This window comes from Candidatus Omnitrophota bacterium (assembly GCA_040755155.1).
Taxonomy (GTDB): Bacteria; Hinthialibacterota; Hinthialibacteria; order Hinthialibacterales; family Hinthialibacteraceae; genus JBFMBP01.
Window position 1 is genome coordinate 1 of sequence record JBFMBP010000108.1, and the last position, 46,436, is coordinate 46,436.

Sequence of the window (46,436 nt, forward strand, 5' to 3'; positions counted from 1 at the left end):
GTACATCCCTATCCGTCGGAGCGCTTGGGCGTCATGACCTGAGGCAGGAGCCCAGTGCGGTAGTTCCGCACGCTGGGATCTGTGCGGGGGGTGCCGGGTAACCGGCATCCCTACCGCGACCAAGGTTGTTTTTGCCCTTGAGTAATCCTCTCGAATTGTGGGTAAAGATCAGGCCCTTTGGGAGAGGGGCAGAGTGTGGGGTGGATGGTTCTCAAGCGCAATTTGAATAAGTAATTGAATTCTAAGAAATTGAAGGAGTCGCAACGATGCCGGTTACCGATCCCATCGCGGATCTTCTGACGCGCATTCGCAACGCTAACCTAGCCAAAAAGGAAAAAGTCGAAATTCCCGCCTCCAAGATGAAATTGGGAATCGTCGATATCCTTAAAAAAGAAGGCTTTATCCGCAGCTATCGCGTCGTGGAAGAAGCCGGACATAAAATGATCCGGGTTTATTTGAAATACGGCCCCAAACAAGAGCGCGTGATTACCTCGTTGGAACGGATAAGCAAACCCAGCGTTCACGTCTATTCGGGAAAAGATTCCATCCCTCGCGTGCTGGGCGGTTTGGGCATCAGCATCGTCTCCACCTCGCGGGGTTTGATGACGGATAAAGAAGCCCGTCAACAAGGCGTCGGCGGCGAGATTATTTGCGAAGTGTATTGAACAAGAATCCATCAACCGAGAGACTGTTATCATGTCACGAGTAGGAAGACTACCCATACCGTTGCCTTCGGGCGTTCAAGTTGCGATCGATGGCCAGAACATCGCCATAAAAGGGCCGAAAGGGCAGCTCGATTTTGAAATTCCTCGGCCCATTACCGTCACCCAAAGCGACGACCATCTCCTTGTGGAAAGGCCGAACAACGAACGGCAAACTCGCGCTCTGCACGGCACTTCCCGCGCTTTGATCGCCAATATGGTGAATGGCGTTTCGCAAGGCTTTCAACGGAAATTGCAGATTAACGGCGTCGGCTACCGCGCCTCAGTCCAAGGAAGCATGTTGACGTTGGAATTGGGCTATTCCCATCCCATCAAATACGAACTGCCGCCGGGTATTGCCGCGGAAGTGGAAAAGAACGTCGAAATCACCGTCAAGGGCATCGACAAACACCTTCTCGGAGAAGTCGCTGCGAAAATCCGTTCCTTCCGTCCGCCCGAACCGTATAAAGGGAAAGGCGTTAAATACGCCGAAGAACATATCCGGCGCAAAGTGGGCAAGAAAAACGTATAATTTTCCGCTTCGGAAAATGAGAGTTATTTATAACCTTGCGGCCTAAGAGATAAATTTTGAACGTCTATTGAGAGATGCATTGAGCGAGAGCGAACCATGAAGAACAAACATGCAGCTAGGATCAAACGGCATCGCCGGGTGCGGAAGAAAATCTTCGGTACGTCCGATCGTCCCCGAATTTGCATATTCCGAAGCGTGAAGCATATTTACGCCCAAGCCGTGAGCGATTTGGACGGAACCACGTTGGCCGCCGCCAGCAGCCTCGTCTCCGAACTCCCCCCCGTGGAAGGGGAAATCGCCGGCAAGAAGAAGATCGCGAAAGCAGTGGGCAAATTGATCGCCCAACGCTTGATGGATAAAGGAGTAACGAAAGTAATCTTCGATCGCGGCGGATATTTGTATCATGGCCGGGTCGCCGCATTAGCCGAAGGAGCCAGAGAGGGCGGACTCGAATTCTGAACTCGCCGGAATTGAGGAATAGATATTATGGTTGAAGTATACAATGCAGGCAGGCAAAAAGAATCCGAGTTGAAGGAACGCGTCATTCACGTCAACCGGGTAGCCAAAGTCGTTAAAGGCGGACGCCGCTTCAGCTTCAGCGCCCTCGTCGTCGTCGGCGACGGCAACGGTTCCGTCGGCATCGGCTTCGGCAAAGCGGGCGAAGTATCCGACGCGATCCGCAAGGCGATCGAGCGAGCCAAAAAAGAGCTGTTTTCCGTCCCTATGGTGGGGACGACGATTCCTCACCAAATCTTCGCCCATTTCGGCGCGGGCAAGGTGCTGTTGAAACCCGCTGCGCGCGGTACGGGCGTCATTGCCGGCGGCCCGGTTCGCGCGATTTTGGAAGTGGCTGGCATCAAGGATATCCTGACCAAATCTTTGGGAACCAGCAACGCCTTGAATATCGTCAAAGCTACGGTCAGGGGATTGAAAGATCTGAAAGATGTTGCGACGGTCGCGAAACTCCGAGGCAAAGATCCCAAGGAGATTATGGCATAATGGCGAAACAACTGGAAATTACGTTGGTAAAAAGCTTGATCGGAAAAGTCCCCAAGCACCGCCGGACGGCGAAAGCCTTGGGATTGCGGCGTCCGAACAAATCCGTCGTGGCCGCCGATAATCCCCAGATTCGCGGAATGGTGAAATCGATCGAATATATGGTGCGCGTTCGGGAAATCAACGACTAACATTGGAATAAAGAGTGATTAATCATGCATATTGGCGAACTCCAGGCTCCACCAAGGAAAAAAAAGAAGCGCGTAGGACGCGGTCCGGGATCGGGAAACGGCAAAACCTCCGGCCGCGGCATGAATGGACAAAAATCGCGCTCGGGAAATAAGTATCGTCCCTGGTTCGAAGGCGGTCAAATGCCGTTGCAGCGCCGGATTCCCAAACGGGGATTCAAGTCCTTGAACAAAAAGGTCTTTCAGCTGGTGAACGTCTCTTCTCTCGATGCCTTCGAAGACGGCCAGACCGTCGATCCCGCCGCCTTGGCGCAAAAGGGATTGATTAAAAAATCCGACCGTCCCGTGAAAATCTTGGGATTCGGCGAATTGTCGAAACGGCTCGTCGTCCAAGCTGATGCCTTCAGCGGTTCGGCGAAAGAAAAAATCGCCCAAGCGGGCGGCGAAGCGAACCGCCGCGTTCCGCAAATTCCATCGGCGGCTGCGGACGCCGCGAACTCATAAACGGGGAATACCGATAACATGATCGACGCGATTGCCAATATCTTCCGCATTCCCGATCTTAAAAAGCGCGTTCTTTTCACGCTGGCCATCATCGCCTTATTGCAGATCGGCCATTCCGTTCCCATTCCCGGAATCAATCCCTTGGAATTGGCGAAAACAACGAAGACGGGCAGCGATCTCTTCAATTTAATCGACATCTTCGCAGGAGGCGCCTTTCTTCATTGCTCCGTCTTCGCTTTAGGCATCATGCCTTATATTAGCGCATCGATTATTCTGCAATTGCTCACTGTCACTTCCCCCTACCTGGAAGAACTATCCAAAAAGGGCGAGGAAGGCCGCAAAAAGATCACCCAATATACGCGATACGGCACGGTGTTCATCACGGCCTTTCAATCGTTCCTGCTTTCCTTCTCGCTGGAAAATTCCCAATATTGGGGCAATATCGTCTACCATCCCGGCTGGGGTTTTCGATTCATGTGCATGCTGTCGATGACGGCGGGTACCATGATTATCATGTGGATGGGCGAGCTGATTACGGAACGCGGCATCGGCAACGGCATTTCTCTCATCATCTTCGCCAATATCGTAGCAAGAATACCCCAGGCAGTCAGCCAGGCTTTCGTGTTGCTCGCCATGGAAGAACCGACATTCACGCCCTTGGATGCTCTGGTTACTTTTGCGGTTCTCATCGTAGTTATCGCGGGCGTCGTTATCATCCAATACGGCCAGAGAAGGGTTCCCATCAAGCGGGGCCGCATGGTGCGCGGTGGACGCATGTACGGCGCGCAAAGCAACGCCTACCTTCCCTTGCGCATCAATACGGCGGGCGTAATCCCCGTCATCTTCGCGGCGGCGATATTGACCTTGCCCTCCTTCTTCCTGAATTTCGCTACGCCTTTAGCGAACAGCGAAACCTTTCAATGGGTATACAATTTTTTCCAATGGCTCTCCGATAATCTTCAACAAGGCATGGTAGTATATTCCTTGATTTACGTTGGACTGATTATCTTTTTCTGTTATTTTTACACCGCCATCACCTTCAATCCCAAAGATGTGGCGGAAAACCTGCAAAAATACGGTTCGACGATTCCCGGATACAGCCACGGAAAACGGACGGAAGAATATTTAACCAGAATCTTGAATCGAATTACCCTGGCGGGCGCTATCTTTCTGGCCGCTATCGCCGTGTTGCCCGATATCATGCAGCGATATATGCAGATTCCGTCGACCATCGCCAATCTCTTGGGCGGAACCTCGATCATCATTGTCGTTGGCGTGGCGTTGGATACGGTCAACCAGATCGAAAATCACTTGCGCGTCAGAAATTACGACGGCTTTCGCGCCCGCGGGAAAATTCGCGGCCGCTCGGGAATGTAACGCTTAACCTTGGTAAATATAGGGAGAGAAGTTATACTATTCTTTTTTGGCTTTTATCGATTGAGGGAACGGAACGTAAAGCCATAGGAAGGTAAAACGTTTGCTAGCAGCGATTCGACGCCGATCAGCATGATAATACTAAAATCCTCTCAGGAAATCCAGCGTCTTCAAGAAAGCGCTGACTTAGTATCCGAAGTGCTGAATCGGATGATCGATCTCTCCGAACCGGGTCTTCCGACGATCGAGTTGGATTGTCTGGCGGAAAAGACGATCCGGGAATACGGAGCCGAACCGGCTTTCAAAGGCTACCGCGGCTTTCCGTATTCGGTTTGCGTGTCGATCAACGAACAAGTCGTCCACGGTTTCCCCTCCAAGAGAACGTTGAAAGCGGGGGATATCGTCAGCCTGGATGTCGGCGTGAAATATCGCGGCTATATCGGTGATTGCGCCCGCACCTTTAGTATAGGTCCTATCGCCGAAGCGGAGGAATTGCTCGTACGCCGGGCGTATTACGCGTTGCGCATGTCCTGCAACCTCGCTAAAAGCGGAAAGCGAGTCGGCGATATTTCTCACGCCGTGGAAAGTTATGCCCGCCGTTACCGGTACGGCGTTGTTAGAGATTTTGTCGGACACGGCGTAGGTCAACAATTGCACGAGGATCCGCAAATCCCCAATTTCGGACCTCCAGGAACGGGACAACGCCTAAAACCTGGTTTGGTGATTTGCATCGAGCCGATGTTCAACCTGGGAACCTACGAAGTGGAAGTCCTGGAGGATGGTTGGACGGTTGTTACCAAGGATCGCCGCCTTTCCGTTCATGTGGAGGATATGGTGGCTATCTTGCCGGAAGGACCTAAAATCATGACCTCCGCCAAAGGGGTCGTCTTTCCCGAAGAGGAAAAGCCGACGATGGCGATGTCCTCTTGAAATGTTGGCTAAAGCGTTCTTGTAGAACGCGGCGTTACCGGAAAACGGCATGGCAAAAAAAAATGTCATCGAAGTGAGAGGAAAAATCGTCGAAACATTGCCTAACGCGATGTTTCGCGTTGAACTGGAAAATGGGCACAAAGTGCTGGCTCATATCTCTGGGAAAATGCGCATGCACTATATCCGCATTCTTCCCGGCGACGAGGTAACGGTGGAACTTTCCCCATACGATTTGACCCGGGGACGCATCACCTATCGCCAGGCCTAATGTGAAGAACCACCAAAGCGCGGCCGATTTTGCCCGCCGTTTGGTTGAAAAGAGGAGCAGCGGAATGAAAGTCAAGGCATCCGTCAAACCCATTTGCGAAAAATGTAAAGTGATTCGGCGAAAAGGCCTCGTGCGGGTAATCTGCAAAAACCCCCGCCATAAACAACGGCAAGGATAATGTTGAATTTCAGGAGGAACGAACGTGGCACGTATTTCCGGCGTCGATTTACCCAGGGATAAACGCGTACTCATAGGATTAACCTATATTTACGGCATCGGAAGAACCCTTTCCGGCCGCATCTTGAAACTGGCCAATGTGAATGAAAGCACGCGAGTACGCGACCTGACAGAAGAAGAGGTAGGCCGGATTACCTCCATTATTCAACGAGAGTGCATCGTCGAGGGCGACCTCCGGCGCGAAGTCAACATGAATATCAAGCGGTTGATGGATATCGGCTGTTACCGCGGTCTTCGCCACCGGCGCGGTTTGCCCTGCCGCGGACAAAGAACGAGAACCAATTCTCGCACCCGCAAGGGACCGCGCCGTACCATCGGCGTTAAGGCGAAAAAATAATTTTTTGGGATGATAACCTATCACGATAGAATCGATTAGGAGCGAGAGGACATGGCAAAAGGCGGTCGAAGCGCCGGTCGCGGCAAAAAAAAGGTAAAGAAGAACGTCCCTCGAGGAGTCGTTCACATTCAGGCTACCTTCAACAATACGATCGTAACCATCACGGATATGGAAGGCAAAGCCATTTCCTGGGCCAGCGCCGGCAACACCGGCTTTAAAGGCTCCCGGAAAAGCACTCCCTACGCTGCTCAGATTACGGCCCAGGAAGCGGCGGAACGGGCCAAAGAACATGGCTTGCAGCAAGTGGAAGTGCTGGTGAAAGGGCCTGGCTCTGGACGCGAAGCGGCCATTCGAGCGCTGCAGATCGCCGGCCTTCAAATTAAGGTTATCAAGGATGTAACGCCGATTCCTCATAACGGCTGCCGTCCTCCGCAACGCCGCCGCGTATAACGATTCGTCAAAACGAACGCAAAAGCAATATTGAAGCAATAAGTAAGGAGAAATGTCGTGGCTCGATACCGTGGACCTGCCTGCAAGCTCTGCCGGGCCGATGGAATCAAATTAATGCTGAAAGGGAAAAAATGCCTCTCGGCCAAATGCCCTATCAATAAACGCAACTATCCCCCTGGGCAGCATGGACAACGCCGAGGCGCCAAGCAATCCGATTACGGCCTCCAGCTGCGAGAAAAGCAAAAAGCCAAACGCACTTACGGCGTTTTGGAACGCCAATTCCGCCGCTATTACGCTGAAGCGGAAAAGATGCGGGGCATCTCGGGCGAGAACCTGCTTCATTTGTTGGAGCGGCGTCTCGACAACGTCATTTATCGTCTTGGATTCGCCAATTCCCGCGTTCAAGCCCGCCAAATCGTGCGCCATAATCACGTGCTGGTAAACGGAAAAAGAGTGAATATTCCTTCCTTCTTGGTTCGTGTAGGCCAGGAGATTCAAATCAAGGAAAAAAGCCGTGAATTGCCTCTGATTATCGAAGCGATGCAACTGCGCCGTTCCGTTGGCAACTATTCGTGGCTGCAACGAAACGACGAAACCTGCAGCGGGAAAATGATTCGCCTGCCCAATATCGAAGAAATCGCGATTCCGGTGCGCGAACAGATGATCGTCGAATTGTATTCCAAGTAAAAAAGCGTATTCCGCCGGCGATTGATGTTGGCTGGAATGAATTCCGCATAAGCGCTATTAGTTCTTTTAGCAAAAACGAGAAGAGGTTTTGTGCATACAGCGAGATTGGAGCATACGATTTCCTTCCTAAGTGTACCCAAAAATCTGTTCTGTAGCTTTTTGCAGCAAAGGGGGAATAGAATCCCATGAAGTTTAAACCTGTTGTAATGCCCGGTCGAGTGCGAATCGACCAAACCACTGCTACAGACCGGTATGGCAAATTCGTCGTTGAACCGTTGGAGCGGGGTTTTGGAACCACGTTGGGCAATTCGTTGCGCCGGGTTCTCCTCTCCTCCATTCAAGGCGCGGCGATAAAAGCAGTGCGGATCAACGGCGTTTTGCAGGAGGTTTCTTATATTCCGGGCGTTGTGGAAGATGTCACCGACATCATCCTCAACTTGAAAGGTCTTCGCATCAAGAATTACCGCAACGGTCCTGTCACTCTCTACCTCCAAGCGAACGGCGAAGGCGAAGTCAAGGCTTCCCATATCGAACCGAATCCGGATGTGGTGATTATGAATCCCGAACTCCATATCGCCACTCTCGACAAGGACGGCGCTTTGGAGATGGAACTGTACGTCGATGTCGGACGCGGCTATCTTTCCGCCGAGCGTCAAGGCAAAGCGGCCGAATCCTTTCCACTCAATACGATTCTCGTCGATGCGATATTCACCCCCATCGAACGCGTAAAATATATCGTCGAGAATGCGCGCGTCGGCGATATCACCGATTACGACCGTTTGATCATCGAAATTTGGACGGATGGAACCATTCATCCCCAGGAAGCGTTGGCTTATTCGGGAAAAATTCTTAAGGATCACCTCTTTCTCTTCATCCACTTTCCCGATGAAGACGAATCGCCAGAAGAAAAAGAAGAGTCCAAGGAAGAGGCGGAAAATCCGTATCTCTCCAAAGGCGTGGAGGAACTGGAACTCTCCGTTCGCGCCTATAACTGCTTGAAAGCCGCCAATATCAAGACGATCGGCGAGTTGGTCTCGAAAACCGAATCCGAAATGCTGAAATATCGTAATTTCGGCAAGAAATCGCTGAATGAAATCAAGGATGTTCTCACCAAATTTCAACTTCATCTGGGAATGGATCTCGACCAACTGAAAACCGGCGTTATCGACGAAGACGGCGTCGTCCCCGCTTTATTGGAAGAAGACTTGGACGACGATGTCTTGGATTCCACGATGGAAGAAGTCGACGAAGAAAATTAACCGAAGCCGATAAGTCAATTTGGAGACGTTATTATGATGCACCGTAAAAAAGGACGCAAATTGGGCCGGGTTTCCTCGCATCGCGAGGCCATGCTGGCGAATCAAGCGACATCTCTCTTGCGCCACGGGCGGATTAAAACCACCGTCACGAAATGTAAGGAGTTGCGAGGAGTAGTGGAAAAATTGATCACGTCCGCCAAAGACGATTCCGTCCACGCCCGCCGCAAAGTGGGCCGGGTGATCCGGGATAAATCTATCATTAAGAAACTATTCTCGGAAATCGTTCCCGATTTTCAAGAACGTCCAGGCGGTTACACTCAAATTCTCAAAATCGGGCCAAGAATGAACGACGGCGCCGTGATGGCCTATATTCAACTGGTTGGATATCAGCCGCCGGAAGAATAATAAACGGCGATTCAATCCGATAACGCGAAAGGGCGCAGAAATCCTCCGCGCCCTTTCTTATTTTCGTTGATAATACCCTTTACATTTGACTTGAGGTATACCCAACATCCTTGAGGAGAGGGCGAAGCTCCCGAAGGGGACTGTTTTTAGGTTCAAACGTATCCAATGCCATACCATACCAGCGGAACCGGAAACGCTTGATGGAGCAAATGGTAAAGTTCGTTTTTCTGGGGGATGCGTTCGGCGAGGATATCTTTCGTGGGATACCCAAAGAAAAGCAACGCCAGCTCGCCGCCATTCGCGAATTCCACCGCATTTTCGCCCAGTTGAAATCTCGCCCATTGCTCTCCCGCTTCGATGCGGAGACTTTTCATCGCTACTTCGCCGAGACGGACGGTTAAAAAGTCCCGCGCTCTTTCCAGAAAACGTTGCGCGTTTATAACAAGGACAGTACCGTCGAAACAGCGTCTTTCGCGAATGAACGGCCGCCAGGCTAATGGCGCCATAAAAACGGAAGGCGGGATGTAGGTCAACCTTTCCGCCTTGTACTCGTTGAACCAAAGCCAGGCCCCTGCTTGCAGCGCGTCTGGATGTCCCGCCCAGTCCAAAATGGCGAGTTCCGATCCCTTATGGTGAATTGCCCCAAAACCAACCGCTTCGCCGCCGCGCCGGACGATCCACAAATCGCAAGGTTTATCCATAACGAAACGGCTTTTCAATAACGCCTCAAGGTCCTCATAAGGCAGAAGATAGCGAACGCTTGCGCTTTCAAGCAGGGCGATGGCGTCGACTAGATTTCTGCGATTGACGGGTTCCAGCCAGAAATCCGACGTAATCGTCAGATCGTCTCTCTCCAGACGAAAACAGGGAAAAACGCCGCAGTCGACCGCGTTCATGCGCCGGTAGACTCCCAGGTCTCCCGAAATCAGCATGATGTCCGCGCCCTGCTGGACGCTGCGGGCCACGGCGTCGATCATGAGAATGGAAGCGAAACCTTTCCCTCGCGCATCGGGATGAGTGGCTACGGCGCCGATGCCCGCTTCTTTCGTCGCAATGCCTCCTAACGTCACGGCGCGCACCGATGCGGCAACATGGGACATAATGCGCCCGCCGGTCTTGATGACGCGGATATTTTCTAGGTTGTTCGCCCCGACATGACGCGGGTAATTCTCACCCATGTCCCCGCCATGAGGCCGGAAAACCAAGTTTAGCAAGCCGATGAGTTCTTCCAGTTCGTTATCCTGGATCGATACGGGACCTTCGTAATCCGTCATGATCTATGCCATCCTCCCCCCGAATATTTGCGATTTAAAATCACTATGATCTATTATGTGCTAACCTGTCAAGATAAAGGGCTGAATTTCCCTTTTTTCCCAAAAATCATGACGCTTGGCGAAGCGGAAGGCTCGTTGTTGCGTAGTTCGAGGGGGCGATATTGAGCCTTAAGCACGATTGATTGGCGAAATTTTATGAAAAAATGAAACAGGTTGGTTATCTTGTTGATATATAGTAAAGAAGAAAACGTTTTCTGTCGCAAGCGAATGATATCGCCCAATTTTCATCGCTGTTCATGAACGGCGGAATCCACAGAATCATAGAAAAGGAGAAACAAATTATGCAGCGTTTTAGCCGTAAACTCGTTTATTTTGGATTGTTTTCATTTCTTGGATTGATGGTCGACGCCGGGGCGTTTGCCGGTGGAAATCCATCCGAAGATGTCCGCATCAAGTTCAATGTCTTTCCATGGGAACCGGTTGCAGGGCAGACGGTTGAAATTCAAGGGGAGATCGTAATTATCGGCGGCCAGTATATCTTGAAATCGGTCAGTCAATCGTTGCAAGAAGGCGGACTGATCGTCGTCGACGTTGTTGTTGAAGAAAACGCGAATCCAACGCCTAATGTTGTTAGTATGGAGCCTTTCCATTTGTCCCTCGGCGAACTGCCTGCCGGTGGGTATACGGTTCTTGGACAGATTAATGGCGTAGCGCAATATAAGATGGCGTTCGCCGTTTACTCGGAACCGCGGCCAACGCCGACGCCGGGACCGAAACCGTTGCTGTCCGATGCGTCGATTCTGATCTCTCCGGAAATGCCTAGTGCGACGGACGAGATTCGCATAACGGTCAACGGCCAGTTTTCGAGTGCGCGTTATTCCATCGCGGACGCCAAAGCGGAAATTCTGCCGGACGCCGTTCTTTTATGGGTGAATGTTCAAGAAGCGGAAATCGGCGCAGAAGTCATCACTCCCATTTCGCATGAATTCAATATTGGAACGATGCCGCCGGGCGGATACGCCGTCATCCTTTATGTAAACGGCATAGAAGCGGCTTATAACAAATTCATGGTGCTTGGGGAATATTATCCTTACCCCCTTCCCGAACCGCCTACCGGCCCTTATTCCTCGCGTTTGTGGATCGAACCGCCCGATCCGAGGGAAGGCGAAGAATTTACTGTCTATCTTTTCGGCGAATTTCCCTCGACCGGTTATACGTTCGAAGATAAAAATATCGAGTTGACAGACAACAATACGTTTAAAGTATCCGTAAAAATCGCCGAACCGAATGGTCCTGCTCTAACGATTATGACGCCTTTTAGAGAACCTTTAGGAACGTTTGCCTTGAACCAAGGCGTCTATGAAGCGATTGGAGAAGTAAACGGCGTGGCGCTTCCCGAAATGATATTTAAAGTAAGCGGCGACGTACCTGACGACCCTGGCGTAATCGATCCGAATATGAAATCGTTTGTGATTTTCACGCGGGAAGGCGGATTCGCCGGATTGTACGATTCGATCCACATCGATAGTTCCGGATATTTTATGCATATGAACCGAATCGTCGATAGTTATCCCTCCGTTTACGGCAAAATTCCGGAGGAATTATGGAACCAATTGCTAACCGCATTGAACGCCGCCGATTTTTCCGCTTACGAATCCGTTTATAAGCCGGATTCTGAAGTCGCCGATGGCTTCACGTATACGATCGCATATGGCGGAAAGGATGTCGTCATCCTGCAAGAAGCGGCGATTCCCGAAACGCTGCAAACGATTCTAGCGTTGCTGGAAAAAGTCTTGTCTCTTCCCGGCGATATTCCGGATGTCGTTCCAATTCCTGACGACCCTGTCATAATCGATCCGAATCCGGCGTCTTTCTTGATTTTCACGCGCGAAGGAGGTATCGCCGGATTGTACGATTCGATCCAAATCGATAGTTCCGGGTATTTTATGCGCGGAGACAGCTCCATCAGCAGCCGTCCCTCCATTTACGGCAAAATTCCGGAAGATTTATGGAACGAATTGCTAACAGCATTGAACGCCGCCGATTTCTCCGCCTACGAATCCGTGTATAAACCAGATCACGAAGTCGCCGATGGTTTTACTTACAAGATATCTTATGGCGGAAAGGATGTCGTCATCCTGCAAGAAGCGGCGATTCCCGAAACGCTGCAAACGATTCTAGCGTTGCTGGAAAAAGTCTTGTCTCTACCCGGCGATATTCCGGTTATCGATCCCATAATAATGCCTTTCTTGATTTTCACGCGGGAAGGAGGAATCGCCGGATTGTACGATTCGGTCCAAATCGATAGTTCCGGGTATTTTATGCATATGAACCGAATCATAGATAGCTATCCCTCCGTTTTCGGTAAAATTCCGGAAGAGTTATGGAACCAATTGCTGGCCGCATTGAACGCCGCCGATTTTTCCGCTTACGATCCCGTTTACAAACCGGAATTCGATGTCGCCGATGGCTTCACGTATACGATCGCTTATGGCGGAAAAGAAGTCGTTATCCTGCAAGAAGCGGCAATTCCCGAAACGCTGCAAACCATTCAGGCGCTGTTGGAAAAAGTCTTGACGCTGCCGGGCGATCAGGGGCAGGGGGAAAGCGGAATTATCAATTTTAACCGCTGCGGTGGATTCGCGGGCGAGAACAGCGAGTTGGACCTGCATTTGGATGGGAATTTCACGAGCAATAGCAACATCGCTGGAAATATAAGCAACAATTCCGGCGCCGCGCCGGACGATTTAATGGAACAGTTGCGCCAATCGTTAAATGAAACCGATTTCTCGGCGCTGCCCCCAGTTAACAAGCCGGACAACGTCATCGCCGATGGGTATGTTTATACTCTTAATTACAAGGGCAATGAAATCGTCGTCTACCAAGGCGCGGTGGTTTCGGCGCCGTTGCAGGAGACCATCGAACTCTTGGAGCGCATCCTCAACCTGTCCAACCGGGATGGTGAGCTTACGAAGGTCGAGTCTTGGATTTTATATTGATTTTTTTTAGCCGGAGAGTTTTTTTCAGCGATAATACTTATTGGATTCTTTCGGAAAGGGATATGGAAAGAATCGTCAACCAACGAAAATAAGTCTTTTCCTATAACCCAACGACAGAATGTATTTCGGGAGTATAGCCCTCTATACTCCCACTTTTTTTGCTTTGTCCGCCGATTTTTAGTTGGAAAAGAAAAGAGAATTTATGGCGATACGAACAGGCTCGAACGCTTTGCCCTCTTTTATACGGCAGCCATCAGCCTTCCAGCGCCCATTTCATATCCTCCAATACAGCTTGGCTTTGTCGTTCGGCTAATTCGACATAATCAAGCCCCACTTCTTCAATGGCTTCATTTCTGCCGATCTCGTTTCGCAAATATCGTCCTAAAATCCGGTCTCGCCACATTTGGCGTAATCCCGCTTCAACCGCTATCGATAAAATTTCGGCTTCTGATCTTTGTTTTTCGCGCGCTAAAGTTTCGATATAATTGGAAACTGTTTTCATTTTCCTAGCCTCCATGTTTTTTTGTTCCTAGCGTAGATCGAAATCCGATAAATTTATTTTACCTGTGCGAGCATAAAAACTGATTAGTTATATAGGGTGGGCTCAAAGCGAAACATGGCCTGTCATTCTCCTGTTTAGGATAAATGGCTGTTTGAATGTCGATATAGAAAGCCTCCCCAGCGGCGGCGTTTTTCTGCTGGAGAGGCTGTCCATAAATCTACTTCTTCCGCGCCTCGATAATCGGCTCGATCAATTTCTTCTCCTCGTTCGGCGCCGTTTGCATCGCTTCCTGCAACAGCGCATCGACATCCTCCCCTTTAAGGGCGATCAAGGTTTTCTGCGCTAGATCTTTGACGACCGGGGATTCGTTTTTTAACAACGGGCCGATGTCTTTTGCCGCTTCGCCGCCGCCGATTTTCCCAAGGCATATTATCGCGCCGCAGAGATGATGCTCCTCTTGGGTCAATTTTAATACGATGCGGACGATCTTCATGGCTTCCTGGAAATCGCCTTGCTCGATCTGGGCGTCGGCGTAGCGCAGGCCGCTGTCGAGATACGTTGTCTTATCGCGGACCGATAAGGATTCGAATTCCGGCGTCGTAACGTTGCTGAGCGGCTTTTTCCCTATTTGCGCGATGGCTTTCATGGCGGGAATGGCGATGCGGGCTTCCCCGCCGTCCACCGCCGCCGCTAACAATTCTACGGCTTGTTCTTCCTTGCGATGGCCGAGAGCGTTAATCAGGCGCGGCTTAAAGTCGTCCGGCGCGCTTTTCAACGCTTCCATCAACGCTTGCCCCGCTTCCGGGCCGGGAATTCGTTCCAGGCAAAAGACTGCCTCTTCCCGCAGTTCCTTGTCTTTCAGCCATTCCGCCGTTTTGGGAACGGCCTCCGCGTCGCCGATGGTGGAAAGATGGCGCAGCGCCGCTATTCGCGCTTTCATCGGTTGGTCCGCTTCGGTCAACGCCATGAGCGCTTTCATGACGTTTTTCCGCTTGCGTCCGTCCCACTCCTTAGCGGCGTCGTGAACGTGAACGCGCAGCGCTTCCCCCGCCGCTTTGGCGACGCCAGGATTGCCGGAAGCAAGCAACTTGCCCAATTCGGGAACGATGCGCGCTCCGACTGTGTCCGCCTTAATCCATGTTGCATAACGTACGTCCGCATTCTCGCTTTGCAGATCGGCGAGAAATTTTTCCAGTTTTTCGTTCAATGCTTCGCTGGAGGACGCCGCCGCTAGAACCGCCGCCGGCAGCGCCGTTTGCGCCATGCGGCGAGTTGATTTTACATGATTCGTCATGGTTCCATTCTCCTTGTCTTACAGATGCCACTGGCCGCGTCCTGGCCGGTAGAGAAGCCGGTTGGCTTCTTCGTCGTTCTTCACTTTTTCAGCGACCGGATCCCACTCTAATTTTCGTCCCAGAACATAAGAGATATTGCCCAAAATGCACAACGTCGCCACGCGATGGCCCGCTTCGATGTGCATCAGCGGCCGTTCGCGGGTTTTGATGCAGTTCAGCCAGTTCTCGAAATGGCCGGGGCTTTTGAAGACTTTCGCTCCGTCGGCTGGGGTTTCGTATTTCACTGCTTTCTCTTCCGTTCCGCATCCCCCATCCCCGCCGGTAACGATGAGTTCGCCTTTATCACCCCAGTATTTAGCGCCAAATCCCGCATTGAGCAGTTTTTCTCCCGGCTGGCTCCAGGTCATCGTCCAGTCCGGATTCTTGAATTCGTATTTGACTTCCATCGTGCAGGGGCAATCCCATAGGCCGTCGTGAGGCGGTTCGCCCGTCGCCTCGACGCTGGCGGGTCCCGTATCGTCAGCGTTCATGCACCACATGGCCACGCTCATGACGTGTGCGCCCCGGTCGCGGATTTGTCCCCCGCCGAATTCGAGCAGCCAGCGGAAATTGAAATGGACTTTATTCGGGTTATAGGGCATCCAGCGCGCCGGTCCCAGCCACAGTTCCCAATCCAAAGTGGGGGGCGGGTCCGAATCGGGCGTCCAATCGCTTACGGGATTTTCGTAATGCCAGCAAGTTATCTTGCGCACCGTCCCCAATTGGCCATTGCGGATATAGCGGCAGGCGTGATAGGCGGCGTCAGTGGAGCGACCTTGCGAACCTACCTGAATAATGCGCCCATACCGCTTGGCGGCGTTGACCATCGCCCGCCCTTCTTCGATAGTCTTGCTGGCGGGCTTCTCCACGTAAACGTCTTTGCCCGCCTCGCAGGCGTGGACGGTCATCAATCCGTGCCAATGATCCGGCGTTCCGATGGTAACGGCGTCGATGTCTTTGCGGTCGAGCAACTCGCGATAGTCCTTATAGGCGGCGGCGTTGTTTCCCACCCGTTCCATCGCTTGTTTGAGATGCTCCTCATCCGCATCGCAGATAGCCGCCGAAACTCCCGGACGCAAAAACGCCGAGCCTCTTCCGCCCACGCCGATGTTTCCAAGCACGATCGCGTCGCTCGGCGCCGGTTGGCCGTCCATACCGAGGACGCGGCTGGGGACGAATTGAAAGGCGAAAGCGCCCCCTGCGGCGGCTGCGCTGCGAGTAAGAAAAGCGCGCCTTGTCGTTTTCATTTTTTCCGTCATCTACGTTTCTCCCATCTTCTCCCGCTATTCGAGGGAGGCGATATGATTCTTTTTCAACATAACACGGAACCGAAACGTTGGGAAAGGGTATGAAATTTGAAATAAAAATTCGATGGGGGCGAAAAAAAGATTGAATCCTTGGAGATAGAATAGTATATCTCCTTGCGATTTCGCTTGCGGAATATCGAATCGTCCTCGCAATTGTTCCTTTTATGAATGGAACAAATGGCGGATGCGTCTTGTTTTGGATTACGGATGCGGCGTGGCGGCGTCGTGCATGTCTTGCAAATGCCGCCGCAACGATTCGCACATGAATTGGCAGAAGTTTTCCATCCCCGGAGTGCGCAGCGAGTAGAAGGTTTGCGCTCCTTCTCTGCGTTGTTGCAAAAAGCCGTGGCGGTATAGGATTGATAAATGTTTGGAGACTGTGGCTTGGCTTTTTCCCACGATCTCCACCAACTCTTTGACCGATCGTTCTTTGATCATGAGATGATGGATCAGTTGAATCCGCGTCGCCTCTCCCAAGGCTCTAATGCGATCGGCCAGCATTTCCCGGAATTCGGGATTCAACAACTCGGTTAATTCGGAATGCGATCTTGCGTTCATTTTAGCGTCCCCCCTATCGATGTAGATTCGAGATGGATGAGAGGAGAAGCGTTTTCGGGGAAAAACTCCCCCTCTCGCATGAAGTCTATTTTATTCTTATTTCTTCTCCGGATAAATTCTTTCGTACTCCATTGGATGACGATGCTTCAAGGTTTTCTTCGTCATCTTGCCCGTCAGCCACGTAGCGCTCATGGGATATTCCTCCGGATGGAATATCACGAAGAAGAAATGCCAGATGATGATCGCCAACGTAGCCAGCACGGCTTCGTAGTAATGGATCAATTCCGCCATATCGATAGCCCATTTGGGAAGATATTCGAATGATATAATGGGGAACCATAAAATCAGTCCCGTTGCCCCCATGATAATCACGCCCCATACAAGCGCCCAGAACTCCATTTTTTCCGCATAATCGTAACGTTCGAACTGCGGCGGATCCTTTCTCATCCCAAGATGAAAAGCGAGATTTTGCCATACATGCGTTATATCCCTGGGATGGGGCATAAAAGCAATGAGCTCTTCGCGGCCCCGGCGCGCAACGATCATGTAGAAGGCATAGGCGATAGACGTAACGATCATCATGACTCCAGCGATCCGGTGAATCGTTGAGCGCGCCGCTTCCGTGAAATAGAGATAAGAAAGCAGCGTTACCCACCACGATTTGGGACTCAGCAGCGCGAATCCGGTAATGCAAAGAACGATGAAAGTTATGGTAAGCAGGATATGGCAGACGATTTCGAATTTCGTGAAGCGCGCATAACCCGGTTCGTTGCTTTCCCGTTTGAATTTCTCCCGCAACAACGCCCAGAGGATGATGCCGTTATGGATAATCATGCCGCCGATGACAATGACGATGAGAGGAATGTAGATGCGCGGCACCCAGGCGATGATCGTTTTCGACCGGATCGTTACTTCCTTGTGAATCGGAGCGGCGAGCACGTTGGCCGTAATGCCGGGATGGCACGCGCCGCAGGTCTCCACCAGCCGCTGCGGGCTGACCGTAGAGCGCTCGTCCGACGATGGCAGGATAAGGTGGTTGCCGTGGCAACTGCCGCAGTTGGCGACGATCTTCGATCCCCGCTGCAAAGCCAGGCCGTGATAACTTTCGAAGAAGTTGCTCACTTGCCCCGTTTGAATATTGTATTTTTCGTTGATGACGATGGAACTATGGCAACGGGCGCAAGTGTTGGCCGACAGGTTGAGGAAAGAAACCGGCGAACGTTCGTCCTTTACCCGGAAAATAGCGTGTTCGCCGTGGCAATCCGTACACACCGGCGCGTCTTTATGCCCGCTCGCCGCCGAGGTTCCATGAATGCTCTGCGAATATTGATCCATTTCCGTTTTATGGCATTGCCCGCACGTGTTGGCGACGTGCATAAAATTAGTGGGAGATTTGGGATCGCGCAGCGGCAGCACTTCGTGATATCCATGACAATTGATGCAGGTGGGCGCCTTCTTGTTCCCCGCCCGGACTTCCGAAGCGTGAACGCCTTCCCGGTACAAATCCTCCTTCAAGGAGGGAGACATGTTATATTCTTTCATGATCGACGGATCGGAATGGCACTCGCCGCACAATTGGGCGATGCGGAATTGATGCACGGGCGAATCCGGATCCGAGGAAGGCAGTAAATTTTGCGAACCATGGCAGCGCTGGCAAGTCGGCGCGTCTTCGATCCCTTGCTTGACGGCCTGGCCGTGAATGCTTTTGTCGAATACTTCCGCTGCGTCTTCATGGCAGCGGACGCAATCCACGGGAGCCAATTTCGGTTTGTGGGGTAGTTCTTCGATATCCGAATGGCAATCGATGCAATCGAATTCCAATTTAATATGTATGCTTCTTCCGCATTGCCCCATATCGATGAGAGGCGTTTTCATATCCTTCGTCGCCCCATGAACGAGGGAATGGCAAGCCAGGCATTCTTCACTCTTTTGCGCCTGCGCGGAAAGCGTATCGAGAAAGAAGGGCGCCAGCCATAATGAAAGTAGTAAGATTCGGTAGACGGATGTTTTGGATTTGAGCAAGATGTTGAGCATGAAACTCTCCTGATGCAATAAATCGATTGGATTTAACTGATGCTTCATCGCTCAGCCTTCTTCTGGAGGGTGATTCTTAATCTCTAAGCCAAATAATTCATTCATGTTACGCTGTTCTTTTCCCTCGCCCTCTGGGAGAGGGTTAGGGTGAGGGGGGCTAAGTTTAATCTTATCAGCCCTCACCTAACCTCTCCCAATCTTGGGAGAGGAATTAAAAAAAAGCCGCAATAGCAATGCAAATAGATATACGATAACGTCTTTAATCGTAGGATGGGTCGCGTCGTTTGACCCATCAATTCCTTCCTTCCTTTATTATCGATGGATCAAAAAAACGCGACCCATCCTACTTATCTTTATCTTTTCATTCAAAATTCAAAATTCATCATTCATCATTTCCCTACATCATCCCCGGTCCGTGGCATTCATGGCAGTTTTGTCCCATCCATCCGTCTCCGTAGCCGCGCGGATGATTGAACGATTGCTGCTTGTATTCCAGGTTTTGTATAGCGTCCCATCCTTCGCCTTGGCGGATGATGGTATGGCACAGATTGCAATCGTTACTGATCTTCTTTCCGGTTTTCACTTCTTGATGCCGGTCGTTGTGGCAGCGATAGCATCCCGGAAATTCGAAATGGCCGATGTTCGAGGGATATTTCGTCCAATCCACTTTGTATTCGGGAAAGACGTTCTGGCTATATAGGCGTTGCGCTTCCTGAATGGCCTGGTCGACATCCCCCTGCCGGGAGGCGTCCTTGGCGATAATGTCCGCATATCTCTCCCGCAGCGTCTTTTCTATGCCCAACAAAGCTTCGGAGGTGGTTTTGAAATCCTTTTGCAGCAATTCGGCCAGATTGGCTTTGATCTCCGGCAGCTGGGGATTGATCGCCCCTTGCGCCAGCGCCGCATTGACGATTGAAAAGGGCGATTGATAGCGGTGGGAGGGACGATTATGGCAATCGATGCAATCCATCGTTCGTATGCTTTCCGGCGGAATGGACCCGGGATCGAAATCCTGGGCATCGGAATCGACGTATTCCTCGACGCTCCCGTCGTTATGCGTTACCCGCACCCACGGGACGATCTGCCGGTCGTCGTCGGAAGCGTAATATTCCAGTTTATGATCCAGGCCGATATGCCAATGAATCCCCTTCGCCTTCCGCCCTTCACCCTGGCTGCCGCCCACGCGCAGCAGAATGTCCACCTGGTAGGGAGTGTTCTCTTCGTCGGTTCCATAATAAACCAGCGATTTTTCCAAGGCGGGCGAGAATTTTTCCGGCCAATGGCACTGTTCGCACGTATCCCGCGCCGGACGCAGGTTTACGATAGGCGTATCGAGGGGAAGCTTATAGGATTGCCTCAACACGGCGATGACCTGATGAGCGCCGGAAAGCTTGCTCTTGACGAACCAACTGGCGCCGGGACCGATATGGCATTTGACGCACGCTACCCGCGCATGGGGCGAATGCTGATAGGCTTCGTATTCCGGCTTCATCACCTGATGGCAGGTCAATCCGCAAAAACCCACGGATTCCGTTACGTGATAAGCCTTATAAGAACCGATCATGGTAAAGGCGAGAAAGATCGTCGTAACAATGGTGAAGATCGTTAGATAAAGGCGATGCCGAGGATGATTAAGGTCGAAGGTGGGCAGTTTTTGAGAAGGAATTCCTTTCTTCCGCCTTCGATACTCCAATCCTATTCCCAAAGGAACCAGCAATAATGAGGCCGTTAATATGGCGGGGCCGACGAGATAAATCAATATTCCGGTATATGGATTCTCGCCTCCATACATAATGTCGGCGGTAACGATAATAACTTCTCCCGTAAGAAAGACGATGCCCAGAATAAATCCAAATATAGTCAACCAATTCAGGGCGAGTGGTTTTTCTCCTGATTTATTTTCGGCGGATAAATTCATAATGCAAATACTCCATTCTTACAAATAGGCGAACAACATTCCATAAACAATGGCGGAAATCAGCGCCAGGCCGATCGTCAAAAACGTAAATCCCGCAATTACCGCCGTCCAAGCCATGGCTTTGGATGGCGGCCCTACGAGATATTCGTTCAATTTTCCTTCTTGAACCAACATGGCGTATTCTCTAGGCCGTTCTTCTTTGAATTCTTCCAAAGGTATCCGTCCCGTAAAAATCACCGGATCCATCGGGAATATCCCTGGCCGGAAATGCGTATTGAAAAAGTGGATCGTGAAGATGAACGCCGCCGCCAAGAGCGCTTCGTCGCTATGGATTACCGTGGCGACGTTGATGACCCACCCCGGCAGAATCAGCGTCGCTTTTTCCGGGAACCAAAGAATCAAGCCGGTGGCGCCAATGATGGCCACGCCCCAAAAGACGGCGAAATAGTCGAACTTCTCCCAATACGTCCAACGGCCGATGGCGGGCCTTTCCCCCTTGCCGAAGAACCAGAGAAAATTCTGCTTCAGTTCCACCCAATCCCGCCAGCGGGGCAGCATGGTGTATTCTTGGGAAAGCAGTCCTTTCAATGTGATCTGCCGTTTCTTCAACATTCTAAACACAAAGAAGAGATGCGTTCCGAAATAGCCGAAAGTAATGATGGCTCCTAAGCGGTGGATGTTGCCTAAAACCTCTGGTCCTCCAAGCCACTGCGATAGAAAGCCGAAGAATTCCACGTCGGGGAATTTCAGCGTCATTCCCGTCAGCGCCAGGCTGAGAAAACTGACAATCACGAAGAAATGCGTGATTCGATGGCGCAGTTTGAAGCGTCGGTAATACTGTACTTCCTGCGTTTGCAAGATCGTCCGTTTATGTTCTTTATCCCTTTCCCGAAAATGGAAGATAAGGGAGCGGATGAACCATAGGAAGGTATGGATTCCGAAGAAGGTCAACGTCCCCGCCAGCAAAGCGGTCATGAACCAGAAGGAATAAAACAGCGCCGGGTATCGGTCTTTGTCGTGGTGCGTCGCATGAGTCAGATAACCGGTAAACTTCCGATGGGAACTGGGATGGCACGTCTTGCACGTATCGACGATATGGCTGCGGTTCAGCGTCGAACGGCTGTCGGCCACGGGGTAAATGTTATGCGATCCGTGGCAATCGTAGCATCGGGCCGCCGTCATGTTGCCCAGTTTGGAAACCTTGCCGTGGTAAGTGTCGAAATAGGTTTTCGTCAAATCCATGTGGCAGCGGCCGCACTGGTCGATAATCATGGAGCGGAAATCGCTCGTATCCACACGCTTCACGGAATGAGCCTGGTGGCAATCGCTGCACCCCGGCAGTTCCTTGTCCGTGGGATTGGCTTCGAAACTATGGATGCTGGTGCGGAATTGTTCGTAGATGCCCAAATGGCAGACGCCGCAGGTCTCGCCGATTTTTTGGGGATTCACCGACGATTGCGGATCGGAGGCGGGTAATTCGCGATGGCTCGTATGGCAATTGGTGCATACGGCGGTAACCATCAGCCCCCCTTCCAACAACCCCTTGCCGTGAATGCTCATGGTGTAATTTTGAATGATGTGTTCGTCTTTATCGCTGACCAGCAGCGCCGCCGGCTTCCCGTCGGCATGGCAACGGCTGCAAAGGGCGGGGATGTTTCGCGGGAAAGAAGGCGATTTTTGATCTTTCTTCGGAAGGACTTCATGCGTCCCATGACAAAACTGGCAGGTCGGCGCGTTAGGATTGCCCTGCGCCGCCATCATGCCATGCGAGCTCTTCCTGTAATCGTTCACCATTTCCGCGTGGCATACCGAACAGTCCACCGGCTTCATTTCCTTGCAAACGGGAGTGCGGTCGGGATGAACGTCGTAATGGCATTTGACGCAATTGATATCGGCGTGAGCGGAGTGGTCCAGCCCTTCTTTATTCGTATAGAGGGAGATCGTTTTTCCCTCTTTCTCCATTTTTAAATTTTGATCCTGATGACAGGTAAGACAAACCTGATCCGATATCTGCAAATCCTCATAAAACACTCGCCGCACTTTATGCGGTTGGTGGCATTCCACGCAGACGGGAACCTTGTTCGGCTCCTGCTGCCATAGGCGGCCTTCCACGATCTTTTCGTGCACTTGTTCGATCTGCGCATGGCATGTTTCGCAGGTCTTGGCCACATTGTTGCGGTTGATCTTCGATTCGGGATTTTGATGCGGCAGGATATTGTGCGCCCCATGGCAACTGGTGCATACCGCCGTCACTTTCAACCCCCGTTTGAACAAGCCTTCCCCGTGGATCGACATCGAATAATTGGCGATGACGTTTTTTTGTTCGATCTCGTGCGTCGCCGTCATCTCCGTGCCTTCTTTATGGCACTGGCCGCACGTGGCGGGGATATTCATGATATAAATCGTGGAAGTTGCGTTCGACGGCGGCAGGACGTTATGCGAGCCGTGGCAAGAGGCGCATGTCGGCGCGTATTGATCCTTGCGGTTGAAGGCGGCGTCCCCGTGAACGCTCTTGGCGAAGATTTCCTGAATGTCGTCGTGGCAGCGGGCGCAATCGACGGCCTTCAACTCGTCCTCGTGCGGCAATTCCTTGATATCTTCGTGGCAATCGACGCAAGCCAATTCCTTATGCGAGGAACTCCCGAAGATTTTGGAATCGATATAGACGGAAACCTCTTTGCCCCGCACTTCGCCGGTTAAATCCTTCTCCCCATGACACTCCAGGCAATTTGCGTTTTCGGAAATATCCTGCGCCATCGCTGGCGCCGTTATCCCAGCGAGAAGCAGCATCCCCAATAAACAAACGAACTTTTTCTCTCTCCAAAAAAAACAGAGAGTAGGCTGGCTCATCAGGAGATTCGCCCTCCCCAAAATCGCATTCAAATAAGGTGGGAGGGCAAGGCTCCCGCCGAGCCAAGGTTCATCGGTCCTTTTTTTTTCTGCCATCGCCGAATTCCTCTGTAATTGGCTCATCAGCGTCCCATCGCCAAAAAATTTTATTTTAATCCCACTAACGGCCCTTTATTTTCCAAGTATATAGCTATATAGCTAAGACAGGAAAAGAGGAAGGCTTATGAAACGCCTTTTTTCATTTTCTTATATTATTGATAATGTTTATATAAGTTATAGACATTAATGAAGATAGAGATATTCTATTTACATCTTGCTCATTCTCATGTATGTTAGTTCATCATAGACAAATCACTATTTGCAAATAATATAAATAATAATATTTATAAAGTAATATAATTCCTTCATTCGGTGTGAAATAGAATGATAGAAAAAAGCGGGAAAATTCTATTCGTAATGATTGCCGTTTCTTTATTGGCGGCGCCGGTCGCCGCACGGGCCGCCGAAATCGAAGTCCTCGTCGTTTCGCCCCGTATCATTTCCCAAGATGCGACGGGATTGTTCGACCAGACGGCTACGGGCCATGCTAATATTGGCATGGGCGAGAAAGCTTATCTGCGCGTTACGCCCCAGGCTGATGAGAATTGGAGCGGAATCGAATGGTCCATCACCCAGCGCCCGGCGGCGTCCCAAGCGGCCATTCCAGCGGCGACGGCTTGGACGATCGCCATCCAGCCCGATGCGGAAGGCGTTTATGAAGTAACGTTTTCCGGAGTGCGGAATGAAGAGAAGGTAATATTATCCAAAAATATCGTCGCCGCTTCTTTTGTCGGCGCAGGCGTTTTGTTGAATGGCGTTCTCACGGGGCCGCAATGCGTCATTTGCCATAGAGAAAACGCCAATGGCTGGAAAGAGACGGTTCACGCTAAACTTTTCGCTAAATACTTGAACGGCGAAAAAACGGGTCGTTATCAAGCCTCCTTTCTTCAATGGCATACGCTGGGTTACAATCCCGATCCCCTCGCCCGCAATTCCGGCTTCGACGACAAAATGGATGCCCTCGGCATCGGCGCCGATGACTTTGTCAACCAAATCAATCAAGCCTACCGCTTGCGCCATGACCGCAATCCCAAGAATGATCCCGATAATTACGCCGCCCTGCAAGATTCCTTGAAAGATCGCTCCAACGTCCAATGCGAAAGCTGCCACGGCGCCGGTTCGCTGCATAATGGCAATACCGCCAGAATCGGCTTCACCTGGTCGGTGCGCTTCTGCGCCCGCTGCCACGACGATTTCGACGAGAGCGCCAAGCCTTACGCGAAGGATGTTTCTGGACACTCCGCCCTAGTCCCTCTCTTCCGCGATTATCCAGTATTGCTAAAGACGGATTGCGCCAAATGCCATTCCGCCAAAGGCTTCGTCAATATCGCCGTGCAGAATACGCCCGGCGCGGTTTATTACGAAGACCCTGATGCCAACGCCGTCTCCTGCGCCGCCTGCCACGATCCCCACAACGGGCAGTACGATAAACTCTTGCGTTTTCAAGGGAATGTCAAATTGGACAGCGGGGAATTGTTTGAAAACGGCGGCATGGGTTCGGTCTGCGTGATCTGCCATCAATCCCGCATCCAGACGCCGCTCGAAACCTTCATCGCTACGAACAGCGCCGGACCTCATTACGGTCCCCAGGCCGATATGCTTTTAGGCGTCAATGCCTGGGATTTCGGCGTTCCCTTTGATTCGGCGGATCCAACGAAATATAAGATCCATAAGGACTTAGTGCAGGATACCTGCGCCGCCTGCCACATGGCGAAAACTCCCGCCAACGGCTTCAACGCCGAGGGTGCCCTGGTCGGCGGCCATAGTTTCAAAATCGTCAATCGCATGGGAACAGCATCGCAGGACGATGACGTCTCCAATGTCCTCAACGCCTGCCGTCCCTGCCATCTCACGATAAAAACCATCGATCGCCCCGTCGCGGATTACGACGGCAATGGAAAAGCGGAAGGCATTCAAACCGAAGTAATAGGCTTATTGAAGAAAATCGGACTTGCCTTGCAAGCAAATCACCCCAGCATTGTTATTGCTGACGACGGCTATCTGGAAGTTCCCGCCAGCGTCTTCAACCAAATGAGCTTCAACGAAAAAGCCGCGCTGCATAATAGCCGCATGGTCTATCGCGACGGCAGCTTCGGCATTCACAATCCACGCTACGCCGTTGAGGCGTTGCAGCGCGCCTTGCGCGCTTTATAAAATGAATGGTATACCAATCTGCTTTATGATTGTTGCTTTTCAAATTCCTCTCCCAAGATTGGGAGAGGTTAGGTGAGGGTTGATATTATTAGACTTATAATTCCCTCACCCTAACCCTCTCCCATAGGGCGAGAGAATTATTAGTTAAAATCCCAATAGAAATTGGTATTATTGGGGGATACTATTTTTGGATAATCATATCGCCGTAGGAAATCGCCAATGAACAGAACTCTATTTTCCGTTTTTCTAGCGGCCGCCGCCGCTTGGGGAGCCTTGACTCCGGCTGGGGGTTGGGGAGAAGACGCCATCGCCGCCAAGGTGAAGAATGCTACGAAATCGATGGCCTTCGAATCTACGAAGATTTCGGGAAGCCTTAACTCCACCTATCAATTCCGCAGTTACGACGGACGCGAAGACAACGACCTCTACGAATTTCTCTCGCTGCGCGTCAAGGACATTTACAAAGATTACATCGACGGCGCATTCTCCATGTCCTGGCATGAAGATTTGGACGGCGTAAGCCGCTTGAACGCCGGAGAAAAATACGATCCCTACCAGGAATTGGATCTCTCCGCCGGCGCGCGTTTCCGTTATTACGCGGGATATATCGATTTCAAAAAGGTCATATTCGACGACAGCGTTCTTCGCGTGGGACGGCAATATCTCGAAGAGATCGACAACGTCCATTTCGACGGCGCATCCTACCGCTTTTCGCCTTCGGAGCCGGTGGATATCTCACTCTTCGGCGGCCAGCCGATCACTTATTATTCCTCCCTCGACGGCGAAGCCGTCTACGGAACCAACCTGCAATTTCAACTCGCCCGCGCCACTCGCGCCGCCGTGCGCTATTACCGATACGACGCGGATTCCTATCGGGACGATTTGAGCGCCGTGGAAGTATGGCACGCTTTCCAGCCCAATCTCCAATCCCACGCCAAATTCACCCTGCTGGACGCCGAGCCGTATATGTTCAGCGGCGATCTTTTTGCCCGCGTGGAAACGATGGATTTGGACGCCATCGTCCATATTACCCGATTGATGAATCCCGTCTCCGATCACACCATCAATTTCGATCCCTATTTTCCCTTGCTGAACGGCTACGAACCATTCACCTACGGCTCGTTGAATCTAACCAAAGGCCTTGGCCAATACGTTAGCCTGGTCGGCGGCTTCGATCTCCGCGAAGCCGACAGCGCTTACGATCCCGTTTCGGATTACCTCAATAAGGATTACTGGCGCGTTACGGGAGGCGTGGAATTTTATCCTACGGAACAATTGACGCTCAGCGTCAACGGCGAATACTGGGACGTCGATTCCAAAGACCGCTTTACCGGCATTACTGGCGAAGTGGAGTATCGTCCCTGCAAAAAGTGGACGTTGTCGGCGGGAGTGGATTACGGCGAATACGTCCAAGTTTACCGCGATGAATTTCTCTATCTCTTCGGCCAGGACGAAACTTTCCGCATCACGCCGGACGCCGTCACGTATTACGCGCGGGTGCGCTGGAAGCCCGCCGCGAAAATTTACGCGGGGGCGAGCTTCGAAGTGGAAGATAACGATTGGGATAACGATAATTGGTATTCATTCCGTCTCGAATTGGGGAGTCGCTTCTAACATGAAACGTTCATTTTCTCTTCTCTATCTCATAGCAACCGCCGCGGCGAGCCTGCTTCTTGCCTCTTGCGATCCAGATCAAGTCAAAAACAATTTTCCCCACAAGCCCCATATCGAGGAAGAAATCGCTTGCGACGCGTGTCATGCTTTTGGCGAAGAAACCGTAGGAATGCCCGCCTTCGAGACTTGTACGACCTGCCATGACGCCCAAGATAAAGAAGTATTGGGCCGTTGCTTCGAATGCCATGAAAAACAAAATATCGTCATGAAAGATTCTTCGATCGTCTCCCATAAAAAGATATTCCAGCCGCAATTGCCCGAAAATTGGCGCGATGTCCAATACAAGCATGCCAAATTCCTCAAGGAAGGCGCCGATTGCAACGCTTGCCATACGCAAATCGCCAAGTCGGAACGCTCCAGCCTGGATAATCTTCCTTCGATGAAACTGGCAATGTCAGTGCAAGAGCAAATGAATCAATCCAACGATTGCCAATCGTGCCATCTCGAAATTAGTCCTCTCTCCGCGCCTCTCAGCCACGATTCCCGTTGGGAGAACAATCACGGGCGCATGGCGAAATTTTTCGATAAAGGCCGCTGCCTGATGTGCCACGAGGAAGCCGTTTGCCAGACGTGCCACGAAACGAAGAAGCCCAAAGATCACACTAACCTCTTCCGCCGCGCCGCCCACGGCGTCCAAGCCGTCTTCGATCGCGGACGCTGTCTCGTTTGCCATCGGGAAGATCAATGCGAGTCATGCCACCGCTCCGCCGCTGGAATCGTTCCGCCGCAGCCGTTCCACGTCGAGGGCGCCTCGTGCCTTTCCTGTCACAGCCGTCTGGCTGCGCAAGGTCCCAGCCCGCGTCCGCCGCAGCAATTCATGAAGCCCATGCCCCACCGCATGATGATGGGCGCCACCTCGCAGAAATGTCTGGAATGCCATTCGTTGTAAGATGAATGCAAGAGTGAGATCAACCGGAGGTGTGGAACTTTCCACGCCTCTTTTCTTAAATGCTTTTAGAGTGCAGGATGTAGTACAGGATGTAGGGCGGGCTCAAAGCGAAGCGTAGCCCGCTATTTACGCTATTTTGTACGAAAGGAATTCGCCATGAATATTTCAAGAAGAACCTTCGCCGCCGCCTCATTAATCGGAAGCGCCGCTCTGCTCGGCGGCTCGTCTGCTCAAGCGAAAATCCCCCTGAAGAAAAGAGTCAAACTGGGCATCGCCTCTTACTCCTATTGGCATTTCAAGACGGAAAAATATCCCATCGAAAAAGTGATCGACAAAGCCTGCGAATTGGGCGTTGAAGGCGTCGATATTCTTCATCGCCAAATGGAAAGCGAAGAACCCGCCTACCTGCAAAAAATCAAGCGCCATGCTTTCGTCAACGGCGTCGATTTGATCTGCCTCTCCATCCATCAAAACTTCGTCTCTCCCGATCCCGAATTCCTGAAAAAGCAAATCGAGCATACCAAGCATTGCATCGAACTAGCGTACGCGATGGGCATTCCCGCCATCCGCCTCAATTCCGGCCGCTGGAACACCGTCGATTTCGACCGGCTTATGGAACTGCGCGGCGAAGAGCCGCCCCTTGAAGGCTACAAGGAAGACGACGCCTTCAAATGGTGCATCGATTCCATCCAACAATGCCTGCCCAAGGCGCAGGAGTGCGGCGTCATCCTCGCTCTGGAAAACCACTGGGGGCTAAGCCGCACGCCCGAAGGCCTCTTGCGCATCGCCAACGCCATCGAATCCCCCTGGCTGGGCGTCCTCGCCGATACCGGCAACTTTATGGAAGATCCCTACGATAAGCTGAAGCAAATCGCTCCGAAAACCGTCATGATCCAGGCCAAAACCTACTACGGCGGCGGAGAATGGTACACGCTGGATTTGGATTACAAGCGCATCGCCAATATCTTCGAAGAAGCAGGCTTTCGCGGCTACGTCTCCCTGGAATATGAAGGCAAAGAAGACGCCGAAACCGCCGTTCCCAAAAGCCTTGAAGTCCTGCGCGAAGCGTTTGAGTAAAATTTAACAAATTTTGGAGTACATTTGAAAAGGTAGTTGTTTATATGGATGCTCATTAGAAATAAAACAAATCTTACTAATAGGAGAATCCAATGGCTACTGTCGTCAGCTTCATTAATTACAAAGGCGGTGTAGGGAAAACAACTTTGGCGGTTGAAATATCGGCTAGTTTGGCATATCACTATAAGAAACGTGTTCTTTTAGCTGATCTTGATCCTCAAACTAATGCCACATTTTATCTAATGACGGGAGAAGAGTGGGATGAGTGGGCAAAAAAGCATGGTACTTTGAAAAATGTTTTTACCTCTGCTATCGCTGAACCACCGCAAGAATTCGATGTACGTAAAGCGATTCGAAAAGAATTTTTACACCCTCCAAGACATAAGGATGTAATTGTTCCACTGGACTTATTGCCCTCACACTTAGAACTGATGACGGCAGATATGGAGATGGCGGCGCATTTTGGAGTAAAAGGATTAGAAGGCCGTAAAATTCTGCGTTCTGCTTTTGAAAATATTAAAAATGATTATGATTATATTATTTGCGATTGTCCGCCTAATCTGAATCTAATTACACAAAATGCGATTCTAGTAAGCAATTATCTTATGATTGTCGCCATGCCGGAGTATTTATCTACTCTGGGGATTAGCGAAATAGAAAAAGCCGTAAAGAGGATTGTAGTGGAAGTAAATCAATATTTAAAAGGTTTTGGTGAAATATCGGGTCCTGAAATTAAGGGAATCATATTTAATCGCGTTCAATTTCAAAAAGGGGGTAATCAATATCAAGAATCAATAATGAATAGAGTACGAGAGAAATGGCCCAATCTTGTGTTTCATAATTTTATTTCTCAAAGCGTGAAAGTAGTTCAAAGTTCCGATCCGACTCGGTCCCCGATTGCTATTTCGGGATATAAGGCAGATGAAGCATACGAAGAACAATTAAAGAAATGCGCCGATGAATTTATTAAACGCATAGAAGGATAATTAAATCATGACATTGAAACGTACTACGCATGAATTGGCTAACATGTTAAGTGAAATTGCCGATGCATTGAAACAAATGCCCGATATGTCACTAATGGATTTAAAGCCACCTCAAAAGAAACAAAAACCTATAATTGATATTAGCGCTTTATTGGATCAATTGCCTAAGATGAATAAAGAGAATGCTGAAGCCCAATTAAAAAAATTAAAGGTTGCAGAATTGTCAGAGTTATGCAAGCAAATGAATGTCAGTATTGGATCAAGACGAACGAAAGAAAATTATGTCAAACAAATTATATGGCAACTCTTCGAATCGAAAAGCGAATTGGAATTCATTCGAACTTATGAAGAGAAGACAGAATCATAAGTTGCATAAGATGGCCTAAAAGCTAATCGAATCTCGTCAATCCAAGAAATAATGCACCTTTCCAATGGAGAAAGGAAGAGTAATTTTGAATGCTATTCGCATGATACTTAAAACGAGGAGTAAAAAAGCCATCGCCCTAATTGACGAATGGTTGAACGATGAGTCGGGTTATGACGAAAAAGTCTGGCCTAAGTTGAGAGAGGATATTGAAATCAACCGACTCTCAGAGAGGAAGCGATTCGATGACGATGCGGATGATATTGAACGAGGAAACTAGAGGCAAATAACTCTTCCACGAAAGCGAATAAAATCATGAATTACGTTAGAACGACTCTTTGTTTAATCCTTGTTCTCTTAGGCTCGAATGATCTCCAAGACGCCGCCGCCGAGCCGCTAAAAGTCTGCATCGTTTCAGGTTCGGCGGAATACCGCTCCGATCTCTCTCTTCCTCCGTTTAAGGAATATTTGGAAAAATGGTACGGCGCCCGATGCGTTCTGCTGCAAGCCGAAGGCTTCGATAAACTGCCCGGCCTGGAGGCTTTGGACGATTGCGACGTCGCGCTTTTCTTCACGCGGCGTTTGACTATCGGCGGTGAGCCGTTAGAGCGGGTGAAGAAATACTGCCTTTCGGGAAAGCCCATCGTCGCCGTGCGCACCGCCAGCCACGGCTTTCAAAATTTTCTGGAATTCGACAAAGAAATCATGGGCGGCAACTACAACAATCACTTCGGCAACGGCCCCACCCAGAATGCCGGCATCGCGCCGGGCGCCGAGGATCACCCCGTCCTTAATGGCGTTCCTGCTCTCAAATCGCGATATAGCCTCTACAAAACCGCGCCCTTGGCGGAGGATTGCACGCTGTTGATGACCTCGCAAATCCCCGGCCAGGAGCCGCAGCCCGCCGCCTGGACCCGCGTCTACAAGGGCGCCCGCGTTTTCTATACTTCCCTGGGCGGCGTGGAAGATTTCGAAAATGCCGCATTCCGCCGCCTCATCGCCAACGCCCTCTTTTGGACTGCCGGACGCGAGGCGGTGAAGCAAGATGCCCCCATTCCCCCGCGCCGCGAAGCGCCTCAAGGCGTATTGAAACTGCATCTGCGCAGCCGCGCGCAACTCTTCAAAGGCGTGGAAGATTGGACCGAAGTCCACGTCGAAGAAGAATTTCCCATCGCCAAGACGGCGATTCTCGTCTGCGACATGTGGGATAAGCACTGGTGCGACGGCGCCACCCAGCGCTGCGAGGTTCTCGCGCCGAAGATGAACGAAGTTTTAAAAGCGGCGCGGGAAAAAGGCATCCAGATCGTCCACGCCCCTTCCGAAACCATGCCCTTTTATGAGGATTATCCCCAGCGCCTGCGCATGAAACTGGCGCCGCCCGTCCCAATGCCGCCGCTGCTGGACCTGCCCAGCTATCCCCTGCCCATCGACGACTCCGATGGCGGTTGCGACACCGGCCAGGAACCTTGGTATTGCGCCTGGACGCGGCAAACCTCCGCCATCGAAATCGGCGAGTTTGACGGCATCTCCGACGACGGCGATGAATTCTACAATTTCATCCAACAGGAAGGCATAGAAACGATTATTTACATGGGCGTCCATACCAACATGTGCGTCTTAGGGCGATCCTTCGCCATACGCCAACTGACTCGCCTGGGCAAGCGCTGCCTCCTCGCCCGCGATTTGACCGACGCCATGTACGATCCCAACGATGCGCCCAACGTCAGCCACGAACAAGGCACGGAATTGGTCGTCCAACACATCGAAAAATACTGGTGCCCTTCGATAACCAGCGATGATTTGTTGGCGGGGGCGCCGAAGTAATTACTTCCCCAGCATCCAATCCGGCAGCCATAGGGAGAGCGAGGGAATGAAAGTTGTGAAGATCAGGGCTACGATTTCCGCCGCTAGAAACGGCAGCACCGCTTTGCTCAACCTCCCCCCATCGATTCTGGAAAACGTAGAAGCCGCGAACTGGTTAACGCCCACTGGCGGCGTAATCTGTCCGATGGCCAGGCTGACGGTCAGGACGATGCCGAAATGCACAGGATCGCCCAAGCCGAAGGCGAAAATGGCCGCTATCGCCGGCAATCCTAAAGCGAAGGCCGTGGGAACTTCTAAAAGCAGTAAACAATAAAAAGACCGAATAGCAGCTGAGCCGCCGCCGTTACGCTCATTCCTCATTCGTCCATCCCGTGCGAGAGGGGGATTTGATGTTCCTTCATTTTGCGGTAGAGAGTACGGGGGCTGAAGCCGAGAATTTTAGCCGCCGCTTCCTTGTCTCCCTGCGTCATTTCCAGCGTCCGCATCAGGATGACGCCTTCTGATTGGCTGGCGGAAAAACCGAGCGGAATCACGATCTTGTCGGGAGTATGCCGATGGCTCTCCTGCAGCAGTTCGGGAAGATCGGTTAATAAAACGCGGTCTCCATGCGCCATGATAACCCCGTGCTCGATGGCGTTTTCCAATTCGCGCACGTTTCCCGGCCAGTAATACCGTTCGAGCGCTTCCAGTGCGTTTTGACCCAAGCCGCGTACGTTTTTGGCGTTTTTCTTGGCGTATTTTTCGATGAAGTGCTGCGCCAGCAGCGGGATGTCGCCCGAGCGTTCCCGCAACGGCGGCAGCCGCAGATGAAAAACGTTGATGCGGTAGAGAAGATCGTCGCGGAATTTCCGCTCTTTCACCAATTCCTGCAAATCCCGGTTGGTGGCGGCGATGACGCGAACGTTGACGCGAATCGGCTTGCTGTCGCCGACGCGGTTGAATTCCCCCTCCTGCAAAACCCGCAGCAGCCGCACCTGCGCCGAGAGGCTCATCTCTCCGATTTCGTCAAGAAAAATCGTTCCCCCGTCGGCGGCTTCAAACCGTCCTTCGTGATCTCGGTAAGCGTTGGTGAAAGCGCCCTTCACGTGGCCGAACAACTCCGACTCCAACAGCGTTTCCGGCAAGGCGCCGCAATTGACCCGGATCATCTCCTTGTCCGCCCGCGCGCTCAACGCGTGGATCACCTCGGCGATCATCTCTTTGCCCGTCCCCGTCTCCCCCGTAATCAGCGCCGTGGCGCTGCTGGGAGCGATATGCTCCACCTGGGCGATGATGCTTCGCATAGCCGCGCTTTTGCCGATGATGACGTTCTTGGTTTGATAATCCTTCAGCCGATGCTTTAACTCTTGCACTTCCACCAGCATTTCATGCGAAGCCAGCGCTTTTTCCACGTAAACCTGCAATTCGGCCAGCCGGACGGGCTTGGTTAGATAATGAAATACCCCCGCCTTCATCGCCTCCACCGCGTTGTCGATCGATCCGTAGCCGGTGATCATAATGACGGGAATGTTGGGATCGATCGACTTGACGCTGCGCACGAAGGTTACGCCGTCGAAGCCCGGCATAACCATGTCGGTCAGTATCAAATCGAACCGCTGCTCGTGGATGCGGTTAAGCGCCTGATCGCCGCTGAGAGCGATGCGGCATTGATACCCTTGACTGGCCAATACGCGGGCCAGCGTGCTCGCCATCGGCTCGTCGTCATCGACGATCAGAATCAGCGCTCCTTTGTGCTGGGAAACGGAATCCGTTTCGTTCATATCTCCTCATCCCCCTGGGGTAAATGGATTATCACCGTCGCGCCTTTTCCCTCCACGCTTTCGATCGCTACCGAGCCGCCGTGCGCTTCCACGATTTCCCGCACCAGGTAGAGTCCCAATCCCGTGCCGCCTGGTTTATTGGTGTAAAAGGCGGAAAACAGGCGGTTGATTTGATGGGCGGGTATTCCGATACCCGTATCGTGGAAAGCGATTTCCATCTGCTCCTTTTTCTTCTTGGCGACGATGGTGATGATTCCCTTTTTCTTCATCGAGTATTGCGAGTTCTCGAACAAGTTGAGAAAAACCCGCTGAAATTGCTCGGCGTCGATAAGAACGTAGGCGTCCTCGTCATGGACGTTGAGATAGAAAAGAATGTCTTTCTCCGGACGCCGCGAAGAGAGCTCGCTTAGTATTTTTTCCAAATACGATTTCAGATGGACGCGCGACTTGTTCGGCTGCTTGATCCGCGACAACACCAGATAATGATCCACGATCTCGTTCAACCGCACCACTTCCCGCTGCAATCCCGAAATCAATTCGCTGATTTCGCTTTTAATGGCTTCGCGGTTACTTTCGTTTACCGCATCCAGCGTCTTCATGGCCCGGTCGTAGAGCAAATCCCCCGTCAGCGCCAAAACTCCCAGCGGCGTACGGATTTCATGGGCCACGCCGGCGGTGATTTTGGTCATGGCCGATAACTGCTCCATATTCTTTACTTTGTTGGCCAGCCGCCGGATTTCAGTCGTATCGCGCACGATCAGCGTCGAACCCACCTGCACTCCGTTCTTGTCCCGCAATAACGTCAGCGTAGCGTCAGCGAGGATAGTGCGTCCCTTTTTGTTGCGCCATTCCGATTCGTAGATCGTCGCCGATCCTTCTTCCTCCGCGTTTCTCTTCAATTGTTCGAAGATTACCGGCTGATGCAGCAGGTCCGCCAGCGATTTATCCAGAATTTCGGAAATTTTGTAGCCGAAAATCCGCTGCGCTCCCTGGCTCCAGGTGGATATCCGGTCTTGTTCGTCCAGACCGACGATGGCGTCTCCCGCCTCCGTCAAAATAAAGGAAAGCAGCCGGTCCTCCATCCATAATTTTTGCTCCAGCGATTTGCTGGCGTCGACTAGCTCGCTGGAGTAGCGCTTAATATAAGATTCCATAGCGATTTGGATATCCAAGTTGAACGCTTTCAATAACGTAATCTGCATCTTCTCCAATTTTTCGGGATCACCTCCGAACTTTTCCCGCAGCAGGGGAAAAATCAATCGGCAATAAACGCTGTAGGAGCCGATATACCAGCGCGGCTCCAATCCGATGCGTTCATGCGTCATGCCGATCTGCCGCCGTTTGTCGGCGTACGATTCGTCGAAAATGGCGTCGAATAGGTTCTGAAAATAGTCCAATTGCGCTTTCTTCAGTCGCTCGACCAAACCAGGATTCGCAAGATATTGTCGATAGATGTCGAAAGAGAGCAGCGAATCGTAAAACTTGGAAACGACTTCGGGCATCATGGGCGTTAAATAAGCCCCGATTTCGCGTAAAATTTTTTGGTCTTCTTCCGTAACATGAAGAAAAAAAAGGTCTTGCTTGCTTGACGGCAAAAAGGCCATGTCTTCTTGCGGTGCGGCGTTCATGGGTTTCCGCCTCTATTTAGCGATAGATAAATAATAAGACATCCAACAATCGTAGATTGTCAATATTGTCAAAGCAATAATGATAGTTCTTTTCTGTGGAAAGTCCTATAGGTTGATACTAGTGATTGGCAGGATTTGTTTGGATGGTTTGTCCAAAAAAAATGGGTTCTCGTTAGAGAACCCTTTTTTTAACGGGCAGGGTGGAATTAGGATGAATGAACAAAGATGCTGCGCCAACGAAGCAAAGCCGCGAGCGAAAATCAACGATGCTGGTCAATCTCGCGAATTCATCAGAATTGTTGAATGATTACTGTGACGAATATTTCCTTTTTCCGATTCAAGCCAAGGATGAAAACACAATCCACACTGTTGCCGATGAATCTCAATCGGCCCCTCTTTCCAAAACCAAGATGCCGTACATCGAAGATGGAATTGCCAGCGGATTATCGATGTCCATTCGGTTGCGATGCCAGGATGATGTTGCAAGATGCGATGCCTTGATGCCGTAACCTGATGCCGGACAAAGTTGCCAAATCCTGCTGCCGTACTGGATGCCGGAACAAGATGCCGTACTCGATGCTAAGCCATGATGCCATGCAAAATCCGCTTATTGCCGCTGCCGTACGCGATGCCGATTCGAAAAGGGGCCGCCGCAATTGTTTTTTGACTGCGATTTCTACTAACGCATTAATTATGCCAAAGTATGTATGCGAGGGAGAAAATGGGTAGAATAATTTTAAGTTTAATTATATCAAATAATTATAACACGTAATTTAGACCGATGAATTGAAAGGAAAATTTTCAATTATCGGTAAAACGATAAAATCTTGTCAATCTTGTCATTTTGGAGTAAAGGCGATGTCATGAAGGTCAAGATTGGCAAGTTTGCTAAACGCTACTCTCAATCTATCTATTTGTTAGAGACAGTATTTACTAAAATTTGAGGCTCTTGCAAAATTAATAAAATCCGCTTTTAAATTCTCCCCCCAAGCTTGGGGGGAGTTAGAGGGGGGTTGATTATGTTAGACTTAAAGCAACCCCCTCCTAACCTCCCCCAAGCTTGGGGGAGGAATTATGGAGTTTTGCAAGAGGCTCATTTGAGAGAAATCTCCGTTTATCGCATCTCCGAATCATGATATTATTCTTCAACTTTAGAGTCGCCCTTTTAATAACTCATGTTACGCGTGAGAAAAAGTATAGAAATCCATTATGAACGCCGTTTTGAATCACGAAAGCGCGAAATGAAAAAGAAAAACACGAAAAAAAACAGAAAAACAGTTGGCGTTAGGGATCGCGCCGTGAATAGGTTTTTTCCCGTGGAATCCAAAAGAATCCGTGATATCCGTGATTCGAAAATTTCGTGGAATTCGAGCCTTTTCGTGGTTTCGTCATTCAAAAACGCAAAAAAATGAAATCTATCCTGCTCTTATAAACGGTTCTTCTAATTGGTGTTGAAATACCAACGCCGAAAGCGAAAGAACATAGGCTGCGTAACAAGAGTTAAGTAAAAAAGCAATGAGCCGGAGCGCGTCTTTTTCGCTCCGGCTTTTTTATATCAGCGCTTCAGTAATACAGCCACATATCCACAACCGTATCTCCTTGGACCCCGGGAGTCGGCTTCGCCGTCTTCCAATTGGCGGGATTGTTGCCGGATTGGGCGGCGGAAATTCTTTGCAGGGATTCGCCCCCAGCTTCCGGCAGGCTAGGCCAGGGCGATTGCGTGAAATAAACGACTTCGTCCACAATGGCCCAGGAATCGGGTTGCCCTAACGCGTCGACGCTGAGAGGTTTTTCCAGGGATACTCTTTCGCCGATATTGGAAAGTTTTCCAGTATAAGGACCGGCGATGAGGATTCCCACCAAGTTGATATTGTATTTTTGTTTGAAGGCTTTGCGATCCGCTTCGTTTTGCGGATCGAAGTTGACGACCAGCAGGCGGCCTTGAGGCGGAATGGCGAGGTTGGGCGAAAACACAAAGGTTGCGCCGCCATCCAGACGCCAGGCGCCGTTTTTGTTTGCAAGAGAAATTTCCTTGTCCGTTGGATTCCTGATTTCCAAAAACTCGCCGATAGTATCTTCCGACGAAAGGGAGATAGGATGGCAGGCGATTTCGTCGATGACGGCGTGAAGAACGCCGCTCGCGTTGGCCTGGCCCATTGTAGGTTCCATGGCGTAAAGCCACGGCTCGCCATCAGCGAATCGTCCAATGGAGCGATCTTTCTCCTGAGCCTTGAAGCGTACGGCGTCTACGATGCGATCGACGCCCGCTTTGCCAGGAAGGTAGGAGAGGAATAACGTTTCGCCGTCCTTGCTGAGCGCGAAGCCTTGCGTAATAGGATTGTGGAATCCGGAAATTTCATCCGTCGTAAGAAAGCCGCGCGCCGCGATGTCGAGAGCGGAGAAAGCCCACTTTTTTAGATCGGCGCCGTCGTCGCTAAGATACCAGCCGTTCATGTTGACGGGCGCGTTGGAGGCGTTGTAGAGTTCGATCCAGTCGTTGGAATCGTAATCCGGATGGGCGGGATCGCTGTAATCCGTATTCGCCATGATCTCATTCATAACAATATTAGCTATAGGCGCAGCGTCCGCTTGGCCGGGCGAGCCGCCGATATAACTGCTGGCGCGCCAATTGCCGCCGTAATCCAGCGAACCGGCGCTCTCGTTGGCGATGGCCGAGTCCAAGGGAACCAGGGAATGCCCAACGCCGTCGGCCTGCGCAGGCCAGCCGCGTCCATCATTATAATTAAAAGAGGTAAGCGATGTATTCGATGGAAGATGTTCCAAGGCGATGCGCTCGCCCGAGTTGGATAATTTTCCCGTATTAGGACCGAACAGCAGCGTGGAGTCGTCCAAACCGTAATGAGCGCGGAAAGCCGCTGCACTGGTATCGGAACAGAATAATAACAGAAACTGATTCGGCGCCAGCGTCGTCCCCACAGGGAAGGCGTATTCCACGCCATTGGTGAAAGCGGCGCCGGAGAGATTCAACTCGGCGGTGGGATGGGTGTTTTGCAGCTCGATAAATTCGAACGCACCATCGCCGCCAGGATTGTACATCAGTTCCGTTACGCGGAGATTTTGCTGCAACTGGGCGATTTCGGTAGTGGAAAGTTCGGCCATAAAATCGGCTTCGTTCATCGCGCTCCAAACGCCGCCGTCGAGAACGCGCGCTTTGACCTTGACGCTGCCGTTGAGCGTAATAGGACCAGCGTAGTGCAGCGCCTTGGCTTCGTTGACGGCGCCGCCGGGCAGACGGGGATCGGAGCCGTCGAGCGTATAATAAATCGGCCCGCTCGCATCGCTGGAAAACGGCATCGTTGCTTCGAGGGAGAGACCGAAGACGACGTCGCTGCTGGTAGCGTTGACTTGATGCGCTTCCACAGCGATAACGTTATCGCCCGCTTTCAGAAGATTGGCGGGAATGTCGAACGGTCCTTCGATTGCGGCGTCGGACACGGTACTGTTGGCAAAATCCGAATAACTGACATTTCCATCCGCCATGCGCAGCCGCAAAATTTCCGAACCGTTCAAGTAAACTACGGCGCCGTCGTCGAGGATCGTTTGCATTTGCAGGGAAGCGTTCGTCAAATCGGTTCCGGGAGCGATGGTGAAATGTTTGCGGAAATAGAAAGTCGGCGGACCTAATGTCAGCGGCGTATTTTTGGCGGCGGACAATTCCGCCGTTTCCACATACAACAACGCCTTGCCGGATGTCCATCGTTCATCATTAAAGTTCGGCGTTTTCCAGTCGGCGCCGAGGTCCGTTCCCGATTGCTCGTATTTCCAGATATCATCCATAGCGATGAAAGTTTGCGTTTGCGTTCCCATGCTTTTTCCACCCATGATGAGTTGGAAGCCGGGCTGAATTTCGCCGCCTTGTTGGTTGAAGACGGGAGCGTCGATGGCTGGAAAGAGTTTGGCGCTGATCAATTGCTGTAAAACGATTTGCGTACGCACAGGCAAGTAAGTCGTTAAAATCCGGTTGACTTCGGGCAGCCAGGCATTATCGCGGGTGCGGGGAGTGCTGTAGTTTTTGTCTCCCCAGCGGGCGGATTCCCCGACAATGGCGCGGTCGATAGTATCGGCTAATTGCTGGTAGCGGGCGATGGATTTTTCCGGCGTCAAGGCGCCGTCATAGAAGAAATGCTTTTGGACATGATCGGCGAATTTCATCAGGAATTCGGGATTGACGCGCAGTTTTTGCATAACAAAAGCGGGATTGTCTTGGCCGTAATGGAAAGTAACTACGTTGCGGTTGCTCTCTTCCAGCGTCCATTCGGAATCCCAACAGAAGAAGCGAAAACCTTCCGTCAAAGTGCGGCGGAAGTCGGAGTAAAAATTCCACGGCGTGCCGCCGCCGCCGATCACCGTAGGAGCGTCGCGGTTTCCCGTATAATAAATCGTCAGCATATAATCGATGAGGTTGGGGATATTGACGTATTTTTGGATTTCTCGATATCGTTCGAGCGTATGGAGATCGCGGCTGTTCGCCAGCGTCATTAGCGTATTCCAACCGTTCTTGTTTCCCGCTTTCGCTTGCGTGGCGTTGATTCCCCGCGTTCCGCCGGTAACGCAGTCCCATTCATCCTTTGGCCCGCCTAGATGATCGGAGGAGAAGGCGTCGTCGGGGCGTTCGCAGATGTTGTAGAGTCCCCAATAGAGTCCATTCAGATAGAGATGGACAAAGGTTCCATGCGAAGCGGGTTGGCCCAGCGCCAATTGAGTGCGGCGGGAAAATTCGTCGCGCAGGTATTCGGCGCGGCCGATGCTGCTGCCAAAGCCGCCTTCGTGGGAATGCCAGGAATAATTGTAACTCCCGCGCAGAGTCAGAGTGTCGAATTGATCGACGTTCGAATCGCTGAAAAGCGGATAGTTCAGTTTGGGATCGCCGTATTCGTTTTTAAACAATAAACGAAAGGAATATTTCAAATTGGAAGCGGAACGGCTGTAGCCGCCTTGAATGCGGACGCCGTTATTGATGTGAAAGCCCGGAGTTCCATCGGGAAAAATCAATTCCGTGGAGCCGGGGCGTTCCCATTGGGCGCCTTTGATTTCGGGATGGGAATAGATGCCGTTTCTGGTTCCGAACAAATCGTCCATCGTCATGACGAGGGAAAGCGTAGGAATCGATTTAAGATCGTTCTTGATCGTGTTCTTATAGAGCGCGCTATTGACGACGTCGGGATCCATATCGTAATCGCCATTGACGCTGCCCCAGCGCGTGGGGAAATCGCTGGGCCGAGTTTGGCGAATCACGCTATCGAGAAAAATATACGTCTGCGTATCGACGTTAGAAGGTTGATATTCCGGTTTGAAAGCCGCTGCTCTCAGAGGAGTAGTCTTCGAAATCGCGATGGGGCCGTTATAAATTAAGCCGGTTGTCGCCGAAGGAACGTCGCCGTTGGTGGTATAGCGTATCTCGGCGTCTGGAGTATCGGTAGTAATCGTCAATTCGAAGGGAGCGTCGTAGAAGCCGCGATTTTGGCTGAATTTCGTATCGGCGACGAAACCCAATACGCCGTCCTTATTCGCCGTTCCCGGCGTGGATTTGAGAAAGTACCGTTTATCGTCGCCTTGGGGAGAAAGGCCATAGGATGCATCGGTTCGTTGAGCGGGATATGACGGCGCGAAGGCATGATGAACCGTTTGACCGTCCGGTTCGACGAGAGCGAGGTATCCGCTTTCCGGCTTCAACTGGAAATTGGCGTGCAGCGAGATTTCCCGGTTGACGGCGACGGCGCGGTTCTTGCCGGAGGCGAATACGATAAGAAATCGGCTGGGAGACAAAATGGCGCTGGGAAAAGTCCATAACGATAAATTCTGGGGATTGTCGGATAAATGCCAGCCTTTGAGGTCGATCGGCGAATCGCTGGCATTGAAGATTTCGATCCAGTCGGAATACTCGCCGTCTTCATCAGTCAGAGTACTTTGATTATCCGCCATGAATTCCGTGATTTGCAGTATGGGCGCGGAACTGGATTCGTTCGCCAACGCGCCCAACGCAATGGATATAATGAGTAGATTTCCCAAGAATGATGGAAGCAGGCTCAAAAATGATTTTTTCAACGCAAATCCCCTTTTCAATAACATGGGTATGACCATGCAGGGCGTTTCGTTAAGAATAAATGGAAAACAAAATTCCATTTTCTCTCGCGAACGCTGGCAGGACTGTATAGATTATAATATATTGCTCTAGGAGTAAATCGTAACAAAAATCTAACAATTCTCTAAATTTTTCTGGGAGAAAAACAATGTCCGCCTCGGATTCGATTTCCTTTCGCGTGCGAATAATGAAGCCAGAGGATTTTCCCCGCTGCCATTGGCTGCGCCAGCAAGTGGGTTGGAATCAGACGCTGGCGGATTGGCGCCGTTTTTTGGGATACGATCCGGAAGGGTGTTTCGTCGCCGAGAAGGAAGGCCTTGTCGTTGGAACGGTTTGCACGATTCCCTACGAACGGAAATTCGGTTGGGTGGCGATGGTGATCGTCGATCCCGCCCAGCAGCGGCAAGGGATCGGGACGTTTCTTTTAAACGCGGGCATCGAACATCTGGAAGCCCAAGGATTAACGGTCAAACTGGACGCGACGCCGCAAGGAAAACTGCTCTACGACACCCTCGGCTTCACGGACGAATACGGCGCAGCGCGCTACGAAGCGGGGCGGATCGATGCGCCTGTTGAAGATCAGGGTTGCGAGGAACTGACGCTGGACGATTTGGAAGAGTTGGAAGCGTTCGACAAGCCAATCTTCGGCGCCTCGCGCCTGCCGGTGCTGCGCTCGTATCTGGAAATCGATCCGAAACTAGGTTTTTGCCGCCGAGAGAATGGGCGTCTGACAGGCTATATCCTGGCGCGGGAAGGCAGCAACGCCTTTCATATTGGTCCCTGGACGGCAACGAATGCGGACTGCGCCAAGCGTCTGCTGTTCGCCATGCTCCAACGCCGCCAGCCGGAACGGACGTTCATCGATATCGTAGAGCCGAACCTCCATGTCATCCCCATGCTGGAATCGCTGGGCTTCGTCTTCCAACGCCCCTTCATCCGCATGTTCAAAGGCCTCAACCACCACCCCGGCCAGCCGGAATTCGTCTACGGCATGAGCGGCCCGGAATTGGGGTGAGAGGGAGAATGATAAATGATGAATGATGAATGATGAATGATGAACTCGCGTTGCGCGTCTGGCAGGACGACAGGCGGCAAGGGCAAAGTTGTTTTTGCTCTTGAATAAAGAAGTAAGTAATCAAGGAGAGACAAGATTTACCCTCGTATCGTCAAGGGCAGATAAAACAGCATCTCTTGATAACTTACATAAAACCTTGCCCTTGCCACCCCGCCAGTTGCTCATACCGTTTCTTTTGCCGGAAGAAAAAAGACTATGGCCTATTCTTCAAAGACAAATCCTTTTTAATGCCCATAAAAGCGGCTTCTTCCAAATCGATTCGCTCTTGGATGACGCGAGTTAGCCATTCTTCTACGTTTTTAGCTCGGTGCAATTGGGATAGAAAGGCGGCGCGAGCGGCTAGACGGGCAGGCAGCGGCAAAGAGATGGGCTTCGAACGACGAACGCGAACGGGCTTTTCCCAAGCGTCATCGTTATCCGCCTGTTCCGTTACGATCCGGTCGATTTCTTGTTCGGAAAGATTCTTCTTGGATTTGTCTATTTTATTCATAGTTCCCATCCGGTAATGATGCGGACGATGTCTCCCGGCTTGAGTTGGAAGATGATTTTAAGCCTCCGGCCGCCAATGGTAACGCCAATCAACTGATAACGATCGCGATAGGATTTATTACGCCGTATTTCAAAATCGGAAAAAAAACATTCAACCGCTTCGATAAAAGCTATGCGATGAGCGGCGAGTTTATCGCTTTCAAAATCATATTCAAAATCAACAGGAGTAAATCGATGCCAGTCGGTCAAATTCTATTGTACTCCTAAATCGAGGTTTTGAGTCGATTAATACCTAAACTTCGGCGATGACAGATATTTGAATGGCAGCTGGTTTCTATTTCTAAATAGATAGCCCATTTTTAACAAATAATAAAGGTTTTTTTGATGTCAACAAAGAAGAATAACCGCCGCGTCTATATAATTCATTCAGAAGCGTAGGGCAGGCTTAAAGCGAAGCGCAGCTCGCTATTCCCCTTCATCAATCATCGCTCGTCATTCATCATTCATCATTCATCATTCATCATTCAATTAGGAGACGACATGAATCCATCCAATACCCTTCTCAAGACGCTTTCGACGATCAGCGATTACGTGTGGGGAACGCCGATGATTGTTCTGCTATTGGGAACCGGCGTTTTTCTTACGCTTCGTCTGGGTTTCTTGCAAATCACCCATCTGCCAAGGGCGCTTAAACTGGCGTTCAGCCGGTCGGACGAGGATGCGCAAGGGGATATTTCCCATTTCAAGGCGCTGATGACGGCCTTGGCGGCCACGATCGGCATCGGCAACATCGTAGGCGTCGCCTCCGCCATCGCCGCCGGCGGGCCGGGAGCGCTGTTTTGGATGTGGGTTACGGCGTTGTTCGGCATGGCCACGAAATACAGCGAAGCCATCTTGGCGGTGAAATACCGCATAGTAGACGAAAAGGGGGAAATGGTTGGAGGCCCCATGTTCGCTCTGGAACGGGGATTGGGAATGAAATGGCTGGGCGTTCTTTTCGCCATTTTTGGAAGCATCGCCGCATTCGGCATCGGCAACATGGCGCAGGCCAACGCCGTCGCCGCCGCCATCCATGACTCTTTTAACGTCTCTCATTGGTTCACGGGGATCGTCATGGTGATTCTTACCGCCGCCGTCATCCTCGGCGGCATCAAGCGCATTGGCGAGACCTCCGCCATTATCGTTCCCTTCATGGCGGTTTTTTATATTATTACGGCGGCGGTTATTCTTATTATTAACGCGAAAGACGTCCCTCACGCTTTGGCATTAGTTTTTACACATGCGTTCACGCCCACGGCGGCCGTTGGCGGCTTCATGGGCGCCTTAGTGAAAAATACCATTCAGTCCGGCGTCAGCCGTGGACTATTTTCCAACGAGTCGGGCTTGGGCAGCGCCCCCATCGCCGCCGCCGCCGCCAAGACGAAATCGCCCAAGCGACAGGCTCTGGTTTCCATGACGGGTACTTTTCTGGATACTATCGTCGTTTGCACTATGACAGGACTGGTCATCATCGCCACCGGCGTCTGGACGAGCGGCGAAAATCCCGCCCTGCTGACGGCGATGGCCTTCGAGCATGGTTTTCCGGGAACGTCAGGCGATATCGTCGTTACCATCGGTTTGATCTTCTTCGCCTATTCCACCATTTTGGGTTGGAGTTATTACGGCGAGAAATGCGTAGAGTATCTCTTTGGCGTGAAAGCGGTTTTTCCCTATCGTTTGGTTTGGGTCGTCTTCGTCATGATTGGATCGTTGACGAAGATCGATATCGTCTGGGTATTTTCCGATATCATGAACGCTCTGATGGCGATTCCCAACTTGATCGCCCTCATCTTCCTCTCCGGCGTCATCGTCGAGGAAACGCGGCGGATGGAGTAGGCGAAAACCTCATAAGAAAAAATTTACAATCGTAGGATGGGTCACATCGTTTGACCCATCAATTACTCTGTCTCATAATTATCGATGGGTCAAAAATCGCGACCCATCCTACTTTTCTTCGTGCGATTTTTTCCGCTTCGTGACGCTCCCTCTATCAGTAAATTCATATTTTAAAAATATTTCAAAATGAATTTCGTAAATTCTTCTTTCAGATAATTTTTAAAATTCCCTGGAGGTGTAGAATCTATAACCGTGATGAATTGTTGAGCGATTTGCTTCTGATTCACACCCTTTTTCTCCCAGATTTCTTTCAAAACAAGAAATGTCCCCGTTATAGCTTCAGGATATGTGGATTCATTCAATATCCTCAAAAGAATTGATTCGGCTTCATCTGTTTTCCCTTCAAATCGAAATATCAGAGATGCATAGGAACGAGCGGATTGTACGGAAGCCAGATTTTTTGGAAAATATTCATCGTATAAACGTTTGTATATCTTCTTGGCTTCGTTCGTTTTTCCATCACTAAAAAGACTATGGGCATGCATTTCATAAACACTGGATATTTTATCTTGATCCATTTCCTTTCGAATCGAATCGTTCTTTATAATTTCACTGTTCATAATTCCATTTGTTATATATTGTACTTTAACTAATGAATCATAATCTTTCTCCATTTCATAAATGAATTCGAGAATTTTGTTCAATGGATGTTGGTATCCATAGAGATTCTTTTTCCCAAAGAATCTATTGTAATTTTTAATATATTCGATGAGAAAGGATTCAATTTTTTCCAGG

The 46,436-nt window shown here is 50.9% G+C and carries 42 protein-coding genes; 27 read left to right on the top strand and 15 right to left on the bottom strand.

The annotated features are described in order from the left end of the window. The first annotated feature begins 266 nt into the window (after positions 1-266). The 15 genes from rpsH (at position 267) to rplQ (ending at position 8,868) form a co-directional block, all read left to right on the top strand. Positions 267-665: a 30S ribosomal protein S8 gene (rpsH, locus tag AB1656_16280; GenBank protein ID MEW6236942.1), complete on the top strand. Its 399-nt coding sequence runs from the start codon at positions 267-269 to the stop codon at positions 663-665. A gap of 31 nt (positions 666-696) precedes the next feature. Beyond that, a complete protein-coding gene (gene rplF / locus AB1656_16285) occupies positions 697-1,233 on the top strand; it encodes a 50S ribosomal protein L6 (protein MEW6236943.1) in 537 nt (178 codons plus the stop codon). 96 nt (positions 1,234-1,329) lie between these two features. After that, complete coding sequence (gene rplR, locus AB1656_16290) at positions 1,330-1,692, top strand: 50S ribosomal protein L18 (GenBank protein ID MEW6236944.1); 363 nt, start codon at positions 1,330-1,332, stop codon at positions 1,690-1,692. A 27-nt stretch (positions 1,693-1,719) separates the two neighbouring features. After that, positions 1,720-2,232 carry a 30S ribosomal protein S5 gene (rpsE, locus tag AB1656_16295; protein MEW6236945.1) on the top strand — a complete coding sequence of 171 codons (513 nt, stop codon included), beginning with the start codon at positions 1,720-1,722 and terminating at the stop codon, positions 2,230-2,232. Next, complete coding sequence (rpmD, locus tag AB1656_16300; protein ID MEW6236946.1) at positions 2,232-2,420, top strand: 50S ribosomal protein L30; 189 nt, start codon at positions 2,232-2,234, stop codon at positions 2,418-2,420. Before rpsE ends, rpmD begins: the two co-directional genes overlap by 1 nt. Before the next feature lie 24 nt (positions 2,421-2,444). Next, a complete protein-coding gene (gene rplO / locus AB1656_16305) occupies positions 2,445-2,921 on the top strand; it encodes a 50S ribosomal protein L15 (GenBank protein ID MEW6236947.1) in 477 nt (158 codons plus the stop codon). Positions 2,922-2,939: 18 nt separating this feature from the next. Beyond that, entirely contained in the window at positions 2,940-4,298 is a 1,359-nt protein-coding gene (gene secY / locus AB1656_16310; GenBank protein MEW6236948.1) for a preprotein translocase subunit SecY, read from the top strand. Positions 4,299-4,427: 129 nt separating this feature from the next. Then, positions 4,428-5,225, top strand: coding sequence for a type I methionyl aminopeptidase (map, locus tag AB1656_16315; GenBank protein MEW6236949.1), 798 nt, complete (start codon positions 4,428-4,430; stop codon positions 5,223-5,225). A 49-nt stretch (positions 5,226-5,274) separates the two neighbouring features. After that, positions 5,275-5,493 carry a translation initiation factor IF-1 gene (gene infA, locus AB1656_16320; GenBank protein ID MEW6236950.1) on the top strand — a complete coding sequence of 73 codons (219 nt, stop codon included), beginning with the start codon at positions 5,275-5,277 and terminating at the stop codon, positions 5,491-5,493. Positions 5,494-5,557: 64 nt separating this feature from the next. After that, entirely contained in the window at positions 5,558-5,671 is a 114-nt protein-coding gene (gene rpmJ / locus AB1656_16325; protein MEW6236951.1) for a 50S ribosomal protein L36, read from the top strand. Between the two features lie 24 nt (positions 5,672-5,695). Then, positions 5,696-6,067 (top strand): 30S ribosomal protein S13, encoded by a 372-nt coding sequence (gene rpsM / locus AB1656_16330; GenBank protein ID MEW6236952.1) that lies wholly within the window; start codon positions 5,696-5,698, stop codon positions 6,065-6,067. Between the two features lie 51 nt (positions 6,068-6,118). After that, positions 6,119-6,517: a 30S ribosomal protein S11 gene (gene rpsK / locus AB1656_16335; GenBank protein MEW6236953.1), complete on the top strand. Its 399-nt coding sequence runs from the start codon at positions 6,119-6,121 to the stop codon at positions 6,515-6,517. A gap of 57 nt (positions 6,518-6,574) precedes the next feature. Further along, positions 6,575-7,204: a 30S ribosomal protein S4 gene (gene rpsD / locus AB1656_16340; GenBank protein MEW6236954.1), complete on the top strand. Its 630-nt coding sequence runs from the start codon at positions 6,575-6,577 to the stop codon at positions 7,202-7,204. Between the two features lie 185 nt (positions 7,205-7,389). Further along, complete coding sequence (locus AB1656_16345; protein MEW6236955.1) at positions 7,390-8,463, top strand: DNA-directed RNA polymerase subunit alpha; 1,074 nt, start codon at positions 7,390-7,392, stop codon at positions 8,461-8,463. Between the two features lie 33 nt (positions 8,464-8,496). Continuing rightward, positions 8,497-8,868, top strand: coding sequence for a 50S ribosomal protein L17 (gene rplQ / locus AB1656_16350; protein ID MEW6236956.1), 372 nt, complete (start codon positions 8,497-8,499; stop codon positions 8,866-8,868). 152 nt (positions 8,869-9,020) lie between these two features. On the opposite strand, the gene AB1656_16355 is transcribed toward rplQ, so the two are convergent. Next, a complete protein-coding gene (locus AB1656_16355) occupies positions 9,021-10,142 on the bottom strand; it encodes a GNAT family N-acetyltransferase (GenBank protein ID MEW6236957.1) in 1,122 nt (373 codons plus the stop codon). 341 nt (positions 10,143-10,483) lie between these two features. Here AB1656_16355 and AB1656_16360 point away from each other — a divergent pair, with 341 nt between their 5' ends. After that, the gene (locus AB1656_16360) at positions 10,484-13,141 is read left to right on the top strand and encodes a hypothetical protein (GenBank protein MEW6236958.1); all 2,658 of its coding nucleotides are present in this window, start codon (positions 10,484-10,486) and stop codon (positions 13,139-13,141) included. Positions 13,142-13,394: 253 nt separating this feature from the next. Here AB1656_16360 and AB1656_16365 read toward each other — a convergent pair whose 3' ends face one another. The 7 genes from AB1656_16365 to AB1656_16395 all read right to left on the bottom strand — a co-directional run bounded on the left by AB1656_16365 (position 13,395) and on the right by AB1656_16395 (position 23,644). Beyond that, positions 13,395-13,643, bottom strand: a complete 249-nt coding sequence (locus AB1656_16365; GenBank protein ID MEW6236959.1) for a hypothetical protein — start codon at positions 13,641-13,643, stop codon at positions 13,395-13,397. A 217-nt stretch (positions 13,644-13,860) separates the two neighbouring features. Continuing rightward, entirely contained in the window at positions 13,861-14,937 is a 1,077-nt protein-coding gene (locus AB1656_16370) for a HEAT repeat domain-containing protein (protein MEW6236960.1), read from the bottom strand. A gap of 18 nt (positions 14,938-14,955) precedes the next feature. Next, positions 14,956-16,236 carry a Gfo/Idh/MocA family oxidoreductase gene (locus AB1656_16375; protein MEW6236961.1) on the bottom strand — a complete coding sequence of 427 codons (1,281 nt, stop codon included), beginning with the start codon at positions 16,234-16,236 and terminating at the stop codon, positions 14,956-14,958. Positions 16,237-16,485: 249 nt separating this feature from the next. Beyond that, complete coding sequence (locus tag AB1656_16380; protein MEW6236962.1) at positions 16,486-16,842, bottom strand: metalloregulator ArsR/SmtB family transcription factor; 357 nt, start codon at positions 16,840-16,842, stop codon at positions 16,486-16,488. 96 nt (positions 16,843-16,938) lie between these two features. Then, complete coding sequence (locus AB1656_16385; protein ID MEW6236963.1) at positions 16,939-18,924, bottom strand: cytochrome b/b6 domain-containing protein; 1,986 nt, start codon at positions 18,922-18,924, stop codon at positions 16,939-16,941. Between the two features lie 349 nt (positions 18,925-19,273). Continuing rightward, positions 19,274-20,794 (bottom strand): NapC/NirT family cytochrome c, encoded by a 1,521-nt coding sequence (locus AB1656_16390; GenBank protein MEW6236964.1) that lies wholly within the window; start codon positions 20,792-20,794, stop codon positions 19,274-19,276. 18 nt (positions 20,795-20,812) lie between these two features. Then, positions 20,813-23,644: a cytochrome c3 family protein gene (locus AB1656_16395; GenBank protein MEW6236965.1), complete on the bottom strand. Its 2,832-nt coding sequence runs from the start codon at positions 23,642-23,644 to the stop codon at positions 20,813-20,815. Between the two features lie 456 nt (positions 23,645-24,100). On the opposite strand from AB1656_16395, the gene AB1656_16400 reads away from it, so the two are divergent. The 8 genes from AB1656_16400 (at position 24,101) to AB1656_16435 (ending at position 32,711) form a co-directional block, all read left to right on the top strand. Next, positions 24,101-25,897, top strand: a complete 1,797-nt coding sequence (locus tag AB1656_16400; protein ID MEW6236966.1) for a hypothetical protein — start codon at positions 24,101-24,103, stop codon at positions 25,895-25,897. A gap of 219 nt (positions 25,898-26,116) precedes the next feature. Then, positions 26,117-27,511 carry a hypothetical protein gene (locus AB1656_16405; GenBank protein MEW6236967.1) on the top strand — a complete coding sequence of 465 codons (1,395 nt, stop codon included), beginning with the start codon at positions 26,117-26,119 and terminating at the stop codon, positions 27,509-27,511. Between the two features lies 1 nt (position 27,512). Then, complete coding sequence (locus AB1656_16410) at positions 27,513-28,460, top strand: cytochrome c3 family protein (protein MEW6236968.1); 948 nt, start codon at positions 27,513-27,515, stop codon at positions 28,458-28,460. A gap of 156 nt (positions 28,461-28,616) precedes the next feature. Then, complete coding sequence (locus AB1656_16415) at positions 28,617-29,537, top strand: sugar phosphate isomerase/epimerase family protein (GenBank protein ID MEW6236969.1); 921 nt, start codon at positions 28,617-28,619, stop codon at positions 29,535-29,537. A 92-nt stretch (positions 29,538-29,629) separates the two neighbouring features. After that, positions 29,630-30,523, top strand: coding sequence for an AAA family ATPase (locus AB1656_16420; protein ID MEW6236970.1), 894 nt, complete (start codon positions 29,630-29,632; stop codon positions 30,521-30,523). Between the two features lie 7 nt (positions 30,524-30,530). Beyond that, positions 30,531-30,890: a hypothetical protein gene (locus AB1656_16425; protein ID MEW6236971.1), complete on the top strand. Its 360-nt coding sequence runs from the start codon at positions 30,531-30,533 to the stop codon at positions 30,888-30,890. 85 nt (positions 30,891-30,975) lie between these two features. Next, entirely contained in the window at positions 30,976-31,167 is a 192-nt protein-coding gene (locus tag AB1656_16430) for a hypothetical protein (GenBank protein ID MEW6236972.1), read from the top strand. A gap of 35 nt (positions 31,168-31,202) precedes the next feature. Beyond that, complete coding sequence (locus tag AB1656_16435; protein MEW6236973.1) at positions 31,203-32,711, top strand: ThuA domain-containing protein; 1,509 nt, start codon at positions 31,203-31,205, stop codon at positions 32,709-32,711. On the opposite strand, the gene AB1656_16440 is transcribed toward AB1656_16435, so the two are convergent. From AB1656_16440 to AB1656_16450, 3 genes are read right to left on the bottom strand one after another with little or no spacing between them, the layout of a single operon-like run. After that, positions 32,712-33,071 (bottom strand): TRAP transporter large permease subunit, encoded by a 360-nt coding sequence (locus AB1656_16440; GenBank protein ID MEW6236974.1) that lies wholly within the window; start codon positions 33,069-33,071, stop codon positions 32,712-32,714. Continuing rightward, the gene (locus AB1656_16445) at positions 33,068-34,471 is read right to left on the bottom strand and encodes a sigma-54 dependent transcriptional regulator (protein ID MEW6236975.1); all 1,404 of its coding nucleotides are present in this window, start codon (positions 34,469-34,471) and stop codon (positions 33,068-33,070) included. The genes AB1656_16440 and AB1656_16445 overlap by 4 nt, the downstream gene beginning before the upstream one ends. Further along, a complete protein-coding gene (locus AB1656_16450) occupies positions 34,468-36,099 on the bottom strand; it encodes a protoglobin domain-containing protein (protein ID MEW6236976.1) in 1,632 nt (543 codons plus the stop codon). The genes AB1656_16445 and AB1656_16450 overlap by 4 nt, the downstream gene beginning before the upstream one ends. A gap of 215 nt (positions 36,100-36,314) precedes the next feature. Here AB1656_16450 and AB1656_16455 point away from each other — a divergent pair, with 215 nt between their 5' ends. Then, on the top strand, positions 36,315-36,608 hold the full coding sequence (locus tag AB1656_16455) for a hypothetical protein (GenBank protein ID MEW6236977.1): 294 nt from the start codon (positions 36,315-36,317) through the stop codon (positions 36,606-36,608). Positions 36,609-37,662: 1,054 nt separating this feature from the next. On the opposite strand, the gene AB1656_16460 is transcribed toward AB1656_16455, so the two are convergent. After that, a complete protein-coding gene (locus AB1656_16460) occupies positions 37,663-42,165 on the bottom strand; it encodes a lamin tail domain-containing protein (GenBank protein ID MEW6236978.1) in 4,503 nt (1,500 codons plus the stop codon). Positions 42,166-42,350: 185 nt separating this feature from the next. Here AB1656_16460 and AB1656_16465 point away from each other — a divergent pair, with 185 nt between their 5' ends. Next, positions 42,351-43,217 (top strand): GNAT family N-acetyltransferase, encoded by an 867-nt coding sequence (locus AB1656_16465; GenBank protein ID MEW6236979.1) that lies wholly within the window; start codon positions 42,351-42,353, stop codon positions 43,215-43,217. A 253-nt stretch (positions 43,218-43,470) separates the two neighbouring features. Here the strand turns inward: AB1656_16465 and AB1656_16470 are convergent, their stop codons facing one another. Continuing rightward, positions 43,471-43,767: a hypothetical protein gene (locus tag AB1656_16470; protein MEW6236980.1), complete on the bottom strand. Its 297-nt coding sequence runs from the start codon at positions 43,765-43,767 to the stop codon at positions 43,471-43,473. Then, complete coding sequence (locus tag AB1656_16475) at positions 43,764-44,015, bottom strand: hypothetical protein (GenBank protein ID MEW6236981.1); 252 nt, start codon at positions 44,013-44,015, stop codon at positions 43,764-43,766. Before AB1656_16475 ends, AB1656_16470 begins: the two co-directional genes overlap by 4 nt. Positions 44,016-44,306: 291 nt before the next feature. On the opposite strand from AB1656_16475, the gene AB1656_16480 reads away from it, so the two are divergent. Further along, positions 44,307-45,641 (top strand): sodium:alanine symporter family protein, encoded by a 1,335-nt coding sequence (locus tag AB1656_16480; GenBank protein ID MEW6236982.1) that lies wholly within the window; start codon positions 44,307-44,309, stop codon positions 45,639-45,641. Positions 45,642-45,811: 170 nt separating this feature from the next. On the opposite strand, the gene AB1656_16485 is transcribed toward AB1656_16480, so the two are convergent. Beyond that, positions 45,812-46,436 (bottom strand): hypothetical protein (locus AB1656_16485; protein MEW6236983.1); only part of this gene is annotated, 625 nt, incomplete at its 5' end.

Bases quoted from the DNA above. Each gene is read 5' to 3' on its own strand.
- rpsH (MEW6236942.1), top strand. From the start codon at position 267: ATGCCGGTTACCGATCCCATCGCGGATCTTCTGACGCGCATTCGCAAC.
- rplF (MEW6236943.1), top strand. From the start codon at position 697: ATGTCACGAGTAGGAAGACTACCCATACCGTTGCCTTCGGGCGTTCAA.
- rplR (MEW6236944.1), top strand. From the start codon at position 1,330: ATGAAGAACAAACATGCAGCTAGGATCAAACGGCATCGCCGGGTGCGG.
- rpsE (MEW6236945.1), top strand. From the start codon at position 1,720: ATGGTTGAAGTATACAATGCAGGCAGGCAAAAAGAATCCGAGTTGAAG.
- rpmD (MEW6236946.1), top strand. From the start codon at position 2,232: ATGGCGAAACAACTGGAAATTACGTTGGTAAAAAGCTTGATCGGAAAA.
- rplO (MEW6236947.1), top strand. From the start codon at position 2,445: ATGCATATTGGCGAACTCCAGGCTCCACCAAGGAAAAAAAAGAAGCGC.
- secY (MEW6236948.1), top strand. From the start codon at position 2,940: ATGATCGACGCGATTGCCAATATCTTCCGCATTCCCGATCTTAAAAAG.
- map (MEW6236949.1), top strand. From the start codon at position 4,428: ATGATAATACTAAAATCCTCTCAGGAAATCCAGCGTCTTCAAGAAAGC.
- infA (MEW6236950.1), top strand. From the start codon at position 5,275: ATGGCAAAAAAAAATGTCATCGAAGTGAGAGGAAAAATCGTCGAAACA.
- rpmJ (MEW6236951.1), top strand. From the start codon at position 5,558: ATGAAAGTCAAGGCATCCGTCAAACCCATTTGCGAAAAATGTAAAGTG.
- rpsK (MEW6236953.1), top strand. From the start codon at position 6,119: ATGGCAAAAGGCGGTCGAAGCGCCGGTCGCGGCAAAAAAAAGGTAAAG.
- AB1656_16345 (MEW6236955.1), top strand. From the start codon at position 7,390: ATGAAGTTTAAACCTGTTGTAATGCCCGGTCGAGTGCGAATCGACCAA.
- rplQ (MEW6236956.1), top strand. From the start codon at position 8,497: ATGATGCACCGTAAAAAAGGACGCAAATTGGGCCGGGTTTCCTCGCAT.
- AB1656_16355 (MEW6236957.1), bottom strand. From the start codon at position 10,142: ATGACGGATTACGAAGGTCCCGTATCGATCCAGGATAACGAACTGGAA.
- AB1656_16360 (MEW6236958.1), top strand. From the start codon at position 10,484: ATGCAGCGTTTTAGCCGTAAACTCGTTTATTTTGGATTGTTTTCATTT.
- AB1656_16365 (MEW6236959.1), bottom strand. From the start codon at position 13,643: ATGAAAACAGTTTCCAATTATATCGAAACTTTAGCGCGCGAAAAACAA.
- AB1656_16370 (MEW6236960.1), bottom strand. From the start codon at position 14,937: ATGACGAATCATGTAAAATCAACTCGCCGCATGGCGCAAACGGCGCTG.
- AB1656_16375 (MEW6236961.1), bottom strand. From the start codon at position 16,236: ATGACGGAAAAAATGAAAACGACAAGGCGCGCTTTTCTTACTCGCAGC.
- AB1656_16380 (MEW6236962.1), bottom strand. From the start codon at position 16,842: ATGAACGCAAGATCGCATTCCGAATTAACCGAGTTGTTGAATCCCGAA.
- AB1656_16385 (MEW6236963.1), bottom strand. From the start codon at position 18,924: ATGAAGCATCAGTTAAATCCAATCGATTTATTGCATCAGGAGAGTTTC.
- AB1656_16390 (MEW6236964.1), bottom strand. From the start codon at position 20,794: ATGAATTTATCCGCCGAAAATAAATCAGGAGAAAAACCACTCGCCCTG.
- AB1656_16395 (MEW6236965.1), bottom strand. From the start codon at position 23,644: ATGAGCCAGCCTACTCTCTGTTTTTTTTGGAGAGAGAAAAAGTTCGTT.
- AB1656_16400 (MEW6236966.1), top strand. From the start codon at position 24,101: ATGATTGCCGTTTCTTTATTGGCGGCGCCGGTCGCCGCACGGGCCGCC.
- AB1656_16405 (MEW6236967.1), top strand. From the start codon at position 26,117: ATGAACAGAACTCTATTTTCCGTTTTTCTAGCGGCCGCCGCCGCTTGG.
- AB1656_16410 (MEW6236968.1), top strand. From the start codon at position 27,513: ATGAAACGTTCATTTTCTCTTCTCTATCTCATAGCAACCGCCGCGGCG.
- AB1656_16415 (MEW6236969.1), top strand. From the start codon at position 28,617: ATGAATATTTCAAGAAGAACCTTCGCCGCCGCCTCATTAATCGGAAGC.
- AB1656_16420 (MEW6236970.1), top strand. From the start codon at position 29,630: ATGGCTACTGTCGTCAGCTTCATTAATTACAAAGGCGGTGTAGGGAAA.
- AB1656_16425 (MEW6236971.1), top strand. From the start codon at position 30,531: ATGACATTGAAACGTACTACGCATGAATTGGCTAACATGTTAAGTGAA.
- AB1656_16435 (MEW6236973.1), top strand. From the start codon at position 31,203: ATGAATTACGTTAGAACGACTCTTTGTTTAATCCTTGTTCTCTTAGGC.
- AB1656_16440 (MEW6236974.1), bottom strand. From the start codon at position 33,071: ATGAGGAATGAGCGTAACGGCGGCGGCTCAGCTGCTATTCGGTCTTTT.
- AB1656_16445 (MEW6236975.1), bottom strand. From the start codon at position 34,471: ATGAACGAAACGGATTCCGTTTCCCAGCACAAAGGAGCGCTGATTCTG.
- AB1656_16450 (MEW6236976.1), bottom strand. From the start codon at position 36,099: ATGAACGCCGCACCGCAAGAAGACATGGCCTTTTTGCCGTCAAGCAAG.
- AB1656_16455 (MEW6236977.1), top strand. From the start codon at position 36,315: ATGAACAAAGATGCTGCGCCAACGAAGCAAAGCCGCGAGCGAAAATCA.
- AB1656_16465 (MEW6236979.1), top strand. From the start codon at position 42,351: ATGTCCGCCTCGGATTCGATTTCCTTTCGCGTGCGAATAATGAAGCCA.
- AB1656_16470 (MEW6236980.1), bottom strand. From the start codon at position 43,767: ATGAATAAAATAGACAAATCCAAGAAGAATCTTTCCGAACAAGAAATC.
- AB1656_16480 (MEW6236982.1), top strand. From the start codon at position 44,307: ATGAATCCATCCAATACCCTTCTCAAGACGCTTTCGACGATCAGCGAT.